Source organism: Effusibacillus consociatus (assembly GCF_042652925.1).
Classification (GTDB): Bacteria; Bacillota; Bacilli; order Tumebacillales; family Effusibacillaceae; genus Effusibacillus; species Effusibacillus consociatus.
In genome coordinates, this window is sequence record NZ_JBHSHC010000086.1 from 1 (window position 1) to 57,671 (window position 57,671).

58 protein-coding genes and 2 pseudogenes (1 of these 60 running past the window's edge) are annotated in these 57,671 nt (G+C 47.6%); 11 read left to right on the forward strand and 49 right to left on the reverse strand.

What is annotated here, in order from left to right; translation table 11 throughout:
- Positions 1-141 precede the first annotated feature (141 nt).
- The 5 genes from ACFO8Q_RS09960 to ACFO8Q_RS09980 form a co-directional block, all read right to left on the reverse strand.
- Entirely contained in the window at positions 142-867 is a 726-nt protein-coding gene (locus ACFO8Q_RS09960) for an ABC transporter ATP-binding protein (RefSeq protein WP_380025622.1), read from the reverse strand.
- Positions 864-1,622 (reverse strand): ABC transporter ATP-binding protein, encoded by a 759-nt coding sequence (locus ACFO8Q_RS09965; RefSeq protein WP_380025623.1) that lies wholly within the window; start codon positions 1,620-1,622, stop codon positions 864-866. The genes ACFO8Q_RS09960 and ACFO8Q_RS09965 overlap by 4 nt, the downstream gene beginning before the upstream one ends.
- Complete coding sequence (locus ACFO8Q_RS09970; protein ID WP_380025624.1) at positions 1,597-2,505, reverse strand: branched-chain amino acid ABC transporter permease; 909 nt, start codon at positions 2,503-2,505, stop codon at positions 1,597-1,599. The genes ACFO8Q_RS09965 and ACFO8Q_RS09970 overlap by 26 nt, the downstream gene beginning before the upstream one ends.
- A 3-nt stretch (positions 2,506-2,508) precedes the next feature.
- A complete protein-coding gene (locus tag ACFO8Q_RS09975; protein ID WP_380025625.1) occupies positions 2,509-3,393 on the reverse strand; it encodes a branched-chain amino acid ABC transporter permease in 885 nt (294 codons plus the stop codon).
- Positions 3,394-3,462: 69 nt separating this feature from the next.
- The gene (locus ACFO8Q_RS09980) at positions 3,463-4,701 is read right to left on the reverse strand and encodes an ABC transporter substrate-binding protein (RefSeq protein ID WP_380025626.1); all 1,239 of its coding nucleotides are present in this window, start codon (positions 4,699-4,701) and stop codon (positions 3,463-3,465) included.
- A 305-nt stretch (positions 4,702-5,006) separates the two neighbouring features.
- Between ACFO8Q_RS09980 and ACFO8Q_RS09985 the strand changes: the two genes are divergently transcribed.
- From ACFO8Q_RS09985 to ACFO8Q_RS09995, 3 genes and pseudogenes are all read left to right on the forward strand, one after another.
- Positions 5,007-5,555: a gamma carbonic anhydrase family protein gene (locus ACFO8Q_RS09985; protein ID WP_380025627.1), complete on the forward strand. Its 549-nt coding sequence runs from the start codon at positions 5,007-5,009 to the stop codon at positions 5,553-5,555.
- Between the two features lie 167 nt (positions 5,556-5,722).
- Positions 5,723-5,941: pseudogene (locus ACFO8Q_RS09990) on the forward strand (thiolase family protein); the annotation flags it as partial.
- A 53-nt stretch (positions 5,942-5,994) separates the two neighbouring features.
- Entirely contained in the window at positions 5,995-6,312 is a 318-nt protein-coding gene (locus ACFO8Q_RS09995) for an MFS transporter (RefSeq protein ID WP_380025628.1), read from the forward strand.
- A 176-nt stretch (positions 6,313-6,488) separates the two neighbouring features.
- Here the strand turns inward: ACFO8Q_RS09995 and ACFO8Q_RS10000 are convergent, their stop codons facing one another.
- The 4 genes from ACFO8Q_RS10000 to ACFO8Q_RS10015 all read right to left on the reverse strand — a co-directional run bounded on the left by ACFO8Q_RS10000 (position 6,489) and on the right by ACFO8Q_RS10015 (position 8,851).
- Entirely contained in the window at positions 6,489-6,635 is a 147-nt protein-coding gene (locus ACFO8Q_RS10000) for a hypothetical protein (RefSeq protein WP_380025629.1), read from the reverse strand.
- A 43-nt stretch (positions 6,636-6,678) separates the two neighbouring features.
- A complete protein-coding gene (locus ACFO8Q_RS10005; protein ID WP_380025630.1) occupies positions 6,679-7,359 on the reverse strand; it encodes a hypothetical protein in 681 nt (226 codons plus the stop codon).
- Positions 7,360-7,425: 66 nt separating this feature from the next.
- Positions 7,426-8,007 carry a TlpA family protein disulfide reductase gene (locus ACFO8Q_RS10010; RefSeq protein WP_380025631.1) on the reverse strand — a complete coding sequence of 194 codons (582 nt, stop codon included), beginning with the start codon at positions 8,005-8,007 and terminating at the stop codon, positions 7,426-7,428.
- A gap of 121 nt (positions 8,008-8,128) precedes the next feature.
- A complete protein-coding gene (locus ACFO8Q_RS10015) occupies positions 8,129-8,851 on the reverse strand; it encodes a cytochrome c biogenesis CcdA family protein (RefSeq protein ID WP_380025633.1) in 723 nt (240 codons plus the stop codon).
- Between the two features lie 293 nt (positions 8,852-9,144).
- On the opposite strand from ACFO8Q_RS10015, the gene ACFO8Q_RS10020 reads away from it, so the two are divergent.
- Positions 9,145-10,425, forward strand: a complete 1,281-nt coding sequence (locus tag ACFO8Q_RS10020; protein ID WP_380025634.1) for an MDR family MFS transporter — start codon at positions 9,145-9,147, stop codon at positions 10,423-10,425.
- Positions 10,426-10,566: 141 nt separating this feature from the next.
- Here ACFO8Q_RS10020 and ACFO8Q_RS10025 read toward each other — a convergent pair whose 3' ends face one another.
- From ACFO8Q_RS10025 to ACFO8Q_RS10070, 10 genes are all read right to left on the reverse strand, one after another.
- Positions 10,567-10,965 carry a methyl-accepting chemotaxis protein gene (locus ACFO8Q_RS10025; protein ID WP_380025635.1) on the reverse strand — a complete coding sequence of 133 codons (399 nt, stop codon included), beginning with the start codon at positions 10,963-10,965 and terminating at the stop codon, positions 10,567-10,569.
- Between the two features lie 146 nt (positions 10,966-11,111).
- Positions 11,112-11,984 (reverse strand): N-acetylmuramic acid 6-phosphate etherase, encoded by an 873-nt coding sequence (gene murQ, locus ACFO8Q_RS10030; protein WP_380025636.1) that lies wholly within the window; start codon positions 11,982-11,984, stop codon positions 11,112-11,114.
- Positions 11,984-12,820 carry a PRD domain-containing protein gene (locus ACFO8Q_RS10035; protein ID WP_380025637.1) on the reverse strand — a complete coding sequence of 279 codons (837 nt, stop codon included), beginning with the start codon at positions 12,818-12,820 and terminating at the stop codon, positions 11,984-11,986. The genes murQ and ACFO8Q_RS10035 overlap by 1 nt, the downstream gene beginning before the upstream one ends.
- A 41-nt stretch (positions 12,821-12,861) precedes the next feature.
- Positions 12,862-13,119 (reverse strand): HPr family phosphocarrier protein, encoded by a 258-nt coding sequence (locus ACFO8Q_RS10040; RefSeq protein WP_380025638.1) that lies wholly within the window; start codon positions 13,117-13,119, stop codon positions 12,862-12,864.
- A 21-nt stretch (positions 13,120-13,140) separates the two neighbouring features.
- Complete coding sequence (locus tag ACFO8Q_RS10045) at positions 13,141-13,590, reverse strand: PTS sugar transporter subunit IIA (RefSeq protein ID WP_380025639.1); 450 nt, start codon at positions 13,588-13,590, stop codon at positions 13,141-13,143.
- Between the two features lie 51 nt (positions 13,591-13,641).
- Positions 13,642-15,069 carry an N-acetylglucosamine-specific PTS transporter subunit IIBC gene (nagE, locus tag ACFO8Q_RS10050; RefSeq protein ID WP_380025681.1) on the reverse strand — a complete coding sequence of 476 codons (1,428 nt, stop codon included), beginning with the start codon at positions 15,067-15,069 and terminating at the stop codon, positions 13,642-13,644.
- A 116-nt stretch (positions 15,070-15,185) separates the two neighbouring features.
- Entirely contained in the window at positions 15,186-16,913 is a 1,728-nt protein-coding gene (gene ptsP, locus ACFO8Q_RS10055; RefSeq protein ID WP_380025682.1) for a phosphoenolpyruvate--protein phosphotransferase, read from the reverse strand.
- Positions 16,914-16,988: 75 nt separating this feature from the next.
- Positions 16,989-18,137: an N-acetylglucosamine-6-phosphate deacetylase gene (gene nagA / locus ACFO8Q_RS10060; protein WP_380025640.1), complete on the reverse strand. Its 1,149-nt coding sequence runs from the start codon at positions 18,135-18,137 to the stop codon at positions 16,989-16,991.
- The gene (gene nagB / locus ACFO8Q_RS10065) at positions 18,134-18,898 is read right to left on the reverse strand and encodes a glucosamine-6-phosphate deaminase (RefSeq protein ID WP_380025641.1); all 765 of its coding nucleotides are present in this window, start codon (positions 18,896-18,898) and stop codon (positions 18,134-18,136) included. Before nagB ends, nagA begins: the two co-directional genes overlap by 4 nt.
- Positions 18,899-18,934: 36 nt before the next feature.
- Positions 18,935-19,660 carry a GntR family transcriptional regulator gene (locus tag ACFO8Q_RS10070; RefSeq protein ID WP_380025642.1) on the reverse strand — a complete coding sequence of 242 codons (726 nt, stop codon included), beginning with the start codon at positions 19,658-19,660 and terminating at the stop codon, positions 18,935-18,937.
- Positions 19,661-19,861: 201 nt separating this feature from the next.
- Between ACFO8Q_RS10070 and ACFO8Q_RS10075 the strand changes: the two genes are divergently transcribed.
- On the forward strand, positions 19,862-20,512 hold the full coding sequence (locus tag ACFO8Q_RS10075) for an SGNH/GDSL hydrolase family protein (RefSeq protein ID WP_380025643.1): 651 nt from the start codon (positions 19,862-19,864) through the stop codon (positions 20,510-20,512).
- Positions 20,513-20,687: 175 nt separating this feature from the next.
- Here ACFO8Q_RS10075 and ACFO8Q_RS10080 read toward each other — a convergent pair whose 3' ends face one another.
- Positions 20,688-20,843 (reverse strand): group II intron maturase-specific domain-containing protein, encoded by a 156-nt coding sequence (locus ACFO8Q_RS10080; protein ID WP_380025644.1) that lies wholly within the window; start codon positions 20,841-20,843, stop codon positions 20,688-20,690.
- A gap of 518 nt (positions 20,844-21,361) precedes the next feature.
- On the opposite strand from ACFO8Q_RS10080, the gene ACFO8Q_RS10085 reads away from it, so the two are divergent.
- From ACFO8Q_RS10085 to ACFO8Q_RS10095, 3 genes are read left to right on the forward strand one after another with little or no spacing between them, the layout of a single operon-like run.
- Positions 21,362-21,946 carry a cysteine dioxygenase gene (locus tag ACFO8Q_RS10085; protein WP_380025645.1) on the forward strand — a complete coding sequence of 195 codons (585 nt, stop codon included), beginning with the start codon at positions 21,362-21,364 and terminating at the stop codon, positions 21,944-21,946.
- Positions 21,947-21,959: 13 nt separating this feature from the next.
- Positions 21,960-23,144 (forward strand): class I SAM-dependent methyltransferase, encoded by a 1,185-nt coding sequence (locus tag ACFO8Q_RS10090; protein WP_380025646.1) that lies wholly within the window; start codon positions 21,960-21,962, stop codon positions 23,142-23,144.
- Positions 23,145-23,162: 18 nt separating this feature from the next.
- On the forward strand, positions 23,163-24,083 hold the full coding sequence (locus ACFO8Q_RS10095) for a DMT family transporter (RefSeq protein ID WP_380025647.1): 921 nt from the start codon (positions 23,163-23,165) through the stop codon (positions 24,081-24,083).
- Between the two features lie 133 nt (positions 24,084-24,216).
- On the opposite strand, the gene ACFO8Q_RS10100 is transcribed toward ACFO8Q_RS10095, so the two are convergent.
- From ACFO8Q_RS10100 to ACFO8Q_RS10115, 4 genes are all read right to left on the reverse strand, one after another.
- Positions 24,217-25,485, reverse strand: coding sequence for a (Fe-S)-binding protein (locus ACFO8Q_RS10100; RefSeq protein ID WP_380025683.1), 1,269 nt, complete (start codon positions 25,483-25,485; stop codon positions 24,217-24,219).
- 94 nt (positions 25,486-25,579) lie between these two features.
- Positions 25,580-27,055, reverse strand: coding sequence for an FAD-linked oxidase C-terminal domain-containing protein (locus ACFO8Q_RS10105; protein WP_380025648.1), 1,476 nt, complete (start codon positions 27,053-27,055; stop codon positions 25,580-25,582).
- A 93-nt stretch (positions 27,056-27,148) separates the two neighbouring features.
- Positions 27,149-27,853, reverse strand: coding sequence for a FadR/GntR family transcriptional regulator (locus tag ACFO8Q_RS10110; RefSeq protein WP_380025649.1), 705 nt, complete (start codon positions 27,851-27,853; stop codon positions 27,149-27,151).
- A gap of 121 nt (positions 27,854-27,974) precedes the next feature.
- Complete coding sequence (locus tag ACFO8Q_RS10115) at positions 27,975-29,738, reverse strand: adenine deaminase C-terminal domain-containing protein (RefSeq protein ID WP_380025650.1); 1,764 nt, start codon at positions 29,736-29,738, stop codon at positions 27,975-27,977.
- Positions 29,739-29,912: 174 nt separating this feature from the next.
- On the opposite strand from ACFO8Q_RS10115, the gene ACFO8Q_RS10120 reads away from it, so the two are divergent.
- Positions 29,913-30,443: a gamma carbonic anhydrase family protein gene (locus ACFO8Q_RS10120; RefSeq protein ID WP_380025684.1), complete on the forward strand. Its 531-nt coding sequence runs from the start codon at positions 29,913-29,915 to the stop codon at positions 30,441-30,443.
- 146 nt (positions 30,444-30,589) lie between these two features.
- Here ACFO8Q_RS10120 and ACFO8Q_RS10125 read toward each other — a convergent pair whose 3' ends face one another.
- The 20 genes and pseudogenes from ACFO8Q_RS10125 to trxA form a co-directional block, all read right to left on the reverse strand.
- The gene (locus ACFO8Q_RS10125; RefSeq protein ID WP_380025651.1) at positions 30,590-31,288 is read right to left on the reverse strand and encodes a dienelactone hydrolase family protein; all 699 of its coding nucleotides are present in this window, start codon (positions 31,286-31,288) and stop codon (positions 30,590-30,592) included.
- Positions 31,289-32,683 carry a UbiD family decarboxylase gene (locus ACFO8Q_RS10130; RefSeq protein WP_380025652.1) on the reverse strand — a complete coding sequence of 465 codons (1,395 nt, stop codon included), beginning with the start codon at positions 32,681-32,683 and terminating at the stop codon, positions 31,289-31,291. It lies immediately after the preceding gene.
- Positions 32,684-32,718: 35 nt separating this feature from the next.
- Positions 32,719-33,573 carry a R2-like ligand-binding oxidase gene (locus tag ACFO8Q_RS10135; RefSeq protein WP_380025653.1) on the reverse strand — a complete coding sequence of 285 codons (855 nt, stop codon included), beginning with the start codon at positions 33,571-33,573 and terminating at the stop codon, positions 32,719-32,721.
- A 37-nt stretch (positions 33,574-33,610) separates the two neighbouring features.
- Positions 33,611-34,789, reverse strand: a complete 1,179-nt coding sequence (locus tag ACFO8Q_RS10140; RefSeq protein ID WP_380025654.1) for an iron-containing alcohol dehydrogenase family protein — start codon at positions 34,787-34,789, stop codon at positions 33,611-33,613.
- 28 nt (positions 34,790-34,817) lie between these two features.
- Positions 34,818-36,284, reverse strand: coding sequence for an aldehyde dehydrogenase family protein (locus ACFO8Q_RS10145; protein ID WP_380025655.1), 1,467 nt, complete (start codon positions 36,282-36,284; stop codon positions 34,818-34,820).
- 19 nt (positions 36,285-36,303) lie between these two features.
- Positions 36,304-36,870 (reverse strand): annotated as a pseudogene (locus tag ACFO8Q_RS10150) (UbiX family flavin prenyltransferase).
- A 32-nt stretch (positions 36,871-36,902) separates the two neighbouring features.
- The gene (locus ACFO8Q_RS10155; protein WP_380025656.1) at positions 36,903-38,240 is read right to left on the reverse strand and encodes an MFS transporter; all 1,338 of its coding nucleotides are present in this window, start codon (positions 38,238-38,240) and stop codon (positions 36,903-36,905) included.
- Positions 38,241-38,370: 130 nt separating this feature from the next.
- Entirely contained in the window at positions 38,371-39,180 is an 810-nt protein-coding gene (locus ACFO8Q_RS10160) for an enoyl-CoA hydratase/isomerase family protein (protein ID WP_380025657.1), read from the reverse strand.
- Entirely contained in the window at positions 39,181-40,740 is a 1,560-nt protein-coding gene (locus ACFO8Q_RS10165) for a class I adenylate-forming enzyme family protein (RefSeq protein WP_380025658.1), read from the reverse strand.
- Complete coding sequence (locus tag ACFO8Q_RS10170) at positions 40,718-41,242, reverse strand: (2Fe-2S)-binding protein (protein ID WP_380025660.1); 525 nt, start codon at positions 41,240-41,242, stop codon at positions 40,718-40,720. Before ACFO8Q_RS10170 ends, ACFO8Q_RS10165 begins: the two co-directional genes overlap by 23 nt.
- Positions 41,239-42,123 carry an FAD binding domain-containing protein gene (locus tag ACFO8Q_RS10175; protein WP_380025661.1) on the reverse strand — a complete coding sequence of 295 codons (885 nt, stop codon included), beginning with the start codon at positions 42,121-42,123 and terminating at the stop codon, positions 41,239-41,241. The genes ACFO8Q_RS10170 and ACFO8Q_RS10175 overlap by 4 nt, the downstream gene beginning before the upstream one ends.
- Before the next feature lie 66 nt (positions 42,124-42,189).
- Positions 42,190-42,645 carry an SRPBCC family protein gene (locus ACFO8Q_RS10180; protein ID WP_380025662.1) on the reverse strand — a complete coding sequence of 152 codons (456 nt, stop codon included), beginning with the start codon at positions 42,643-42,645 and terminating at the stop codon, positions 42,190-42,192.
- Entirely contained in the window at positions 42,642-45,077 is a 2,436-nt protein-coding gene (locus ACFO8Q_RS10185; RefSeq protein ID WP_380025663.1) for a xanthine dehydrogenase family protein molybdopterin-binding subunit, read from the reverse strand. The genes ACFO8Q_RS10180 and ACFO8Q_RS10185 overlap by 4 nt, the downstream gene beginning before the upstream one ends.
- On the reverse strand, positions 45,074-45,679 hold the full coding sequence (locus tag ACFO8Q_RS10190) for a nucleotidyltransferase family protein (RefSeq protein ID WP_380025664.1): 606 nt from the start codon (positions 45,677-45,679) through the stop codon (positions 45,074-45,076). Before ACFO8Q_RS10190 ends, ACFO8Q_RS10185 begins: the two co-directional genes overlap by 4 nt.
- Positions 45,676-46,782 (reverse strand): XdhC family protein, encoded by a 1,107-nt coding sequence (locus tag ACFO8Q_RS10195; protein WP_380025665.1) that lies wholly within the window; start codon positions 46,780-46,782, stop codon positions 45,676-45,678. The genes ACFO8Q_RS10190 and ACFO8Q_RS10195 overlap by 4 nt, the downstream gene beginning before the upstream one ends.
- A gap of 136 nt (positions 46,783-46,918) precedes the next feature.
- Positions 46,919-47,710: a response regulator transcription factor gene (locus tag ACFO8Q_RS10200; protein WP_380025666.1), complete on the reverse strand. Its 792-nt coding sequence runs from the start codon at positions 47,708-47,710 to the stop codon at positions 46,919-46,921.
- A gap of 50 nt (positions 47,711-47,760) precedes the next feature.
- On the reverse strand, positions 47,761-49,299 hold the full coding sequence (locus tag ACFO8Q_RS10205; protein WP_380025667.1) for a class I adenylate-forming enzyme family protein: 1,539 nt from the start codon (positions 49,297-49,299) through the stop codon (positions 47,761-47,763).
- Positions 49,300-49,513: 214 nt separating this feature from the next.
- Complete coding sequence (locus tag ACFO8Q_RS10210; protein ID WP_380025668.1) at positions 49,514-50,488, reverse strand: S-layer homology domain-containing protein; 975 nt, start codon at positions 50,486-50,488, stop codon at positions 49,514-49,516.
- A gap of 112 nt (positions 50,489-50,600) precedes the next feature.
- Positions 50,601-51,542 (reverse strand): 4-hydroxy-3-methylbut-2-enyl diphosphate reductase, encoded by a 942-nt coding sequence (locus ACFO8Q_RS10215; RefSeq protein ID WP_380025669.1) that lies wholly within the window; start codon positions 51,540-51,542, stop codon positions 50,601-50,603.
- A gap of 98 nt (positions 51,543-51,640) precedes the next feature.
- Positions 51,641-51,946, reverse strand: coding sequence for a thioredoxin (trxA, locus tag ACFO8Q_RS10220; protein ID WP_380025670.1), 306 nt, complete (start codon positions 51,944-51,946; stop codon positions 51,641-51,643).
- Between the two features lie 130 nt (positions 51,947-52,076).
- On the opposite strand from trxA, the gene ACFO8Q_RS10225 reads away from it, so the two are divergent.
- Complete coding sequence (locus tag ACFO8Q_RS10225; RefSeq protein ID WP_380025671.1) at positions 52,077-52,952, forward strand: LysR family transcriptional regulator; 876 nt, start codon at positions 52,077-52,079, stop codon at positions 52,950-52,952.
- On the opposite strand, the gene ACFO8Q_RS10230 is transcribed toward ACFO8Q_RS10225, so the two are convergent.
- The 3 genes from ACFO8Q_RS10230 to ytvI all read right to left on the reverse strand — a co-directional run bounded on the left by ACFO8Q_RS10230 (position 52,927) and on the right by ytvI (position 55,909).
- Complete coding sequence (locus tag ACFO8Q_RS10230; protein WP_380025672.1) at positions 52,927-53,913, reverse strand: SPL family radical SAM protein; 987 nt, start codon at positions 53,911-53,913, stop codon at positions 52,927-52,929. The two genes, ACFO8Q_RS10225 and ACFO8Q_RS10230, sit on opposite strands and share 26 nt — an antisense overlap.
- 192 nt (positions 53,914-54,105) lie before the next feature.
- Positions 54,106-54,591 (reverse strand): GNAT family N-acetyltransferase, encoded by a 486-nt coding sequence (locus tag ACFO8Q_RS10235; RefSeq protein WP_380025674.1) that lies wholly within the window; start codon positions 54,589-54,591, stop codon positions 54,106-54,108.
- Positions 54,592-54,607: 16 nt separating this feature from the next.
- Positions 54,608-55,909 carry a sporulation integral membrane protein YtvI gene (ytvI, locus tag ACFO8Q_RS10240; protein WP_380025675.1) on the reverse strand — a complete coding sequence of 434 codons (1,302 nt, stop codon included), beginning with the start codon at positions 55,907-55,909 and terminating at the stop codon, positions 54,608-54,610.
- A 220-nt stretch (positions 55,910-56,129) separates the two neighbouring features.
- Here ytvI and ACFO8Q_RS10245 point away from each other — a divergent pair, with 220 nt between their 5' ends.
- Positions 56,130-56,393, forward strand: a complete 264-nt coding sequence (locus ACFO8Q_RS10245) for a hypothetical protein (RefSeq protein WP_380025677.1) — start codon at positions 56,130-56,132, stop codon at positions 56,391-56,393.
- Between the two features lie 160 nt (positions 56,394-56,553).
- On the opposite strand, the gene ACFO8Q_RS10250 is transcribed toward ACFO8Q_RS10245, so the two are convergent.
- Both ACFO8Q_RS10250 and ACFO8Q_RS10255 read right to left on the reverse strand, forming a co-directional pair.
- On the reverse strand, positions 56,554-57,381 hold the full coding sequence (locus ACFO8Q_RS10250) for an inositol monophosphatase family protein (RefSeq protein WP_380025678.1): 828 nt from the start codon (positions 57,379-57,381) through the stop codon (positions 56,554-56,556).
- 70 nt (positions 57,382-57,451) lie between these two features.
- Positions 57,452-57,671 carry the 3' portion of a low molecular weight protein-tyrosine-phosphatase gene (locus ACFO8Q_RS10255; protein WP_380025679.1) on the reverse strand. 281 nt of this gene lie beyond the right edge of the window, so only the last 220 of its 501 coding nucleotides appear in the window; its start codon lies beyond the right edge, outside the window; the stop codon is at positions 57,452-57,454.

Consider the following 57,671-nt stretch of genomic DNA (forward strand, 5'->3'; position numbering starts at 1 on the left):
GTTTTTTAAATTATCGTCTTTATAACATAATACTAAATACTGATAAGTTTTCTGTCAAGTGTAAATAATACGATCACAAGTATAAAGAAAAAAAGATTGAACACATTCAGGATCTTCCTGGCGGTTCAATCTTCACATTTATTATGCAGTATGATGATTTTCGCCTAAATAAGCTTTTAAAATTACATCGTTTTTCAATAGTTCTCCTGAGTTTCCAGACAACGCAATATGACCCGTTTCAAGCACATAAGCTCGATCCGAGATACGTAAGGTTTGTCGGGCATTCTGTTCCACAATGAGTATGGTAATCCCCTTTGTTTTCAATTCTTGAATCAGCCGGAAAATATCCTTGATGACTAGAGGAGCGAGACCAAGCGATGGTTCATCAAGCATCAACAAGGAAGGACGAGCCATCAATCCCCTTGCAATCGCCAGCATTTGTTGTTGTCCTCCAGATAATGTGCCCGCAAGCTGTTTTCTCCGCTCTTTCAAAATCGGAAACAAACGGAATGCCTCTTCCAGATCTTCCTGTATTTCCTTCTTGGACCGAAAAACGGCACCCGTAAGCAAATTATCCTCAATCGTCATCCTTTTCAGGATAGCCCGTCCTTCAGGAACATGAATCAATCCGCTCTTCACTATTTCATTTGTTTTTAAATCGTTAATGCATTTTCCCTGAAAAATAACCTCTCCTGCAGTTGGTCTCATTAAGCCCGAGATAGTCCGTAACAGCGTACTTTTCCCCGCTCCATTAGACCCGATCAGGGCCACAATTTCACCTTGGTTCACTTCCAAATTCAAGCCATGAATCACTTCTATTTGCCCGTATGCCGCGGATAAATTCCTGATTTCAAGAAGCTTGCTCATACAGCTTCCTCCTCTTGGCCAAGATAGGCTTCCAGTACGGCCGTATTTTGTTGAACTTCACTCGGGGTCCCCTCAGCAATCTTCTGCCCGAAATTCAGGACCGTCACATAATCGGAGATTTCCATGACCACAGACATATCATGCTCGATGAGAAGCACAGCCACACCGTTCCGGTTGATTTTAAGAATCACCTCATTCAATTTCCTGCTTTCCTCAGGATTCATTCCTGCTGCAGGTTCATCAAGCAAAATCAGCTTTGCACCGGTAGCCAGAGCGCGAGCTATTTCGAGTCTTCTCTGGTCTCCGTATGACAATCGGCCTGCATTCCAATCTCTTTTTTCTTCAAGCTCCAATAGAGATAATAACTGCTCGGTTTCCTCATCCAGCTGTTTTTGTTTTTTGGCATTATAAAACGGAATAAGGCTGCGCAGTCCGGTATCCACCTGCGTGCTTTGACCCATCTTTATGTTTTCCGCTACGGTCATATGTTGGAAAAGCCTGATGTTTTGAAAAGTACGGCTGATCCCCAACCGAGCAATTTCATACGGCTTCAAATGATTGAGTTTTTGGTCCTGAAAAATAATTTCTCCTTGATCCGCCCTGTAAAGACCGGTAATTAAATTAAACAAAGTCGTTTTACCAGCCCCATTTGGACCAATGATACTGTGAATTTGTCCAGGTTTCACATGCATGCTAAAAGAATGAATCACCTGCAGACCACCGAACTGTTTAGACAGATGATTGATTGTCAACATTCACCGCATCCTCCATTCCCCGTGTCTTGTCCAACTTTATCGAACCTTTTGGCCATGCTGTTTTGATTAAAATCCGTTTCAATTTTTTCACTGTTTGTTCCGTAATTACACCTTGGGGACGAATGGCCATCATGATCACAATAATCAAACCATAAAGCCACATCCTCCATTCTTCCAGTCCTCTGAACAATTCAGGAATGAGAGTTAAAATCAAAGCTCCCACGACAGCACCCCACGGTGTTTGGGTTCCACCGAACAAGACAAAAAACAGAATGAGCAAGGAATTATGAAATCCAAATCCATGAGGATCTATAAAAAACATAAAGTGGGCATAAAGGCCGCCAGCAATACCAGCGATACTTGCACTGATGGTGAACGCACAAATCTTGAAAAATGTCACATTCAACCCCATCGACTGCGCCGCGACCTCATCTTGTTCAACAGCCTTAAAAGCCCAACCCAGTCGTGTTCCACCCATGTATAAGACGAATAACAATACAAGAATCGCAGTGACAAGAACATGGCCCAATGTGGTTCCGCTCATCCCGCTGTATCCAGCTGCCCCACCGATATATTCCGTATTCCGCATCACAACTTGAATAATTTCCCCAAATCCTAATGTACAAATCGCCAGATAAATTCCTTTAATCCGGAGTGCCGGGAAACCGATTAAAAAACCAAGCAATCCAGCCGCAACTGCCCCGAACAGCATGGCAGCAACCAGAGGGTAACCAAATTTAACCGTCAACACAGACGAGACATAAGCACCCACTCCCATGAATGCTGCATGCCCCAAAGAAAGCTGTCCCGTGGATATCGTAATATACAAACTTAACGCTAATATGATATTGATCCCTGCGAAAATAAAAACGGATTGATCCATTCATTACACCCTTTCCGTTTGTACTCTTGAGCCCATTAATCCGGAAGGACGGAACAACAAGATCACCACAAGGGCTCCCCAAACAACAGCATCTACATACTCTGCCATTCCAAACGGCAAAGCAATCACCAATACCTCCAATATCCCCATCAGCAATCCGCCGATCATGGCTCCGTATACATTCCCTAATCCCCCAATGATCATTACGGCCAACCCTTTGATGCCAACCGTTGCACCGATGAACGGACTCACTGCTTCAAAACGAATGGCATACAGGAGACCGGCTATTCCAGCAAGGCTGGAGGCCAGTAAAAATGTAAAGACGATGACAGCCCGAATGTTAACACCCAGCAATTTTGCAGCAACCTCATTTTCAGCCAAAGCCCTCATCGAACGTCCGATGGAAGTATGTTGCATAATAGAACTTAATAGAACCATGGATAAAATCGAGGTCGAGAGAAGAATGAGTTGAGGGCTGCTGATAAGCAGATTCCCTAACTCAATATTGGGTAAATTGAACTGAGCGTTAAACGGCTTGGCATCGGAACCAATTAAATTGATAACAGATTCGGAAATAACGATTCCAAATGCAATGGTGCTCACCAACGGGGCAAAGTGAAATTCCCTTTTCATCGGCCGGAAAGAAACCGCTTCAACGAGCAAACCTAAAGTACCCGCGAGGACAATGGAAAGAGGAAAACTTACATACAAAGGGATATGGAACTTCGTCATTAAAATAAGTGCGATAAAACCAGAAGCCATAAACACTTCTCCATGAGCAAGATTCAACGTGCTAAGCACTCCAAAAATGAGGGTAAATCCAATGGCAAGAAGAGAATATAAACTTCCCTGAAGCAAACCGTTAATCATCTGTTGAGTTAATTCCATACCGTTCACCTCATTTTTTGATGTAAATTTTATGCGCAGGTCTTTTTTGAAAACCTGCGCAGATATTCTTTATTTAGTTAGCAATTGGTATTTTCCATTTTTGATGGTGACAACATGTACCTCCTTAATTCCATCCCCTTTATCATCGATAGTCAATTTCCCTTGGGTACCTTCGTATTCTTTCAAGTTGTCCCAACCTTTTCGTACGGCTTCACGTAAATCTTCAAGCTTGCTATTCCCATTCAACCCAGCATCCTTTATGCTTTTTGCAATGATTTTGATATTGTCATAAGAATTTACGGCATAAGGGTCAGGCAATGTCGAATCCGGAGTAATTTTTGCTGCTTCAGGTTGAAACTTGGCAAGAAAATCTTTTGCTTGCTTACGGTCAATTTCGGGGTACCAATATGTCCCCACTACAATATCCTTTCCAGCTTCCCCTACCAGTGAAGGAAATGCGGCGGCATAGACGCCTACTGTACCAATGACCGGAACATTTACTCCCTGTCTTCTCATTTCTTTGACGAGTCCGGCTCCTTCTTGATAAAGCACACTCACAGCAACAGCTTCCGGATTCATCCCTTTCAATTTTGTAACGATTGCGCTAAAATCAGTTGTTCCCGTTTTGAAAGTAAGCGCTTGCTCCTTGTTCAATAAGGTATACCCGTGTTTTTGCAGGATCATCGGAAATACTTGAGAACCGGCAGCCTTTGATACAGCATCTTGTTCATCATAAATCACAGCAAATTTAGATACATTGTAATGCTTTGCAAATGCAGGTACAGCTACATCCAAAAGCTTGTCATCAGTCATCGAGTTTCTGAATGCCCAAGGGCGATTTTTCTCAGAAAGTCCCGGTTTTGCGGAGGCATACGAAATGATCGGCACCTTTAACTGATTGGCGATCGGAAAAGCAACTTCAGATTCCCCACTAAAATGGGGTCCCGAAATGGCAACCACACCATCTTTCTCCATCTTCCGCGTTAAGCTAACCGCCTGGTTGTTATCCCCCGCACTATCAGTTGTAATCAATTCGATTTTGCTGCCGTTGATTCCGCCTGCATCGTTTATTTCCTGCACAGCAATTTTAGTCGCAATCTCTTCTTTCTCACCATAATCTTTTCCCTTACCTGTTTTAGGCACTAGAAATCCGATTTTAATAGATGCAGGTGTTTTGTTGGAATCAGTCCCATTTGCTCGACCATTGGCAGCGCTTTCATTTCCGGAATTGGTTGAACATCCAGCTAACAATGAACTAACCAGCGCCGTGATCAAAAATAATCTGCTTGCTCCACGTACCTTTTTCAATGAAAGCCCTCCTAGTAGTAAGTAATCTGTTAAGTGAGTTTTTCGCTAAAGACGAACTTTATACCCCTCCTACAATGGTAATGATTCAAGTTATATCAATATTGTTAAAATTATTATATATCCACCAATTTAGAAATTCAAGTTTTTTATACGGTCGTCAAAAATACGCAATTATATTATTGTATCTATCGTCTTTTATGTATAATAATTGTATCGGGCGAGCTTATAAAACGTCCTATCTAAAGATGGAAGTGATCCCGGATGTCAAGCTCTACTATTTATCCGAATGAAGGGAGAGAAGGTTGATGATAATAGAATTCAAGGGGAAAACACCGCAAATTTCCAAAACAGCCTTTATAGCGCCTAACGCCACTATAATTGGGGATGTCATTGTGGAAGAAGGAGCCAGCATCTGGTTCGGGGCTGTACTGCGCGGTGATTTAGGTCCGATTGTCGTAGGGGCTCGCAGCAGTGTTCAGGATAATTGTGTAATTCATATGACAGACGGTGGCACCTATATCGGGGAGGATGTCACAATCGGTCATGGTGCGGTTCTACACAATTGCCGTATAGGCCGTGGGGCTTTGATCGGTATGAATGCCGTGGTATTGGACAATGCTGAAATCGGCGAAGAATCGATCGTCGCCGCAGGTAGTGTGGTATCTGCCAACACCAAGGTTTCCTCTCGGATATTGGTTGCAGGTATCCCCGCTCAGAAGAAAAAGGATATTGAGGGTGCCTCCCTTTGGTGGATTCAAGAGAGTTCGAAGGTATATCAGGAATTAAAGCAGAATTATCTCGACTATGACTATCGGATATTCGCAAAACAGAACTATAGTCTTCCCACAGATTAAATGTGCATCAATGTCTCCCTACAGAAGAAAGAGCATCACAAGCCATTCTATTGGCTCGATGCTCTTTTTCTTACCTACAACAGATTTTTATTACGTTTATTTTACTATCGTATTTATTATACAATATGATTGCAGCCCAATTCTGTTCTAAGATTATTGAAAGGGAGATGAGGAATGTGAGTAAAAGAGATGCAGTCATCGTTAGTGCAGTCCGCACGGCGATCGGCAATTTCAATGGTTCCCTGGCTGATGTGCCCGTACCCGATCTGGGTGCAACCGTATTGAAAGGTGCACTGGAAAAAGTCGGTTTACAACCGGATCAAGTGGATGAAGTGATCATGGGGAATGTCCTTCAAGCTGGTGTAGGCCAAAATCCCGCCCGCCAATGGCGGAGCTGTATCCCTTGGCCATCCAATAGGCGCAAGCGGAGCTCGAATTCTTGTCACGCTTATCCATGATAGGTACGCAGATTATAGCCTATGCTTTCGTTTCCCAGTATTATCCTATCCAAATGCGCTCGACTGGGATTGGTTGGGCCTCGGGAGTAGGACGTTTGGGTGCAATCATAGGTCCGATGATGGGTGGGTTCCTCCTTACCATGAATTTGCCATTGCAACAAAACTTCCTTGCATTTGCAATTCCGGGAATTATTGCCGCATTCGCCATTGGGTTTGTGCAGGACAGAAACAATTCCAAACAGGTGACCGAAATTAATTCGGGAAATAACGAGCCCATCATAGATATCATAGCAAAATAGCGCATCATCCACCGCTAACCACCGAGTGGTAAATTTAGGCCTCTCTGTTTTTTGAGTACAGAGAGGCTCTTTTGCATCTTCCGGACCATCACCTCTCATTGGTCTGAATGTAGAGAATATGCAAAGTCAGATTTAACGTTTCTCAATTTCCATACGAATCTTCATTTGGTCATCCGCTATTTTTCCAGATCTTTTTCAATCTGGTTCTTTTTTTGCATCAGAGTTTCCTGCATTTTCTGGAGATGGTATTCCAGATCTTCCAACTCTTCTTTTTTCAATCGGCTAATGTCCTGTTTGTTCAAAAAATCGCTAGTAAGCTGCATCTGTTAATCCCCTCCTCGTAATAGGATTCGAGAAGAGGAGAGCTTATTTGTCAACCAAAACCTTCCTGTTGCGGTCAGAGCGACCGATTGACAAGTAGAGTAAGCCTGAAATTGATATCGCGAGGTAACCCCATTGCTCTAGAGTCAAACCAAACCAGACATCTTCCGGAAAACGGAAAAATGATACTGCCATCATCGCCACCCCAACCCCAAGTAAAGCCCATCCGATCCGCAATTGCGGTTCAACCGCTTTCCGTCTCACCCAAAAAGCCGTTAAAAGCAATCCGATTCCCTTATACAAATGGATGGGGTGATAGGAAGCCTCACCTATTTTCATCCCCCAAGGCAGACTTGTAGAGCGTCCAATGTCGGTCACCAACCATTGATAGACAGAGATTCCGACAAGAATTCCCGGTGCTGTCCAATTTATGATCGATTTCCAGGATTCGAGTGAGTTGATACTCATACGGTGCAGCTTCCACAACAAATAAACGGCACCTGCCCCAACACCCAACCACTTCGTAAAGGGTACCGGGACGGATAGTAACACCTGTAAAGGATTACGAAATAATGAGATTGGATCGACTATCGCACCGCCAAATCTATACACAATCAACCCGAGGAAGAGGCCCCACCAGAAAACGTCAGCAACTTGTCCACCGTTGCTCCCTGCCCGGTCCAAATCTCGACGAATCATCCAGATCGCCGCAAAAAAGCTCACCAACAGGGCAAGCCACTCAGAGGGGATCATTAAATGCCCAACTGTAAGAATAGGAGTCAGCATAGGATATCAGCGCTTTTTCACGAGATTTTGGATAATGCGTTCCATCGTCACTTCCGGCATAGCCCCCTGTATGCGATCCACAACGATTCCGTCCGGACCAATCGTCACCGTCGTCGGAATTCCAAGCGCTTGATAAAGGCTGGCCACCTGCCCGTCCTGATCCAGCAGATTCGGATATTTCACATTGAATTCCTTTAGAAACTTGCGGGGTCCTTCCGGATCGGTCTCAGTGTCGGTTAAGTTCACGCCCAAAAAGACGATCTGATCCTTATAGGCTTCTGATTTTTTCACAAGATCAGGCATTTCCATTCTGCAAGGTCCGCACCATGACGCCCAGAAGTTGATCAATACCGGCTTACCTTTCAGGTCACTCAGTTTGACCGTTTTGCCTGTTATATCCTGCAGTGCAAAATCAGGTGCCGGATGTCCCGGTTGCGGAAGAGCAGGTTTTTGTCCTGTCGGCTGTTGTGTGGTTGGCGGATTCCCCTGCCCCGGATTCGTTTCTTTACCGCCAATATTGGTGAAAACAGCGGACAATGCCAGTCCGGCGACCACCACAATGCCCAATCCTATTTGCCAGTTTTTCATCACGAACCTCCAACATGCAGTTAATGTGTTTCCGGGTCGCCTTTACTTTGAGTATTTTTCCAGGGCCCCAAAAAAGTACTCGGATTTGGCTTCGAAGGCCCGTCGTCACTTTTTGGGGTATCTATATTCCCGTAAATCCGCCGAACAGTCGAATCAAATAAGCCGTAATCGCCGTCATTGCGTTGGTGTACAACAAGATTCCCATGATCACCATTACAATTCCGCCAATGCGGGCGATCACTCCGGAATATTTCAACAGCCAGCGAACAGAGCCTAGACTGTAAGCCAGAATCAAAAAGGGGATGGCAAATCCGAGGGAATAGGCAGCCATCAGCCATACCCCATTCGCAGGATCGGTTGCCGCAACGGCCAACACAGCTGTCAGAATGGGGCCGATACACGGAGTCCAGCCGGCGGAAAAGCTGATGCCGACAAGCATCGATCCCAAATACCCGGCGGGCTTATTGCGCAGATGCCATTTTCTTTCCTTCAGCAAAGACTCCCATTTGAGAATCCCGGCCAAGAAAAGCCCCATCACGATAATGACAATGCCGCCGATTTGGCGAATCAGATCCTGATACTGAATGAAGAATCGTCCGATGAATCCCGCTCCAAATCCCAACGCGACAAAAATAATGGAGAATCCGAGCACAAAGAACAGCGAATGGACAAGCGCGGTTCGCCGAATCTGGAATTTATCCCGTTCCCCACTCATCCGGTCGTACGAAATCCCCGTGATATACGAGATATAAGAAGGATACAAAGGTAAACAGCAGGGAGAAAGAAACGATAAAATCCCGGCGGCAAACGCTACAAGAAAATTCGGATTGGATGGATCAAACAATGATAACCCCTCTTTCGATAAAAGCTGCTGTCCCCATTATATACAAATTAAGATGAAGTTTTTGTGAAGAACCTTACACAGCTCGAAATTTTTGTATTGTATGGTACAACATTGTCAACTATAAACATCCAAAGAGCCTGTGAAGCATGTATCGATTTGGCGATGCATATAGTGGCGGAAAAAAACTTGGGACTCCCGCAAAATAGCCGTGACGCTTTGCCGATCATATTCTGAACTTGGAGTGAACCAATTCTTAGTATACACACCGAAAAAAGGGGATGCTATGTGGCGAGGTGAATCTCGTGAACGTGGCATCCCTTTCGTTCGGCCGCTCTTTATGGGTATTATTAAGTGGAATTCTGTTTACTCATCTGGGTTACTATCTGATTCTGCCTCTATTGGCAATCATTCTAAGTACAGAAAAAGGGCTCACAGTCGGACAGACAGGCCTTGTACTGGGGACCGGATCGATCTTCTTTCTCTCCGGAAGTCTCCTCGGCGGATGGCTGAACGATCGGCTTGGTCAGCGGCGAACTTTGGTACTGGGTCTGTTTCTTCGGGCGATTGGCCTCTTAAGTTACGGCTTTGTATCGACACTCCCCCTGCTTTTCACCGCCTCCATCGTTACAGGAATTGGCGGAGGAATCTATACTCCGCCGGCGAAAGCGGGGATTTCCACTTTTGCAGCCGAACACAACAAGACAACCGCTTTTTCCTTTCGCGGCATTGCCGCCAATATCGGTGTCACGGTCGGTCCTTTACTTGGTACTTTGCTTGCGACCGGTACCACTCTCGATCTGTTTCTTGTTGCTTCTCTTATTTATGTGGGTTTGGGGATTTCGCACCAATTGCTATTGCCCGCCGACTGTACACAACCGCCGTGTGAAAAACCAACCGGCGGGTATGCAGCCGAGATCCTCAAAGACCGCCCCTTTCTGATCTTCAGTCTTGTCACTGTGTTTGTATGGGCCTTATATGCACAGTTTACATTCTCCATTCCGTTGCGGGCCACGGAGATCCTGCCAAATCCGAAAAGCGTCGGTCTCCTCTGGTCAATCACCAGTATCATGATAATTTTCCTGCAAGCGCCCATCACGCGCTATACCTCTGTCCGTTGGCATCCCCTGTTGATTCTTGCATCAGGTACAGTCCTAATGGGAGCGGGACTGGGATCTGTGATGTGGGCAACCCAATTTTCCCACCTGGTCCTAAGCATTGCGGTCTTCACCCTCGGGGAAATGTTTGTTATGCCAACGGTGGATACCGTCGTATCCCAACTTGCAAAACCTCAACTTATAGGTACCTATTTCGGAATTGCCTCTTTGGTTTGGGGAATGGGGGAAGCATTGGGGAACATGGGGGGTGGACAACTGATGGGGTTTGCCCGGAGTTGGGACGCTCCCACTTTGCCATGGGCAGTGTTTGCAGTCACTGGGGCCGTACTCGGATTCATACTTGTGGGACTCAGGAAGTGGCCGCATCTCTCGGTTCCCTTGTCAGATGCCTACGCGGAGAGGACAGAAGAATCTCTCTCCCCAACAGTGCTGTGGCGCAGGAAGTTGAAAAAAAGGTAAACCGGAAAAAAGGACCGGAGAACTTCTCCTATTCCATCCTTAGGCAAATTATTCCTTGATTTTTTGCATGACCGCTTCCAACTCTTGCGCCAAATTTTTCAGGCTTTCGACGGCGTTCGATATTTCCTTTATCGAACTGAGCTAATCCCCTGAGACAAAGGCGATTTTTTGGGTGCTGTCTGCTGAAACTTTCGCAATTCGTGCCATTAAATCGAACGATTGAATGACGTGTCCCGCTCCTGCATGAAGCTGTTCGGAGGCAAGCGAGATCTCTTGCACTCGTTCCGCTACCTGTTGTGAAACAGTCAGAATCCGGTTAAATGACTCTTTTGCCTCTTCAACGACATCAGGCCTTGACTGGACATTGGTTTTGACTCTGTCCATTTTTCCGACAGATTGCAGAGTATCCGTTTGGACTTCTTTAATAAGTTCAGCAATTTGCTGGGCCGATTCACCGGATTGCTCGCGCCAGTTTGCCAACATCCCGTGTTCGAACATATGAAACATGCGGCCAAATGCATGAGCAATGATTGAAAGCAATACGGCGCCCCCAATGAGACCCAAAGCATTAACCTGTTTTTTACATGAAGCATGTCTGTCCACCCCATCATCGATTACTCACGTATAACACGTATAAAAAGTTACAATGGTTTTATTCGACGGTAACCGATACATGCCTTCATGTTTCACTTACTCTTTTTTTGGAACTCGTCGATTGCCTCTCGGATTCTTCCTTTGTGCCGTTCCAAGAGTTGCAGGGATTTATTCGAATCCAGACCGGTTATCTGCATCACTATGGCCACTCTGGCATCCCCACCGGCTTTTTCTGCCAATTTCTCCGCTTCGTCATAACTGACCCCGGTTGCCTCCATGATAATTCGCTTCACTCGTTCAACCAATTTCATGTTGGTTGCCTGTACGGACACCATTAAATTCCCATAGACCTTGCCTAGACGAATCATGGCAGCCGTACTCAGCATATTTAAGACCATTTTTTGAGCGGTTCCTGCCTTTAAACGGGTCGATCCTGCGACCACCTCCGGACCTACGGCTACATTGATTGCAACATCCACTTCGCTGCTGATTTGGGTATCAGCAGTACAAGAAAGTGAAATGGTCCTTGCCTCTCTGGAAAGCGCTTCTTCCAAGGCTCCCAGAACATAAGGTGTCCTGCCGCTCGCAGCTATACCTACTGCGACGTCGCCTTTCTTGACCCCGCATTTCCGTACATCTTCTCTTCCAAGTTCAGGGCGATCTTCTGCATTTTCAACAGCCTCAACGAAAGCTGCAGGCCCACCGGCAATCACTCCTTGAACCAACTGGGGATGCGTCCCGAAAGTAGGAGGACACTCAGATGCATCCAGCAGTCCCATTCGGCCACTGGTTCCGGCACCGAAATAGAACAGTCGCCCCCCTTTTTCCAATGAATCTGCAATTAAGTCCACAGCTTTGGCGATCTTCTCCAATTCCCGTTCCACGATGAAGGCTACTGTTTTGTCCTCTTCGTTCATAATCTTTACGATATCAATGGATGAGAGTTTATCTAAATCTTCCCGCATTAGTCACCCGTGTTCCGTTGGTCAAGTCTCTCTATGTGCATGGTCAGGAACCCGATTTCATCTTCCGGAATGGATCGATTCAGATAGTCTTCCAGAATGCCGGAAAGAACTCTTGCCTTGTTATAAGACTCCGGATATTCTTCACGAATTCGTTCCATCAAAGGGTTCCGAATCGTCTTTTCGCTCTTCACCCGATCAATCAATCCTTTGAGATGGGTAATGAATCGAAGGGTGGAGAAAGAGTCATCGAAACCTAACCCTACTTCTTTTGCTTGATCAATGATCTTCGACACGACACGAACCACACTTAATGAATCTGAGCTTTTTTCAAACCTTCTGGCCGCATGAAAATGCATCGCCAAGAAAGCGACTTCATCTTCCGGAAGTGAAACATTTAAGCGATTATTGAGATAATCGACAGACTCCGAAGCAACTTTGTATTCATCCGGATAAAGATGTTTAATTTCATAAGTGAACGGATTGGTAAATTCGATGCCGCGCTTGTGTCTTTCAATCGCAAAGTTGATATGATCGACCAAAGCTGCATGGATTGTGTCGGAAAAATCCCCTTCCAACTGTTCTTGTGCAAAAGCAATTACCTCTTCCGTCACTCCGATAATTTTAAAATCAACAGCTTGCAGCAGCTGTTCATAATGTTCGATCGCTTCCGATGTATGAAGCAGGAATTCCTGAGTGATGTCGGCCTCCAGCACCATCATTCCGGGTTTTTTTTGATAGCCGATTCCTTTTCCGAAAACAATGGAATTTTTCCCTGATGAAAGCTTTGCCAAAACCACGTTGTGCGAAAGTACATGTACAATCTTGCGCTCTATCATATGGCCCCCTCCAAGACTAGGGATTACATGATCATTTTACATCAGTCTTGAAGATTTTCGAGAAACTTCGCGAGATGGTCCAGCGTTTCCTGATCCTCGTTCTCAACCTCAATAGTGACCTGATCCCCGCCTTTAATCCCCAAGGTTAAAATATTCACAAGACTCTTTGGGTTGATTTTCTTATCATCTTTGGTCATCCACACATTGGACTCGGACTTTTTTGCCTCTTGTGCGAACAAGGTGGCCGGTCGGGCGTGGAGTCCTGTTTTATTTCGAATCGTAACAACTTTTGCCAGCATGCCTATCATCCCCTTTTTGATCTAAATTACAACTTCAAACAATCCGCGTCCTCGAGCCGTTTCAATCCTGGCTTTTTTCTCATCCAAATTCGTTATAATTACCGGACTCAGCAGTGATTTTTTCTGCGCAATGGCTTCACGGTCAAACGTAATCAAAAGGTCCCCGGCTTTTACTTTTTGACCCGGCTGCACATGATTTTCAAAACCTTCACCTTTCAACGAGACAGTATCCAATCCGATGTGAACCAGCACTTCGATATCTTCCTTCGTACGCACCACCACAGCGTGACGGGTTGGAAAAACCGTAACCACTGTCCCGTCTGCCGGCGATATACACCGGTTGTTTACAGGCAGCACAGCCACCCCGTCTCCCATCATCCGCTGTGCAAAAACGGGATCCGGGAGAGTGTCCAAAGATACGACTTCTCCCTCGAACGGATTTAGAACCTGAATTTTTTTCTTAAAGAACATCTTCTAACCACTCCATGTCATCAAAGAATAGGAGGGGACAAGTCTCCCCTCTTATGCTGTCACTAACTTTTTCATCTCTTCTTTAATAAGCTCCGACTCGGTACCAAAGACAATCTGAACGTTCCCTTTCCCAAGTCGCATAATACCTGCGGCTCCCAATTTTTTCAGTTCCGGTTCGTTCACGGCGCTTTCATCTTTCAACACCAACCGCAGACGGGTGATGCAAGCATCCAGATTGGTAATATTCGATGCTCCGCCGATTAAGGGCAGGATTTGTTCAGCTCTTTGACGCAGGCTCGATTCTTTCAATTTCTCAACCTGTTTTTCGTCATCTTGTTCGTCTTCGCGTCCCGGAGTTTTAAGATTCAACCTACGAATGACTGCCACAAATCCCACATAATACACGACAAAGTAGGCCAGTCCGATAGGAATCATCAAAAGAGGTTTGGTGGACAGATTCCAGTTCAACAAGTAGTCGATCAATCCGGCTGAAAAACCGAAACCCAGTTTAATGCCCATCGCATACGTGAGTGCCATGGAAAGACCGGTCAGGAGCGCATGAATCACAAACAGTACCGGTGCCACAAACATGAACGCAAATTCGATAGGTTCAGTAATTCCGGTAAGGAAACTGGTTAAAGCAGAACTGATCAACACAGAAGCTGCTACTTGCTTTTTCCCGGGTTTTGCCATTTTTATCATTGCCAAGCAGGCTGCCGGCAGCCCGAACATCATCACCGGGTAGAAACCGGTCATAAACATTCCTGCCGTCTTGTCCCCGGCAAAGAAACGGGAGAGATCGCCATGAACAATTTTTCCGGCTGCATCCGTAAAATCACCAATTTGGAACCAAGCGATACTGTTGATGATATGATGCAGACCTGTCGGAATCAGCAAGCGGTTCAAGAACCCGTATATAAACATACCTAGGCCACCGGCTGACACTGTCCACATGCCAAGCGCCTGGATTGCATTTTGGACAGGCAGCCAAATGAATCCCAGAATGACACCGCTTACAACCATGGTTAACGAGGTAACAATGGGAACAAAGCGTCTGCCTCCGAAAAATCCCAACGCCTTAGGCAGCTGGATGTCCTTGAATCGTTTGAACAGTACGGAAGCAATAACACCAGTCAGAATACCGCCTAGCACCCCCATATCGAGGTGTACCACAGGCTTTCCATCCGGCCCCATAACATCAAAAGTTTTCAAGACATTTGTGAGAACCAGATATCCGATGACGGCGGCCAGTCCAGCCACACCTGCACCTTCAGCCAATCCAATCGCGACACCTGCCGCAAACAGAATCGGTATATTGTCAAAGATCGCACCTCCACCGGCCAGGAATACCTTCGCTACCTGAATCATGAATGGATTCTCGAATTTCAGGGCACCAATCCGCAACAAAATCGCTGCAGCAGGCATGATGGCAATTGGAATCAACAACGAACGACCAATCTTTTGCAAAAACGCTAACACATTCATCTTTTTGTCCCCCTTTTTTTATAAAAAAAGCATTAACTCAAGAAGCGCCGGATTCTCGAGCTAATGCCCTTTCGGTAACACGCTCATTCGTTCGACAATATGATTTAAGTTTATCGATTTTTTAAGGCATACTCGATTTTTTGCAAAACTTCTTCCCAGGTTCTCGCTTTCAGAACCTCATCCAATAAAAGCAAGCTGTCTTGTTTTGTTAAATTCGAAAGCTGCTTTTTTGCAGGCAGCACTTGCCCTGCACTCATTGAAAATTCGTCCAACCCCATAGCGTAAAGAATCGGAATCGCCCGTTCATCCCCAGCCATTTCTCCGCACATTCCAACCCACTTCCCTTTTTCATGTGCAGCTTGAATAATCGTATGAATGATTCGGAGAACGGAAGGATGCAGCGGATCGGACAGGTACGACACCTTTTCGTTCATACGGTCTGCCGCCATTGTATATTGTGTCAAATCATTACTGCCAATACTGAAGAAATCCACATAATCCGCGAGATGATCGATCATAATGGCGGCGGAAGGAGTTTCGACCATTATTCCAACAGGCACGGGACCCGCGTTGACCTCTTCCCTTACCTCATCCGTCATGGCTCTCGTCTGAAGGACTTCCTCGACAGTAGAGATCATGGGAAGCATAATTTTTAATTTTCCAAAAAGACTCGCCCGGTACAACGCTCTCAATTGTGTTTTAAAAAGTTCGGGAATGTCCAGACAGATCCGGATCGCCCTGTACCCGAGAAACGGATTCATTTCTTCAATCGGAAAATACGGAAGGGACTTGTCTCCGCCAATGTCGAGTGTTCTTATGATAACCGGTTTTCCTTGCATTTTTTCCAGCACTTCTTTATAGGCCAAAAACTGCTCTTCTTCAGTGGGGAAATCGTCCCGGTCCATGAACAGGAATTCCGTGCGGAACAACCCGATCCCGTCAATTCCCGCCGCAAGCACTGGATCGACGTGTTTGGGATGGCCAATATTGCAAGCCAATTCCACTCTTGTACCGTCTTTCGTGATCGCCGGCTTCTCTCTGAAAGCCTCCAGTTCTTGCAATTCAAGCTGGTATTTTCTCTTTTTTTCCATAAATAGTGAGCGTTCGGTATCGTTCGGATTCACCCAGAATTCCCCGGTTGCGCCGTCCAGCATCACTTCGTCCCCATCCTGAATCTCCAATAGCTTGGATCCGCCCCCCACAGCAGCAGGAATTTGCAGAGACCGTGCAAGAACGGCGCTGTGGCTGCTCTGGCCGCCGATCATGGTCAAAAACCCTGTCACGACATCTGTGGAAATCGATACGGTCTGAGAAGGAGTCAAATCTTCAGCTATCAGAATAACAGGTTCATCAGGTATTTCGTGATGTACGGATCCGGTTCTCAACAGCTTTTTGAGTATAAGCTTCTTCACATCCTGTAAATCGGACGCCCTCTGCTTCATATACTCATCATCCATAGCATCAAGAACTGCAGAATAGTTGTCCATTACCGAATCAATAATCGCTTCTGCATTCACCTTTTCCTCCAAAAGCTTTTCCTTGACTTCATCCAAAATGGCGCAGTCTTCCAAAAGAAAAAGGTGAGCATTGAAAATTTGCAATTCAGAATCGGTTAATTTGGTTTCCATCTTTTGCTTTAAGAGGGACAACTCCTCCTTGGCACTTTCAATGGCTTTTTGAAACCGCTGCCATTCGAGATCAACATTCTCAATCCCGATGACACTGTAGTTCATCTCATCCCGAATCCATCGGGCTTTTCCGATGGAATAACCCTTGGATGCGGCTATCGCTTTCCCATGGTTTTGGATCCCCCCTGGAACACAAAAAGGCAGGCACAGCTTAAGAAGTTAGACTTCTCAAGCTGATGCCCACCTAAGGTTACATGCTTGAACTTACTTCTAATTTATACGTATTTAATAATTTATGTCAAGTAATTTCCCGCCAACAAACGTCTTCACAACATTCAGTTCTTCATCAAGCAGTATAAAATCCGCATCGCAGCCGACCGCTAGCCGGCCTTTCCGATGTCCGCATCCAATTGCGTTAGCCGGAATCTCCGACGCCATAGCGACGGCGTGAGCGAGGGGAACCCCACAGAGCGATACCATGTTCCGAACAGCCTGGTCCAAAGTGAGAGTACTGCCTGCCAGCGTACCGTCTCCCAACCGCGCCTCCCCATTTTTTAGATACACGCGCAGTCCCCCAAGATCGTATTCCCCGTCCTCCATCCCGACTGCCCTCATTCCGTCGCTGACAAGAACCATTCGCTCGGTTGTTTTGATCCGATGCAGAATGCTCATGACAACCGGGTGGACATGTACCCCGTCCGCAATCAGTTCAATTGTCAATTCATCGTGATACATCGCTGCTCCGACCACTCCCGGTTCCCGGTGATGGAGTCCGCGCATAGCATTGCAGCAATGGGTTACATGAGAAAGACCGTGACCTATCGCTTCTTTCACAGTTTCATAAGCAGCATTCGAGTGTCCTACGGAAACTTTTACGCCATTTGCACTCAAGTATTTGATTACTTGCTTCGCATCCGGTTGTTCCGGTGCTAAGGTGACTACTTTTAACCGGCCTCCCGCCGCTTCAAGCAGAAGCTTCGCATCTTCCAGGGCGGGGGGCACTACATGCTTCTCATTTTGAGCTCCTTTATGGGCTTTATTGATCCAGGGTCCTTCCAGATGAATCCCAAGAATTTCAGCTCCAAAGCCAGTTTCCTCCGCAGCTTCTTTGCAAATCCTCAGAACCTTTGCCAAGTCGTCAATCTCAGCCGTCAGCGTTGTGGCAAGAAAACTTGTAATCCCGTACTTTACAAGTGATTTAGAGATTTCTTCCAGAGATTTCTTGGTTCCATCCATTACATCATATCCGTTCGAGCCGTGAATATGAATGTCCACATAGCCTGGGGCAATGTATCCGTTATCGATCACGATGTCCGGGACTTCATCCTGCTTAGGTCCCACAAATGTAATTTTTTCGTCTTCACAGATCACAATCTGATCGGGTACAACTTGCCGATCAATGATCGCTTTTCCCTGTACGATGAATCGGCTCATTTTGCCATCTCCCATCTGCCGCTGGTCAAGTCAATCGGGAGATTCGAAACGGCAGCTTCGTCAAGTATGAATATACAGTTAGGATGAAGTTGGAGAACGGACGCCGGAAGTTGTTCCGTAACTTCTCCGTACATCGCCTTGTATACGGCATCGCTTTTATCCGATCCTGCTGCCAAAAGCAAAACTTGTCTGGCGTTCATGATACTTTTTAAGCCCATCGTAATCGCGTGGGTCGGAACATCCTCCAGCCGGGAGAAAAACCGGGCATTCGCCTTGCGGGTGCTTTCCTGCAGCCGGACCACATGGGTTAATGCCCCAAAATCTTCACCCGGTTCGTTAAAGCCGATATGGCCGTTCTGCCCAATTCCAAGGATCTGGATGTCGATCCCTCCCGCTTGATGAATCAAACGCTCATACTCCTTGCATTGTTTGACGGCATCCGGCGTAACCCCGTTGGGAATATGAGTGTGGTCAGGTTTCACGTCAATATGACGAAACAACTGCTCTTGCATGAAGGAGTGATAACTTTGGGGGTGATCCGCCGGTAATCCCAAGTATTCATCCAGATTAAACGTAGTGACTTCCGCAAACGACAATTGCCCGGACTTCACCAATTCGATCCATTTCCGATACATTCCAAGAGGAGTGCTGCCGGTTGCAAGACCAAGCACCAGACGGCGCCTTTTTTTGATTTCGGCAGCAGTGATTTCTGCCGCTCGTAAACTCATGGTCTCGTAATCTTTCTCGATTAAGATTTTCAATGTGGTTGCTCTCCTTCCCCATCGCGAATATTCCGCCTACCTGTGAAGCTCGACATGAAGTTTATAACGATCACCGCGATAAACTGATTTAACGAATTCAAACGGTTGATCATTTGAATCGAAGGTTACCCGCTCAATCAAAATCACCGGTGATCTGTTTGGAATGCCTAAACTTCTTGATTCGGCCGGAGTGGAAAGACCTACCTCAATTGTTTGCCAGGCAAATTTGATCGCGATTTGATACTTCTCCTCGAGCAAACCGTACAAGGAACCGGAGTGCATAATTTCTTTTTCCAGATCCGGAAAGCGGGATAACGGAAGATGTGTGACTTCGTACGCCATTGGCTTCTGATCCGCCAACCGCACTCGTTCAAAAACAACTACTCGCCGATCCGAGGTCAACCCAAGCGCCTCCGCTGCAGCTGCGGACGCTCCCTGCACATAGACACCCTCTACACGGGAATCCGGTTTCATTCCTCTGCTTTTCATGTCTTCACTAAAGCTTGTCAGTTTCAGCAAACCCTGGTTGATCTTCGGTTCCGCAACGAAAGTGCCCTTTCCTTGCTCCCTGATCAGCAATCCTTCCTTCACCAATTCCCCCAACGCCTGTCGGACAGTCATTCTGCTAATCCCGTAAAGATCACTTAATTCTCTCTCAGACGGAACCAACGAACCGACCGGCAGCTCACCATTTTCAATTGATTGGATTATCTTTTGTTTCAGTTGATAGTACAACGGTATGGGTATCTTCTTATTTAACATCGTACTCCACCTAACATATAGAGGTCTATACCACTTTAATTCTAGATTCTCTTGTGTTTTTTGTCAATTACGATGGATAACAACCGGAAACCCACGAAACACCGGGGCTTGTGTCGGTTACAGTGCATGGCGTTTTTGAATTAAATAATTGTGTGGAGAAGACTTGACACAGCATACGGCAGGCAGTGAGGTGAGTTGCCAATGATCTTTTATACAGCCCTGGGGGATTCCATTACGGTAGGAAAAAGCGCGTCCTCCCCAAACAGAACCTATGTCCGCTTAGTCACTTTCATGCTGCAACGCCAATCGAATCAGGTACATCATCTGATCTTCGCCCGTTCGGGTTGGACCAGCGGTTCCCTGGTGCAAGCGGTGCTATGGAACTCGCCTGCATCCCTCCAGCAATCGACCACGATTAGCATTTGGATCGGTGGCAATGACCTTGTCCGTGCAGGTTTGATCACCCCGCAAAGCCGGTTGCCTCTCGTTCTGACGGAAAGGCTTGCCAACTATCAGCGCCATCTTGAAATCCTACTTGCCTTTATCCGAAAACGGAGCCGAGCGAAAATCGTCTTGTGCACACAGTATACCCCTTTTCCGAACACTCCCCTCGCATGTGAAACCATCGCGAGATTAAATACGATCACTTCCAACGTCGCCAACCGGTATCAAACCATGTTAGCCCCGGCTGACACATGGTTTGCAGGACATGAGTCGGATCTTATAGCCGGCTACCGACACGGACGGATCGAAGATGCCAAAGTGAATTTCCCCTTCGGTCCCTACCCGATCCACCCGAACGACAAAGGACATGCGGTCATCGCGCATCATCTGATTCCCTATATCAAATAAGGAATCTCCACACTAGAGTAAAGGGCTGGTCTTCCAGCCCCTCCTCATCAAACCGTACGTGAGGTTTTCCCTCATACGGCTTTCCAATGTCCGTCATTCATGGGCGTTCAGTTTACAATAGCGTTTTCAGTTCACTTAGGTCGCTCATGACCCTTACTTCCTGCCATGAACCTCTTCACCTTTTTCTTTGTCGCTTCTTGGCGTACCACTTGCAGAGTCTCTGTGAGATGTACCAGTCCAGCTTTTCCATCTTTTGAGAACTATAGGGTGTGGAGCAATAATTCTTCCACCCTTGGATTTTAGGGATCAGCCACTCAACATGTTGTTTCATGGACACTCCCCTTGCAGATGGTGGTGCTAATCTCCCTTTCACCACATCCCGTATGTGTTGCCCCGCTTTACGAGTCAACCATTGCTGGGTGGTGAAGTATCTGTCCTTTAGAGGTCTCCGCTCTGGTTTTGCGGTGATGCATCCCCAAGAAGTCAAATCCTTGTGTACTATCCCATAATCCTACCAACTGAATGTATATCGGCCTCCTTGATTGCTATTTAACAGGATTCCTTATACATCTTTTTTATCTGCTTTCCCCCACTTCACTCGAATTCCGCAGCACGTGACTTGCAGCATCTCCAACACCTCAGAAAAAAGAGGGAATTGTCTCAATATAAACCAAATCGGTGACCTTTTCACCCCCTAATTATGTAAAGTTTTGTTTAAAAATAGAAAATTTCCTATAAACACGATATTCCCCACAAAAAGACTATTCACAATTTACAAATTTTATGGCATTATAGTAAATATATCCATGGTTTATACAACCAATTAACAAATGATCAGGGAGTGATTTGGTGGATTTTTTAAAAAGGATAGAAAAGTGTTTTGGTAATCTGATTGAACCGAGTCCGCAAGAACTAAGGGAGGCTCTCGACAAGCTGCGGATCACACCAGAAGATTTAATTCCTTTTCTAGAGAATCCTGGATTTTTTCCCTACGGACGAAAACTGTTATTGAAGACTGATCATGTAGAAATTCTCGTGATGAATTGGGCCTATAACTTCGAGTGTTCACCTCACGACCACGGAAATTCGTTTGGATGGGTGGCAGTGGTAAATGGGGAATCAACCCATACCATGTACACATTGAATCAACGAGATGTACCAGTTCCCTATCTAAGCAAAGTAGAGAACACGGGGAGACCATTTTTTGCTCCGAAAGGATTTATTCATCAAATGGTCAATTTCGGTGAAGAAGGTTTGGTAACATTCCATGTCTATTCACCGCCTATTACGGGAATGAAGGTTTACGATCTGGAGCGTTGCGTTGGATGCGTTGTGAGTGATGATTGTGGAGCTTGGTGGCCGACTGAACAACGTCAAATGCTGCAACTGCTTAAATTAGATCAGGCAAATCAAACTGTTGTGAATACACAATAGAGGGGAGAAACAAATGAACTTTCACCAATTCATTGATTTGATCGCGAATCACAATGTAACCGATGAGCAGATTGAAAACGAATTATGTGAGAATCATTTTTACTTAACGGATATTCAAGAGGATCTGGCAGATGATGTTGATGAAATAATCTTGATAGAAACTAAACGAAGAAAGTGTTCCGTGATCCATGCAAAATCCGGTACTCAAGGTTTTCCATGTGTTCAGACCGGAACAAAGAAGGTACTTTATATTTTACAAGGGAAAATTCAGTATTCAGAATATGTTTGTGATGCCTTTACTCTAACAAATACCAAAAAGGAAATTGCTAGTGTTGGAGAGGTCATCATCGTGAATCCCGGGGTTATCCATAAAGTGGCTGCTTATGATGCCAAAGCAATCGTTCTTACAGTATCATTGTCCAATGTTGACTACGATGATACTCGCATCTTTAATCACTCTTTTAAAATCTTCGAAGACAACAGTAAACTTCCCGATTACTACTACGGCTATGACGAAAGATACCAAAAGGTTTACGCCGAGGGAGCGGATTTATGGGAAACGGATCAACCGAATGAACCCCTGATCCAATTTGTTGAAAGATATCTGGTTGAAGGCAAAAGGGTTATAGATCTGGGTTGTGGAGAAGGAAGGGATAGTGTTTATCTGGTCAGCCAAGGTTACGATGTATACGGTGTGGATGTTTCCCGGGCGGCACTGGAGAAGGCAAGAATGAGGGCTCGTCAACTAAATCTAAACTGCAAGTTTATTGAACGTGATGTAGTCTATTTGAGAAATATAAAGAATGAATCTTTTGATGCTGCCATCAATATGGGCTGTTTACATATGATGCCTGATCCAGTCCATCGTAAACAACACTTGGAGCGGGTTTTCCAAATTCTTAAACCTGGCGGATATTTCCTTGTTGCCCATTGTCGAGGCGAATGGCTCAAAGGCTTTTTTTCCGTTCCCAATTATGAAGAGGCCGGTCCCGCTGTACCCGGTCGGATTATTAACCGAAGAATTCGTGTAAAAGGTGGAACAAAAATGATTCCCCTTCCTTTGGTACCCTTCAAGGAATCATCTGAAGAGGAATTAAAAAGAGAACTTGCGGCTTCAGGATTCAAAGTTGTTGATTCGCTAAGCGAGAACACTGACGCATTCGGAAACACGGCTGTTTTATTAGCCCAAAAACCTTAGGCAGGAGGACATAAGCAGATGCAGAAAAAATTGTTGTTTGTAGTCTTATGCCTTGTTTGGGGGTCAACATGGCTCGCCATCAAAATTGGGGTGAATGAGGTTCCGCCTCTGTGGTTAGCAGGTACTCGTTTCTTTATGGCAGGCCTTCTGCTTGTTATATGGTATCGATGGAAAGAGGGTCCATTCAAGATCGACAAGAAAGATTGGCTGCCGATTTTAAAACTTGGATTCTTAGTGATTGCCGTCACTTTTGGACTCATATTCTGGGGAGAACAATGGGTTTCCTCCGGATTGACGGCTGTTTTAGTCCAAGGGCTTATTCCAATATTTATGTACATCTTTAGTTCGATGTATGGATATGATCGATTTAACTTAACAAGAGGAATTGGGATACTATTGGGAATCGCAGGGATTCTGATTATTTTCCTTCCAGTTATAAAATCGCCGGATACCGTACTTGAGTTTTTTGGTATGTTAGCCATTACGGTTGGTACCTTAGCCTACTGTTGGGGCTCTGTAATGAGTAAAGATACGCTCAACAAATACTCCACGATTCTTGTATCCGGTTTTGAAAATTTATTTGGCGGACTGTTATTGATGGCGGTATCCCCCTTCTTTGAGTGGTCAGAGCTAATGTCCGGATCCCTGTTTTTTGCAGGATCTTCCTTGATGAGCTGGCTGTATTTGGTGCTAATCGGATCCATTGTAGGCTTTACCATTTACATTTATCTGTTAAAAGAATGGGGAGCGGTACGTGTTTCTGTTTACTCCTTTATTACTCCAGTTGTAGCCCTCCTTCTCGGAGCTATGTTTTACGACGAAACCATAACGGTTTCGAAGGTAATCGGAACCCTGGTAATATTACTTGGGGTTTGGGTAACAACACGAGCGGGACAATTCAATAAACTTGTAGTTTCAAAAGAAAATTCCTCAATGTAAGTCACGGAGACGATCACTCAACCGATCACATCCATCGCAAAAAAAGTCGCACACACAGAAATGCCCCCCCTTTAGATGGACAGAGAAAATGGAACCTCTAAAGGAGGTTTTTCTTTGTGCCGAGGCTTCCTTTTTATTCAACCGCTTCATACAGCAGATCCGCAATGTGGAGAGCCTTCATTCGATCATCGAGACCTGCCCGTTGAATCCCGGCCCGCATTTGAAGCAAACATCCGGGGTTCGAAGTGACAACCACATTCGCTTTTGTCGCTTCCACCTGCTTCATCTTTCCATCAAGTATCTGCATCGACATGTCAAAATTCGTAATGTTATAGATTCCCGCCGAGCCACAGCAGCGATCCGCTTCCGGCAATTCTACATACTCCACTCCCGGAATGTTTTTTAAAAGTTCCCGCGGTTGGAAGCGAACCTTTTGCCCGTGAGCCAGATGGCATGAATCCTGATAAGTCACCCGGTATGGCAGAGAGCGCATTTTCGGCGCAGGGAGTTCGGCCAACAACTCATTCACATCTCGTTGTGCAGCCACGAACTTCTTTGCACGCTCCTCCCATTCCGTATCCCCGTGAAACCAATGGTGGTATTCTTTCAGAGCAGCACCGCATCCGCCCGCATTATTCACCATGACATCCACACCGGAACGCTCAAACGCTTCAATGTTATGCTTGGCCAGTTCTTTCGCTGCCGACTTGTCACCGGCATGTGCGTGAAGGGCGCCGCAGCAAGTTTGCTGCTCCATATAGACCACATCACAGCCAAAAGCGGATAACAGCTTAGCCGTTGCCTCATTCGTATCAAAGAACATCACATCCATAACGCAGCCCGTAAATAAACCAACTGTCATGCGCTTCTCGCCTTTTGCAGGCAAAAAGTTCTTACGCGCTTTTCTGGCGGACGGAGGAGCAACATCCGGAACCGCTTTTTCCATCTCTGACATGCTTTTTGGAAAGAGTTTCATAACTCCGCTTTGCCGTGTCAGAGTGCGAAGACCCGATTTTTGATAGTAGTAAAGGAGATTTCCAAGCTTCTGCATTCGCTGCGGATGAGGAAACAACTGCTTCATCGTGAGATTTCGAACCAGTCGGGTCAACAGCGGCCGCTTTCGATGTGTTTCCACCACTTCGCGAGCCCCTTCGATCAGAGTACCGTACTGTACCCCGGCCGGACATGCAGTTTCACACGCACGACAGCCTAAACAAAGGTACATGTCAGAGTCAAATCGCTCGGACACCTCAAGCTGCCCGCCGGCCACCGCTTTCATCATCGCAATCCGCCCTCGCGGGGAAGCCGTTTCCTTTCCGGTTTCCCGGTATGTCGGACAGGCCGGCAGACAGAAACCGCAGCGCATGCAATTGAGAATTTCATCATAGTGCATCGTCTCCATCAACTGAAGGATGCCGTTTTGGGAACTGTCAGACGGTGTCGCACATGCGGGTGCGACTGCTCCTGAAGCGGCATCTCCCGCCATGGTTGGCAGATTAGCTTGCTGTGTGCTCATTGCATTCACATCCGTTTCCGTGTCCATGGTGATTCAAATGACCTCCACCGCTCACAACCACTCGGCGTCGGGTATCCCTGGCGAACAACTTGCCCGGATTCATTATGTTTTGCGGATCAATTGCATGCTTCAACGCCTTCATTACTTCAATGCCTGTATCGCCTACTTTAAGGGACAAATAATTCATCTTCGCCATCCCCACACCGTGTTCCCCAGTGATCGTTCCGCCAAGTTTAATGGCCGCGAGGAAGATCTCTTCAAACGCCTGCTCCACGCGGTGAATCTCTTCCTTGTCCCGTTCATCTGTCATACAAGTCGGGTGCAGATTCCCGTCGCCCGCATGCCCGAACGTGCAAATTTGAATGTCATATTTTTTGGCAATCGCGTTGATTTGCTCCACCATCTCAGCGAGCCGGGCCCGGGGTACCGTAGCGTCTTCCAGAATTGTAGTGGGTCTGACGCGAGCCAGTGCTGACAAAGCAAAACGGCGGGCTTGCATCAGTTTGGCACCTTCCTCCAAAGAATCCGCGACCCTCACCTCCACCGCTCCTTCTTTCCGGCAGATCTCGGCAATCTTCCGAATATCCCGCTCCACAACCGCTTCCGGTCCGTCCTGCTCAATCATCAGGATGGCTCCCATGTCGGTCGGCAGCCCGATCCGGGCAAAATCCTCGACCACGCGAATGGTTGCATTATCGAGAAACTCCATCGTGGCCGGAATCATCCGTTCCGCTATGATTCGGGACACAGCTTTCGCGGAGCCGGTCAAGTCTTGGAACATCGCCAGCATCGTCCGTTTTGTTTCCGGCAAAGGAATCAATTTGGCCGTCGCTTCCGTAATAATCGCAAGCGTCCCTTCTGAACCTACCAGTAACTTCGTCAAATCGTAGCCGGCCACATCTTTTGCCGATTTGCCGCCTGTCCGAAGAACCTCTCCGTTTGGAAGGACGGCTTGCAGTCCCATGATATAATCTTTGGTCACTCCATATTTAAGGCCACGGAGCCCACCGGCACACTCTGCAATGTTTCCGCCAAGTGTTGAGATATTCATGCTGCCGGGGTCCGGCGGATAGAACAAACCCAATTGTTCCACTTCACGATGGAGATTCGCCGTGATAACACCCGGTTGAAAGGTAGTCGTCAAATTGTCTTGATCGATTTCCAGAATTTGATTCAACCGGGTCAAGACCACTACCAGACCACCCTCGATCGGAACCGTGCCGGCCGACAGATTTGACCCTGACCCGCGTGAGACAATCTTGATGTTTTCCCTCGCACATACTTTTACGATGGCCGCAACTTCCTCCACTGTCCCCGGAATGATCACCCCATCCGGCAGACTTTGATAGAGAGGGGTTGCATCATAGGAATAAGCAAAGCAATCCTCTGGAGTATCCATTACCCAATTGTCCCCGACGATTGCCCGCAGTTCTTGGGCTATGTTTGGCCTCAGCATGCCAGTTCCTCCTATCTCCCATTCACTGTTTGTATCAGTATAGCACAAGAGGTATGATGACCTGAACTATAACGCAAAAAAAATCAAGAATTTTTAAAATTCCTGATCTGTCTTCTTGTATCTGCTTTCCAACCCTTGCATCACATTGGCAATATGATCATACATGGTTTGACGGGCTTTATCCGGCTGTTGTGCTTCGATCTCACGGTAAATCAGGATGTGCTGGTAGAGGAGGTCTCTTGACGGACCGGCCACTGCCCGCATCCGGTTCATCATGCTTTGCATGGTAGGCGCAATGGTCTGGATTAAAGACACCAGCATCGAATTGCCTGATGCTTTTGCCACCGCCATATGGAAGCGAAAATCGGCCTCTACACTTTCCGGCTCCGACTCCTGAAAAGCTCCCATCATGTCGAGTGCGGCTCGCAGTTCCTGCAAATCCTCTTCGGTCCTGTTTCGAGCAGCCATTTCAGCTGCACCCACCTCAAGAATTTTCCTCACCTCAAGCAGTTCTACGAGATCATCTCCTTTTAACAGGCAGATGTTCATCGGTTCCTGAAAATTCTCGAGTCCGATGCTTCGCACAAAAGTCCCTTCCCCGTGACGAATGTCAATCAGGCCTTTCGCCTGCAGGGCTGAAAAAGCTTCCCGCACCGTGGCTCGTCCAACGTTCAGCATTTCTGACATCTCCACTAACGTGGGCAGCTTGTCTCCCGGTTTATAGACTCCCTGCTCAATTTGGGATTGTATGTGGTTGGCCACTTGCTCGTATACTTTTTGTGTTTTCAGTTTCTGCATGTCCCCACCCCTTATATAGTAAAAAGGGTCTTTCGTGCCTTACCTCAACTATAACACAGCAAGGAACATAGGGAAACAAAGTAACACGCTTTGATTAGCCAGGCTTGCCAATTGGTTTTCTTTACTTGAGGTAACGGCAAGGGATCAGAATCGTTCCATCATTGACGTTCAATACGCCTTGGGAAGTTAGCCTTACCTTTGGCAAGTGCGTTGCGGACAGGAATAACAAGGAATAAATCGGATCAGCAAATAAATACCCCGACTCACGCATAAGAGCTAAAAATCGCGTTGTTTCCTCAATTAGGGTGTTCATGTCAAGCGGACTCATCGTTCCCAGCAAGGGCAAAGGTAGATCGAAGCGGAGTTCCCCATTTTCAAACAAACATATTCCTCCGCCATTGGCGAGAATATGGTTTGCCGCTTGGGCCATCTGAACCGGATCGCGCCCCAGAATTACCAAATCACCGGAAAGCGAATAGGTGCTGGCTAAGGCATCAAATTCACCAAATCCTTTGATGATGCCTGTTGTTATCCATTCTCCTTCGCGGTGGAGGAGAGACACATACATATACCCCGGTAAACCCTTCACTTGCACCCTTTCGTCGATTACAGGGAGAGACTCGGTCCGACTAAAGGTTATCACCGCATTGATCAACTCGATCACAGGTACCTTATCCTGAAGCTGTGGGACTTCAAACCACTCCGGCTGCACTGCCGGATCCATCATTGAGGATGTCCCAACCCCGAAGCGATTCCATTCCATTCGGGGCAAATGTGACATCAATTTCCCATTCTCCGCTGCGATATGTCCATTCGCCATCACTTTCACAGGAGTGGGATTCCGGAGATCTTCCAGGAACACTATATCCGCAACCCGACCGGGGCTAATCCCCCCCAATTCATGATCCAGTCCATAGTAGACCGCAGGATTTAATGTGGCCATTCGGTAAGCCAACACCGGATCAAGACCTGCTTCAATGGCTATCCGTATACATTCATCGGTAAAACCCGAAGCAAGGAAAAAAGGAGGCGAGCCATCGGTCGTTAGCATCATACGGTCCCACAGTCGACACTCCGCGGTAAGCAATCCTTTGATCAATTCGGACAAATCGGGTCGGATTGAAGAGTGTCGAAGCGTTGCGTAATAACCCAATCGAATTCTTCTCAACACTTCTTCGGCGTTAATGCTTTCATGGCAACCGGTAGCCCCTGCTGCAGCCACCGCATTCAAAGTCTCTACCGATGCACCCGGGTTATGAGTTTCAATCCGTTTCCCTGCCTGCCGGGCTTCCCACATTCGGGAGATCATAGAATCGTCGCCATCAATTAACTCTTTCCAATACGTAAGCTCTCCCGCTTGTAAAACGGCTGAATTCTGAAGTGTTCTCTTCACACGATCAGCAGTAAATTGACTCGTCATCCCAGACTGATTTACCTGCGGATCGAGACGGGCCCACCAATAGTTTTTGAATGGCATCTCCTGTAAAGCTTCGAACAATCTTTCCATCTCCTGCTGTTGGAGATGGAGAAAGAAGGGCAGATTATCATGAAGCAGAGTCGTTGTCCCATGGGGTAAGGCAAATTCGCCCAGTGTCTGCGGATTATAGATTTGAAACGAATGTGCATGAGGCTCTATATATCCAGGAACGAGAGTAAAACCCCTCGCATCCAGAATTTGAGTGTCTGAGTCTGTCAACGGTTCTTTCTCGCCCACGTAAGCGATACGGTCTTCAGAGAGAACCACGTTCAGTTCCCGCACTTCACCGGTATAGATCTGAAGAACTTTCGCCCCTCGGATCCAGGTCGTTGCCGGATATTTGAACCGGGATACAGAAATCAACCGGCTTAGTTTTTCTTGAGTGAAACTCTGTAAAGTCTTAATCATTGTTCTCTCCCTTCTTTCTCAAATGGCGCTTGTTTTTATTGTAGACTGATGGAATACGGTTCTTTTCTATTTCTTATCGCTATGGCTTTCAAATTTTTATCAAGATGTCTCACGTGTGTTTCTTTCAAAGAAAAATTCAGTAGGATGATAGTAGAGAAAATAAACTTGGAAAAGGTGATTCAGATGATTTACAGTTTGTCTGGAAAAAAACCCGAAATCGAACAAAATGTATTTATCGCCGCCAACGCCAGCATTATCGGTGACGTAAAAATCAAGGAACTGTCCAGCGTGTGGTTTAGCGCTACAATTCGTGGCGACATTAACGCGATTACTATAGGGCGTGGGACGAGCGTTCAAGACGGTGCCGTGATTCATGTTGACGCCAAATATCCCACGGTAATTGGCGATGATGTTACGATAGGTCATCAAGCGGTAGTCCATGGCTGCACAATTGGTAACCGTGTGATTATTGGCATGTCCGCCACAGTAATGGACGGTGCTGAAATCGGAGAGAATAGCATAGTCGGCGGCGGCACGCTTGTACCGGAAGGGAAGAAATTCCCACCCGGTGTACTCATTCTCGGTGTCCCGGGCAAGGTGGTCCGCGAACTGAAGCCGGAAGAAATAGAACGCATTTCCTACTCCGCTAGGATCTACCAGGAACGAACCCTGGAATATTTACGATCCCTTGAAGGAACCGAGTAAACAGTCCTGTCAAACAAGACTTCAACAGTTTGGGCCATCCGTGGGGATGGCCCATTACATTTCTTTTTTGGCAGTTGCTGCGACTGAATTACTTTTTCTGCTGAACGAAAGAGATCATCTCCCCACCTTTTTTGATAATGGTTGCGTTACAGATTTTTCCGTAAAAACTGCCCCAACAGATCCCAAGCATCTTCTGCGGATTCCTCATGGTAATTGCGATGCCCTTTCAAGAAGAAGCCGTGTTCTGCGTCCGGATAAAATTTGCACTCATGGACTTTGTTGCGCTTGGCTAAGGCTTCACAGAAATCCTTCGATTCCTCCCACGGGAAAATGGTGTCCCGCTGTCCATGAATCAGCAGAATTGGCGCATGGAGATCGTCCACCAATTCAATTGGAGAAACCGGTTTTTTCTCGTCTTTCAACGGGTAATAAGACTGGCCGTAAAAAGAAACCAAAGCCTTGAAATCATCTGAATGCGCTCCCGTAACCATCGTAATGCTTCCGCCGCGGCATACTCCAATCAGACCCAAGCGATCGCCGTTCACCATCTCCTGCCGCTTAAGAAAAGATGCTGCGGTCTTGATGTCATTCACGATATCGTTGTCGGCCGGATCTTTCTCCCGTGACTGCCATCCATGTGCCAGGACCACGTATCCCTGCCCTGCCAAACGAGCGGGGAACCGCACGTCCATTTCCTGCAAACCGAAAATTCCGTGCAAGGTAATAATCCCCGGATACATCCCTTTCTCCTTTGGGTAACAGAGAACCGAAGAAATGGTTACCCCGTGACTTTCATAGGTAACGTTTTCAATGTGAACGTTAAATTCTTGTTCCAACGGCTCCATCTACTGTTTCTCTCCTTCAAGGTGAATGGATTGTATGGAAGTTCCGGAACTTATATATTCTTCCAAGTTTATCTCATCATAACCGGGAATCTGAATCCGCAAGTATTGCATCGGCTCACTGTTTAAAGGAACCGTGCAGTCCAAGCCCATTTTGGAACCAACTCCGTTGTCGGTCGATGGGTCCAGCTTGGATCCCTGCGCCCCATGGACAACCACCAAATCTCTCTCCGCCTGAAAGCGGGTGGCAATTGCCCATTCGACCTCTTCCATGTTAAAAATATCGACCTCTTCGTCCACGACAACGACATGTTTAATATCAAAGCTGTTGGCGAGAGCGGCAAATATCGCGTTCTTCGCTTCCCCCTCGTTTCGTTTTTTAATCGAAACGATTGCATGGTAGCGACACGTCCCGCCAGGGCTCATATGGACCGCTTTGACTGTCGGAACTGTCTGGCGAACGCTTTGGAAAAGGCTCGCCTCCCGGGGTATGCCTCCAAGTAAAAGATGCTCATAGGCCGCCGGAACAATGGTATAAAAAATCGGATTGTTCCGATGCGTAACGGCCGTAATCTGAACTACTTCCTTATCGCTGCGGGGACCATAGTATTTCGGGAACTCTCCGAAAGGTCCTTCCGGTTCACGGACATGAGGCAGGATCTTACCCTCCAAAACAATCTCCGCGTAAGCAGGAACATCAATGTCGACAGTCTCGCAACGAACCACTTCCAACGGCTCCCCTCGAAGCGCTCCTGCGATTTCGAGTTCATCCACACCGAACGGAGTGCTTGCTTGGGAAGCAAGCAGAGTCGCCGGATCGACTCCGATCACAATGGCACACTCCAGAGGCCTGCCCGCTTCTTCAGCCTGTTTGTACAAATGAAATGTGTGGCGCGGAAGGATCAAAGCGCCCAATTTATCTTTTCCTGAAACTTGAAGGCGGTGAATTGAAACGTTTTGCTTTCGTGTTACCGGATCCCGAACAATGAACAGTCCGGCAGTAATGTAATTCCCCGAATCCATCTCATGGTGCACCGGAATCGGAAACATCTTCATCAAATCAATATTTTCCTGACTGATATTCTCCTTGACAGGAGCGTCCCCGTTCTCAACCAATCGACAGGGCAGTGGCTTCGTCACTGCCTTTGTGAACTTTGGAATAAGCCCGTATTGGTCTGTTTCCAACGCCGCCGCAAAATCTTCGCGAGTAGAACAAATACCCGAAACAACCGGAACCGTATAATCTTCCACCTGTGTAAAATAGGTCGCTTTTTTGCCGTCCAATTTTTTTGCAATTGCAGCCAGTTCAAATTTCAAACTGACTTTTTTGTCAATTGCAGCTAAACGGCCGGTTGATTGAAGATATTCAAGCCAAGTTCGAAACGTCTGTGCTCTCATGTTAAAATATTGCCTCCCTCAAACTATTGCCTCCCTCAAACTGTGACTGGTGTACCGAATATATCCTTGAGTCGACGTTCGAACATTTTGATCAACCGTTCACGTCCCCGAACCTCAGGCGGAGTGGGATATTCCCTCCCATCCACAATGATCGGCTGATCATAACGAATCAAGATGAGGGGCAGATATTCTTCGTACAACCCACGAATCCGCTTTGCATGCTCCGGATTACGAGCTAACAGCTTCAGCATGCGAAGGCCGAAACCGACATGACGTCCTTCATCTTCCTTGATACGGGTAAATCCTTCGGCTAATCCCGGCAACAACCCTTTACTGCCGAATACCGCTTCATACACATCATATCCGGTCATTGCTTGAACGCCTTCAATGATACCTTGGTAATGGGTCAAACCTTCTACCAATGCGGCCTCGCGTTCCTCCGGACCTTGTTCCAGAGCTGCCAGCATCTTTTTAACCCGTTCATCCAGCTTCTGCTGAACAATGTTTTTCACGCCGGGAATACGCTCACGACCGAAAACTTCTTTGAAATAACGCATGAAAAACTCGGTGTGCTTAAACTCTTCGAGCAACTGGGTACTGAGAAAAGCCTGCTGTTCCGTCGAGGAACCCAGCATAACCCATGGACAGAACTTTAATGCCACGTTTTCTTCCGCATCAAGGAATCCAGTACAGAAATGAATGAGATACCCTTGCAGATCCTCGTCAAGAGACTCAAAATCTTTCTTGTCTTGGCTTAGGTCGATCGCTGCCGGATCCCAGGTTCCAAATCGGATCGCTTTGCGATACAAGTCCCACGCCACTTCATCGGTTGTCTTATCGAGGCTCGGGATTAACTCATCTGTCACGTTTTGATTCAATTTTTCAGTCATCTCTAATAACCTCCTGAAAATTTTGGATTGTGGGCGATTAAAACATTCGCTTTAAAAGTTCCAGCACTTCCGATTCAGTTGGTGTACGCGGGTTAAACTTCATCATTCCGCTTTTAAACGAGTCTTTGGCGATATCCGAGAGCTTCTCTTCAGGTACGCCGACTTCCCGAAGCCGTGTCGGAAGCCCGATATCCTTAACCATCCGGGCGACAGCCGGCCCGGCTTCTTCGGCCAGTTCCTCTGTCCGACTCGCCTTTATCCCCATCAATTCGGCAATCTTAGCAGCTTTTTCAGGGCATGTGGGTGTATTGAATTCCACCACATGGGGCAGCAGTAAACCGATGGCAATTCCGTGAGGGACATGACAATGTCCGGAAAGTGCACTTCCAATTGCATGAGCCAGGCCTAAAAATCCATTGTTAAACGCCATGCCGGCAAGCAAACTGCCATGGGACATCCCGACTCGGGCTTCTACGTCAGATCCGTGATGAACCGCACGACGCAAGTTTGCATTTACCGCAGCTATAGCTTCCATGGCAAGCGCATCCGATGCAGGTCGGGATCGTAAAGAAAAGAATGTCTCGATCCCGTGCGCCAACGCATCGATACCGGAAGCGGCTGTCATTTTTTCAGGCAGACTGACTGTTAATTCCGGGTCGACCAGGGCAATGGTCGGTGCCATATGTTGACTTGTCACAGTTACTTTGACGTTGTTGTGCCAATCAGAATATACTCCAAAGATCGTCACTTCGCTCCCGGTACCGGAAGTGGTTGGAATTGCAATGAAGGGGATTGCCGGGGCCGCAGGGATACGGTTCACACCGGCATAATCACCTATACTTCTACCGTTGGATGCCACCACACGAATTCCCTTTGCGGTATCGACCGGACTCCCTCCTCCCACCGCGACAATAGAGTCATAAGGTTTTGATTGGAAAATTTGGGCACCCCGGTCGATCGTCTCCAGACTCGGGTCAGGTTCCACATCTGAATAAACGTCAAACTCAATCCCGGCTGATTGTAATGACTCGGTCAAGCGATTAAGCAACCCTGCAGATTCTACGCCTTTATCGGTAACCAAAAACACTCTTTTTCGACCCGACTGCGAAAGTCGCTCGCCAAGACGGGAGGCCTTGCCATACCCGAACTCAATCAGAGTGGGAAGATGAAATGAAAATTCGAAATCGACCTTCTGAACCGCTTTACTCACACCCATCCTTTCCCAGCCTCCTTTCTGTTACCTATTAATCTATCTCAAAGTGAATGTGCTTCGTTTCGCAGTATTCCATTAAACCGTCAATTCCTCGAGTACGCCCCAAGCCGCTCTGCTTATAGCCTCCGAATTCCGCTTCGGGAAAATTTTTGTTGTACGTATTAATCCAGACGGTTCCTGCTTGGATACCCTTGGACATCCGCATTGCACGGTTCAAATCTGTTGTCCAAACACCGGCAGACAATCCGAAGTCCGTATCATTGGCCATCGCAAGAGCTTCCTCGTCATTTGAAAAAGTTTGAACCGCCAGAACGGGACCAAAAATTTCCTCCCGTACAACACGGCAGTTTGCGGACAGATCGTCGATAATCGTCGGTGCAAAGAAATACCCCTTATCGTAGTCTCCACCCGTCAACCGGTAACCGCCCGTGATGATTTTCCCCTCTCGACGACCGATTTCACAGTATTCCTCTACCAAATCCAACTGGCTTTGGGAAACCAAGGGGCCCATGTCCGTCGACTCAAGAAGCCCATTAGCAACCTTGAGATTTTCAGCGTAGCTTTTTAGACGGGAGATTACCTCGTCCTTGATTGATTCGTGAACCAACAGCCTGGAACCAGCCATGCAAATTTGACCTGCGGAAATGAAAATAGAACGGCCAATCAGTGGAATCGCTTTATCTAGATTCGCATCCGCAAACACCACATTTGGCGATTTTCCGCCAAGTTCCAAAGCGAGTTTCTTGATGTTGCTGGTGGCCAACTCCATGATCGTCTTGCCGGTGGAAGTATCCCCCGTAAAACTGATCATGTCTATTTTTTTACTGGTTCCCATGGCAGCGCCAATGGAACGTCCCGGTCCAGTAACGATACTGACGATCCCTTTTGTAAAATGGGGAACTTCCGCAATCAACTTGAATATTTCCACCGATATCCCCGGAGTAAGACTCGCCGGTTTGACAATGACACCGTTTCCTGCAGCCAGAGCGGGAGCCAACTCCCGAACCATCAGGAGCGCAGGCCAGTTCCACGGCGAAATAATCCCTACCACGCCAATCGGCTCTTTCGCAATCACTCCATAACTGTTTGGTTCCAACTGAATCGACCGCCCGAACACGGTTCGGGCAGCGCCCGCAAAATATTTTAATGTGTCGACACATCCGGCCAATTCAATGCGGGATTCGCGAATCGTTTTCCCTTGCTCCATAGTCAGAACACGGGCCAGATGTTCCAAATTCCCCTCGATTTTTTGGGCTAACCCAAGCAAAGCTTCGTAACGGCGCTTTGGGTTATACCCCCAATCACTGTGGTGAAACGCCTTATAAACGGAATCAATCGCTTCTTCCACATCTCGAACGGTTGAACTTTGCGCATAACTGATGAATTCTCCCGTTGCCGGGTTTCGCGATTCCAGCAATTCTTTTGACGAGGACTTGGTCCATTCACCGCCAACGTAATTGTAGTAAACCGCCTGTTTCTGTTCGGTTAAAGAAACCATTTTTCTCCTCCTTTGTCGGTTACTTGTCAGCCATCCCTTTCCACCGCTGAAACAGATTCGCCTCCAGATCAAATTGATCCAACGCCTTTTGCACACTTTGGTTCACGATGTCATCAAGCGTTTTGGGAAGATGATAGAAGGATGGAACGGGAGGGAGAATTACCCCTCCCATTTGCGTCACGTTCATCATGTGTTGGATATGTCCGAGATGCAAAGGGGTCTCGCGAACCAGCAGAACGAGTTTCCGACGCTCCTTTAACTAGACATCTGCAGCTCTTGTCAGTAATTCATTGTTGAAACTGTTCGCGATTCCGGCTAATGTTTTAACCGAGCAGGGAGCTACGATCATCCCGCTTACTTTGAATGAACCGCTTGAGATGGCAGCCCCCAAATCACGATTGTCATAAACTTTTGCGGCCATCGAACAGACATCTTCAAAACGATAATCCGTCTCATAAGAAATGGTTTTGATAGCGGTTTCACTGATCACCAGATGAACTTCGATTCCAAGTTTGTGAAGAGCCTCTATAGTCCGCACACCGTAAATCGCCCCGCTTGCACCGGAAATTCCAACCACGATCCGCATTGTTGCTTGCCCCCGTAACTGTTGCTGTCTTGTTATTTGAATTCCCCTTTTGTTTCCGGAACGATGAGGCTTCCAAGCAGGTACAGGATAAATACACCTGCCGCAAAATAAGCCAGAGTAAGAGGAATGTTTTGTGTCGAACCACTTGCCAGAGAGACAAAAGTCGGCATCATGCCCCCAACTGCAAATCCCATATTCCAGGACAGCCCGGTTCCAGTCGAACGTATCGCCGTTGGGAAGCGCTCGTTCAGAAAAATCAGTACGGGTGCATATGCAGCGTTACCCAAAAAGGCAAGCGCCAAAGCGTAGAATGCAATTGCAGGAACCGTTTGCGCGCTTCCTAACCCCAAGTAAAGAAATGGAAGAGTAATAAGACTGATCACACCTACGGTCATAAACGTTTTCTTTCGTCCGATAACATCACTGAGAGCACCAAACAGAACTGCCGACAGAATCGCTATAACACTCGCACCCATGAGAATCATGGATGAGGTAGCAGAGGGCAGCTTGTTAATCACTTTTAAGAAAGTTGGCAGATACCCGGATGTAAGGTAATAGGCGGTGCCTCCGCCAATCACAATCATGAGATTGACAAGCAGCACGGGGAAATATTGACGGGAGAAGACGACACGGACAGGTGCCTTCTGAGGCTTCGCCTCCCCTTGTTGAGCTTGTTTGAGTTGTACCCATACAGGAGATTCTTCGAGAGTCTTGAAAATAAAGAGACCGAGAATCGAACTGAGAATCCCTGCAAAGAACATGAAACGCCATCCCCACACACTAAACTCCGGTCCGGGAAATGCGACGGATACAGCATAGTAAACAATTGAAGCGAGTAATGCTCCCAGGCCTGCTCCGCCACCGCCGATCAGACCCGACATCAATCCGCGATACTTCGGAGGAACTGACTCGGTACCGATAGTATGGGTTGATGCAACGACACCACCGACAAAAACGCCCTGAATCAAGCGCAGGATTATGAACAGGACCGCTGCTCCGACACCAATTTGATGCACTGTCGGAAGAGCTCCAAAAAGTGCGGTAGAGATACCTACACCGGTTACCGCAACTATCATGGCTTTCTTTCTGCCGTTTCTGTCGGCGTAAGAACCAAAGAGAGCGGATCCGACCGGTCTCATTAGCAGTGTTACGGCAAAAGAAGCATAAACGGCAGCCAATGAAAGTGTTGGAATATTTGTTGGGAAGAACAGTTTTCCTACTTCAGGTGCCACATAAAGGAGGACAAAAAGGTCAAAAAGGTCCAACGACCACCCTAAAAGTGATGCGACCGAAGCAGTGACCATTTGCCGGCGGTTTACTGTAAGACTTGTTGTACCCGTATTAGTGCCTGTACTAGTAGTGATTGACATATTTCATCCCTCCGCTAGGAAATAGAAACAATAGTGACGAGTTTAAAAGTGGCTTTCAATTCTGATAACTTTCAGTTAAAAGAAGGGGATCGAATCATTCCAATCCCCGGCTTTTTTCAAATGCGACACTTTACTTTCCTGTAAAATTCGGTTTCCTTTTTTCGTAGAATGCATCGACCCCTTCACGGAAATCGTCCGTGCTTCTGAGCATTCCGTAAGCAAATCCCTCGAGCTCCAGTCCGGCGCTAAGCGGCCCTTCCTGAGAAGCGTTGAGCACTTGCTTCAATACCCGCAAGGCAAGTGGAGAGAACTGCAGGAGTTCATCCACCAGGTTTTGCACCGCTTCCTCCAGTTCTTCTTGCGGTACCACCGCAGTAAGGAGCCCCCATTGATAAGCCTCTTCCGCAGGAATTCGACGACCTCGCATGATCATGTCTTTAGCGCGCCCCAAACCTGCTATCCTTGCAATCCTTTGTGTTCCGCCGCTTCCCGGAATCATTCCCAATCTGATTTCCGGCAGAGCCAGTAAAGTCGTTTCTGATGCAACGCGGAAATCACAAGCCATCGCAATCTCAAGTCCAACACCGAACGTATATCCTTGAAGCTGTGCGATAACCGGTTTCGGGGATCGTTCCGGAGCCGCCACATTCTTGTGCAGCAAGGAAAGTTCCTCAGGGTGCCGCTCCATAAACTGAGCAATATTCCCTCCGGAAGTAAATGCTTGAGTACCCTCCCCTTTTAGGATGATGACCCGCACCTCGTCATCCTTGTTTAACATTTCAAAGATCTGATTCAGATGAAAACGTGCGATGTAGCTCAAATTATTCATCTTTTCCGGACGATCCAGAATGATTGTGGCTGTTTTTCGTGCCGGGTTTTTTTCCACTCGAAGATGATCCCACTCGTTTACAGCTACTTGTCCTTTTTTTTGTTGTTCCATTTACGATACACTCTCCCTTTTCAGATATAGTTCTTCATATTCCCCGTTCCGGAGCTTGCGGCGCAGAATTTTCCCAACGGGGCTCTTGGGAATGGCCTTGACCAAAACGTACTTTCGCGGGCGTTTGAAGTTGGATAACTGATCGCTGTTCTTGCAATACGCATCCATCTCTTCCACCGTAAGCGCAGAGTCTTTGGGAACCACGAAAGCGGTTACAATTTCCCCCCAGCGCACATCCGGCAACCCGACAACAGCCACTTCGGCAACCTTCGGATGTTTTGCGATCACATCTTCGACTTCCAGCGGATGGATGTTTTCACCGCCAGATATGATCATGTCGTCAACACGTCCGAGGACAAAAAGATCTCCATCTTCATCGAACATCCCCATGTCACCTGTGAAGTACCATCCGTCCCGAATTGCCTTCTTCGTTGCATCAGGACGATTCCAGTACCCCTGGAAAGCTTCGCTGGTGCGAAGGTCGGCAATAATTTCACCGGGTATTCCCGGCGGTACTACATCATCAGGAGTTGAATTTCCATCCGGATCGGGAACCACGACACGAAGCCGTTGATGAAAGCCCGGTTTCCCGGCACACCCGGGCTTTCTGTTCAGGTAATCGCAAATCGAGAACGTGTACACTTCCGAAGAACCATAATGGTTAACAAAGATCGCCGGCTTGAATTTTTCGAAAATCATTTCTGTCAAAGCGTTGGTCATGGCTGCTCCGGCATACCCCAATTTGGTCAGTGAAGAAAGATTATATTTTTCAAACTCCGGATGATATAATAGATCGTGGAAAATGGTAGGCACCAGATAGACACAGGAGATCTTTTCCTTTTCCAACAGCTCAAGGACTGCTTGAGCGTTGTAATCCGGTGTCATTACCAACTTGCCGTTCAGGAAAGCCATCGATAGGAGGGAACGCATGCCCATCGTGTGGTAGAGGGGCATGACGCCTATGGTGCTTTCCTGAACTTCATATCGATTCTGGATAATATGGGCGACCGCTGCCCCATACTCGTTCTTGTGGGTTCGCGGAACTCCTTTGGGTCGACCGGTAGTGCCCGATGTGTAGAGCATCAGGCAGACATCATCGTCTTGAATCTCCGGTCTCGCGGGTTCGCCTGATCCTTTGTCCTGCAATCCTTCATAACTGATGTCAGCGCCTAGGGCCCCCTGCACCCCTATCTTGACAGGACTCAGCTCTTTGATGGCTCCCAAGACCGCTTGTTCGCTCACCGGCTCATAAATGACCGCTTTGGCGTCCGCATCTTGAATACAGTACTTAATTTCCTCAGATGACATCCGAAAATTTATAGGAGTGTAAACCGCTCCTATTTTTTGAATTGCCCAGTACAGAATCACGGTTTCCAGCCGATTTTTCAAAACAATCAGGATGCGGTCACCCTGCCCAATCCCCAAAGCCTGCAAACCGGAGGCCGCCCGGTTAATTTCGATGTTCATTCGTTCATACGTGAACCGGGTTCCACCCTGAACAAGCGCTTCATATCGAGGATGGCGTTCAACCGCAAATTCAAACAGTGTTCCCAGATCCATTGAGTTTCTCACCCTCTTTTTGTCTGTTGACCGCTTTTTCAATCGCTTCAACAATACCTTTGTACCCGGTACATCTGCATAAATGCCCGGACAGCATTTCTTTGATCTCTTCTGTTGTCGGATCCGGACAGGAGTTGGCAAATTCAACAGCAGACATCAGGATACCCGGAGTGCAGAAGCCGCACTGCAAAGCATGACACTCGGAGAAAGCTTCCTGCAGGGGGTGGGGTTGGCCGTCTTTCGCCAATCCCTCAACTGTCATGATCTCCGTGCCCTCTGCCTGGACGGCGAACATTAAACAACTCCTGACTGCAGACCCGTTCACCAACACGGTACATGCCCCACAAACCCCATGTTCGCACCCGACGTGTGTTCCGGTTAACCCGCAATCTTCACGGAGAAAATCGCTTAAAAGCTTCCGGGGTTCCACCGGTTCTTCATACACTTTGCCGTTGATTCGCATTCGCACTTCAACGAATTCTTTTTTTGACACTTTGATCATAACGTCCCCCCCTTTCCAAGTGCCCTTTGGTAAGCCGTTTGAATCGCTTTCTTGGCAAAGACCTGAGCCAGATGCAGTCTGTACTTCCTGGACCCGTGCAGATCACCTTCCGGATCCACGTTTGCCGCCGCAATCCGACCGGCTTCTTCCAACAGCGATCCCGTCAACTTTTCTCCGACCAGAATATCAACAGCATCTTCGGCCAGAACCGGAATGGCATCAACCCCTCCAAGCGTCAGGCGTGCGAATGTAATTCGACCCTCACTGTCCGTGTCGAGAACGCAGCCGGCCGCCACAAGGGCAAAGTCACCATGCCTCCTGCTGTATTCCTGAAAGGAGTACCCCTTAGGAACCGACTCAACAGGAATCCTCACTTCTGTGAGAAGTTCACCTGGCATAATATCAGTTGTCAGATACGTAATGAAGAAATCACTGAGCTCCACCTCCCTGCTTTCCTCGGCGCTTTGGATAACCGCTGTGGCGTTTATGGCCAGTAAGGACAAAGGCAGTTCCGCCGTGGGATCTGCATGTACCACACTGCCGCCTACTGTTCCCCGATTGCGGGTCTGCATATGGCCTATAAACGGGACCGCCTCGGAGAGAAGAGGACACTTCTCACGAATCAGATCCGATTTTTCGACATCTCGCTGCCGGGTCAGGGCGCCAATCTTAATCCACCCACCCTCGTGACGAATATAGTTCAAATCCTGCAGTCCGTTAATATCGATCAGACACTCTGGAGCAGACAACCGCATATTTAAGATCGGGACGAGGCTCTGCCCCCCGGCAATCAGTTTTCCTTCATCTCCGGACTCGGTAAGCAGTTGAAACGCTTCCGCGACTGAGGACGGACGGTAGTAATCAAAAGATGACGGTTTCACGCTCTATCCCTCCTTTCATAGCGGCCCCTTGGCCCGACTTGTGCCCTGTGAGACCCGTGACGGTGATCACGCTGTTTTCTGTTCATTTTCTATTTCCTTCTTAATCTTTTTGAAGAAATCGTTGATCAACAACTTTGCGACTCCGCCAAGCATCCTTTGTCCGATTGCCGCAACTTTGCCACCAACTTCCGCGGTGTAGTTGTAGGTCAGAGTCGTTTTCCCATCCTCACCTGCGGTCAAATCAATCACGCCTTCCGCATCTACGAAACCGGGCCCCCCTTCTCCGTGCATGATGAGTTTGTAGCTTTTGAGAGCCTGCACATCCGCCAATTCAATCGTGGCGTCATATTTCCCCTTTACCGCGGCGATACCGACGGAAAGATCGGCGCGGTACTTTCCTTCCTCTATTAAAACCAGCTGCTTGCACCCCATGATGCATTCCGCAAGCACCTGGGGATCCATCAGTTTTGTCCAGACGTGATCAATAGAAGCGTTCAACTCAACAGATCCGTTGCCGTTCATACCAGTTCCTCCAATTGCTTCTGATTTTTCTGAGCCTCTTGCATCAAAGACCATATTCTGTATGGTGATAGAGGCAGGCTGTCAATAGTAATTCCCAAAGGAGCGAGAGCATCCGCAACCGCATTCGCGATCACAACCGGAGCGCTCATCGTATTTCCTTCTCCCAGGCCTTTCGCCCCCAGAGGTGTCAACGGAGACGGAGTTTCAAAGTGCTTTATAGTTACTGGGGGAACTTCGGTGGCAGTCGGACACAGGTAATCCATAAAGCTTCCCGTCAGGAACTGTCCGTTACTGTCGTAAGCCAGTTCTTCGTACAATGCCCCGCCAAGCCCGTGAACCAATCCCCCCATAATTTGTCCGTCCACAATTAGAGGATTTAACAGTTTCCCCGCATCATGAACCGTAATGTAATCCAAGATCTTCACTTCGCCCGTTTCGGAATCCACTTCGACAATCACTGCATCTGCCACAAACCCGTAGGTAGCCGACCCATTCACAAGATCATTCTCGTCAGGAGGAAGGGCGGTGGGAATCGTATAGAAAGCGGTCTCATGGATTCCCGGTTCCATACCGTCCGGGAGTCCCTGAGGATTCCAGTGGGCGGAGCCGATTAATCTTTTCAGAGAGATTTGCTTTTCCGGTTGATCTCGGACTATAATCTTGCCGTTCTCAATATTCAGAGACTCAACAGGTTGTTTAAGCTGATCGGCTGCGATGTTAAGCAATTTTTGCCGCACTTTGAAAGCTGCCTGATACACCGCGCTCGAACCGATCGGGCCGAACCGGCTGGAATAGCTTCCTGACGCCACCGACCACGGGCTCGTCAGCGTATCCATCTCGGCAACCACCTTAACCGTCCTAGGATCTACTCCCAGGAGTTCCCCCACAATCTGTGCCGCAACGGTTTCATGTCCCTGTCCTGTAGGAACCGTGCTGATCCGCACGCTGATTCCGCCCATCGGGTCAATCGATACGGTCGCTCCTTCCGCACATCCCGATTTCGGAAGTGACTTTGCCCGCTGCTCCGGGGTCAGGGCCACCGTGATATACCCCATATTCGACCCGGAAGGTTCCACAATGCAGGCCAATCCGATCCCCAGATACTTTCCTTCCTGCCGAGCCCTCTCCTGACGCTTGCGGAATGCCTGATAATCAACCATCTCCAGCGCCTTTTCAAACGCAGTCAAGTAATCCCCGCTGTCGTAGATGCCTCCCGACGCGGTTTTATAAGGAAACTCCTCGCGCCGAATCAGATTTTGCCGAATTACTTCCACCGGATCCATCCCCAGTTTCGCTGCGATCATGTGCATAATCCTCTCCAGCGGAAAGTAAAGCTGCTGACCGCCATAGCCGCGTATGAGTCCCGTTGGACTCTTATTGGTCATAACGGCCACAGTTTCCATGGCAAGGTTTTGGATGCGATACGGGCCAGTGCTGTTTGAATGGGTCCGATACAGGCAAGCGGGTTCGGGAGCCCGGATATAACCGCCCACGTTGTCCACCATTTTCATCCTTAAGCCTGTAACCGTTCCATCTTTGCGAACGGCCGCTTCAATCCAGGTAACCCTGTCAGTCCCGCTGGAACTTGCCATCAAATGCTCCTGACGATCTTCAATCCATTTCACCGGCAGTCCGACCTTTCTGGAGACAACCCCCATAAGCACCATGTAAGGGAATACACCTGACTTAATCCCGTAACTGCCCCCGACGTCCTTTGGAATGATGATTCGGAGATGATTGCTTGGGATTTGCAAGGCGGCCGCCATCACCGATTGCAAGGTAAAAGGACCGTGAAAATTAGACCAAATCGTTAAATTGTCAGCACTCGACTGGTAGTGGGCGATCACTCCGTAGGTTTCAACCGGAGTGGCGCTGTATTTCGGAAATAGGAACTTATGCTTTACTACAAAGTCTGCTTCTGCAAACGCCTTGTCAACGTCTCCGTAATTAAACGTCCGGTGATTGGCGATGTTGGAGCCCACCTCCTCATGCAGGACCGGGGCATCAGGCTTCATAGCCTTTTCAATATCCACCACGGCGGGAAGCGGTTCATACTCCACTTCAATCGCATCCAGTGCATCTTCCGCCAGATATCTGTTCTTTGCTACCACAACTGCAACGGGTTCCCCTACGTACCGCACTTTATCGACCGCAAGAGAGTAGTACTTAACAGGTGCGGTGACTCCTACCGGAAACGGTTGGGTCATCCCGGCAACGTCTTGACCCGTCACTACCCCTTTGACCCCTGGCATTTGTTCCGCCTTGTCCGTTCGGATCGCTTTGATTCTGGCATGGGGATAGGGACTCCGCAAAATAGCGGCATGATGAATATTGGGAAGCGGATTCAAATCTTCAATATAACTTCCTTGTCCCGACGTAAGCCGTGCGTCTTCCACCCGGGACATCGGCTGGCCGATGCGATTCTGCTTCAATTCCGGCAACCTCCTTTCCCTATCACTCGTTGATAATCTTCAAAAGTATCGATATCTTCCGGTTCTGGCCTTGATATACAGACCACTTCCCGTTTCTCAGCATATTTCCGCAAGATTTCACGCCCTCCTTGATCTCCGGCAATTCCTTGGAATTCACCGAACAAGGTTTTCGAAAACAAAACCGGATGGCCTGGCTTTCCTTCGTAAACTGCCTGAACTATCGGAGCCCCTGTATGCTCATAGCGGCAAATCACTTGATCAATAACCGATGGGTCAATCTCCGGCTGATCGGCCAATAGAACAATCGCTCCATCCGCCCCAATTTGGCTGAGATGCTCGATTCCCAGACGGAGAGATGAACTCATGCCAAGGTTTGAGAAATTGTTTGAGAGTATAGTTACAGACAGATCTCGAATCTCACTAATCAAATAGGAAAACTCGGCATTAACAACAACCACGACCCCGTCAGCTCTCGTCAGCATAGTTTTTTTTACCACGGAACGGAGCATCGTTTCTTCCCCGACTGGCAGCAAGAGCTTACATGATCCCATTCTTCTTGAATATCCGGCAGCCATTACAAGAATCCAAACGGATCTTTTCATGCGCCAACCGGGACAGACTCAATTCCCTTGTTCCTTTCGTGTAAGGGTTCCTTTCGAAACTTGAGAGATTGGCCATTTCGACCGTTTTTTCGGCAAACCATTTCAGCAAGAATGCTTAAGGCGATTTCTTCCGGCGATTCTGCTCCGATATCCAAACCGACGGGGGAATGAAGCTTCTTCAAACATTTTTCTTTCAATTCCACCCCGCTCAGCAGGATTTCATCAAGCATCCTCTCAATTCGATTGCGGGAACCCAGAACTCCGAGATACGGGATTGGTCGGGGAAGCATGTTTTGAACCAACGTACGATCCAATTCAAAATTATGAGTCATCACTACCACGTACGTCTCTTCCCCCACAGGCAACTCTGAACAATCACCCCGCCCAGTGATCACAAGCTCATCCACTTCCGGAAAGTTTTTTCGATTGGCGTAATCCTTACGATGATCCGCGACAGTTACATGCCAATCAAGCGCCTTAGCCTGTCTAACCAAAGGGACAGCATCCGGACCGGCTCCAAATATGACGAGCCTCGGGCGAGGTTTCACCGGTTCGATGAACAATTTTACCGATACTCCGTCAATTACCGTGTCCTTTAATCTGTAGGATGAACGGTGAAATCCATGAAGGTCCCTATCCGCTTCATTCAGAATTATTTGGGTTCCAACCGGCAGTTTAATCCTGTCTTCAGATTCGACGACGATTCCTATTGTATAAGCCTCCATGGAGGAAACCCTATTCTGGAAATCCTGCACCAGTTGTTCCGCTTGTTCAGAGTGATGAATCGGATCAAAAGACTGGAGCCATATTGTTAGAGCACCGTTGCATCCCAGTCCCAATCCCCAGAAAATATCTCCTTCCGGACGGAAATCGTATCGAACAGTGCGGGAAACCCCGGTTTCCATTACGGCGCGGGCATGCTCGAAAAGATCTCCTTCCACACACCCGCCGCTCAAAGTTCCGATGATCCTCCCGCTTTCCGAGATCAGACACCTTGCACCTTCGCGCCTGTATGCCGATCCCTCCACCTCCAAGATAGTCGCCAGCACGGCGCGTTCTTTCCTATCTCGGCAAAGCTTCAGTCCCTCAACAATGTCCAACATGTGTTTCACCTCGCTGTCATTCCGAAGCGGCTTACCTTAATGATATGAATTCTTTGAATTGCATGGTTTAAAGATTATCCCATACTTATTTCAACTTTTTTGCTTAATTCGAAACATCTGTTTCCTACCGATGATTCTATCCGGTACCGTTGTTGTGCAGGAGATTCGAAAAGATACTTCTGTATTCGCTTGGTGTCTTACCCTCTACCCGTTTGAACGTGGTGGCAAAATAGCTGGCATTTGCAAATCCCGTATTGTTGGCAATGACTTCAATCGGAAGGGAAGTCATTTTAAGCAGTTTCTTTGATTGTTCCACTCTGTATTTTGTCAGGTATTCTATAAATGTGACCCCCATTTCCGCTTTAAACAAACGGCTGAAATGTGAGGCACTGAGATAGACCCGGTCAGCCACTTCATTGAGCGAAATCTGTTCGTGGAAATTCGTATGAATATAACTGATCACACTTTGTATCGGGTTTCCGAGATCGAGTTCGAACGGTTTTGAGGAGGATACAGCGTTCCTCACATAGTTTGTTTCTTTGGTTGTTTCTTTCACCAAATCCGGGATCAAAAGTCTGTCTAAGGCTGAGATAAGTTCAAATTTTGAAAGCGGTTTCAACAAATACCCGGAAAAACCTGTATTGATTACCGTTTGTACCATCTCAAACATTTTCAAGTGGGTTACTACAATGATTGACACGTCCGGATTGCATTCGAGCACCTTTTTTCCAAACTGAATCCCGTCCATATCCGGCAAGGATAAATCGAGAATCACTATGCTTGGCCGATTCTGCTTCAGAAGAAGCAAGCCTCGCTGTGCGGTGTCAGATTCGGATATCGAGAGATAGTGGTACTGGCTTTCCTCGACAATTAAACGGACTTGTTCACGACTTTCCACTTCATCATCAACAATCAGCAGCCCACCCATGACAATCCTCCTTTGCGCCTAACCATCATCGCTACCAAAATGATAAAATTTTAAAAGTCAATTTTCGTAAAATTTTCATTACGCAGTTCCCGGCGCAGTATTTTCCCTGACGGACTTTTCGGAATTTCCTTGATGAACACATACTTCCTGGGACGTTTAAAATTGGAGAGTTTCTGATGCTGCTTACAGAATTGATCCAGTTCCCGAACGGTGATTGTTGAATCTTTCGGAACGATGTACGCCGCAACAATCTGTCCCCAGCGCTCGTCCTCCTCCCCCAGAACCACTGCTTCCATCACCTTCGGATGACTCACCAGCACGTCTTCGATTTCCATAGGAGAAATGTTTTCTCCAGCGGAAATTACCATCTCGTCTATCCGTCCAACAATGTACAAATCTCCGTCTTCATCCAGAAATCCAAGATCTCCGGTGAAATACCAATTATGACGTATTGCTTTTCTTGTCGCGTCCGGACGGTTCCAATACCCTTTGAAAGCTTCAATAGACCCTGCATGCACAATAACTTCACCCACTTGCCCCGCAGGGACACGATCCTCTGGCGAAGAACCTCCGTTAGGATCCGCTTCCACTACCCTGATTTGTTGATGAATTCCCGGCTTCCCCGCACATCCCGGTTTTTTGTCCAGTGTCGAACAAGTGGTGAACGTGTAGATTTCCGTGCTGCCATAGTGGTTGACAAAGTGCTGGGGGTTCAACATTTGAAAGCATTTCCTCGTTAACGCTTCGGTCATCGGAGCACCCGCATACCCGATCTTCCTAAGCGCGGTTAAGTCGAATTCGGAAAAAGAAGGGTCGTTAAGCAGCTCGTGATACATAGTCGGAATCATGTACAGACAACTGATTTTTTCCCTTGCCAACAACGTCAGAGCAGTCCTTGCATCAAAATCGGTTGACAAGACATATTTTCCGTTTAAAATACACATCGCAAGGAGAGAGCGAACCCCCATAGTGTGGTATAAAGGCATCACCCCCAACGTGCTTTCAAGGGGTTCATAGTGATTTTGGACTATGTGAGCTATGGTAGATGCGTATTCGTTTTTGTGCGATCTGGGTACTCCCTTGGGATACCCGGTAGTTCCTGAGGTGTATAGCATCACCGCAATATCTTCGTCATTGCAGGCAGTACTTTCAAAACAAGTTGTCCCCCTGCCGACCAATTCCCGGTACGTGAGATCTCCCTGATCGTTTTCCAATCCAATGAAAACAGGCCTTTGATGAAATTTGGCTGTCATCACGGAACGGCGGCTAATGCCTTCGTAAACAACAATTTTTGGTTCCGCATCGTCAATGCAGTACTGGGTATTCTCCGGAGACAGACGAAGGTTAATCGGTGTAAAAATAGCTCCCAATTTTTGAATGGCCCAAAACAAACAAACGGTCTCAACCCGATTTTTGAGCAGCACCATCACCCGGTCTCTTTTTTCGACGCCGAGCTTTTGCAAGGAAGAAGCCAATCGATTGACTTCCTCATTTAATTGGGAGAATGTGTAACGCGTACTGTCTTGCACAAGAGCAGTTTTATCCGGATACCTGCTCGCGGCAAATTCAAAAACCATTCCCAGATTCACTGTCATCATCTCCCTTGGTCTCTTCCAAATCTTTTTTTAAAATCATACAATGTGTCAAAACCGAGAGGCTTTGTTTTTTTGTCATCCCGGCTTTTGCAAAACGATCATCGCTTTTTCCTTTATTAAATAATTTTATACTATGATTAAAAATCTTACGTCTGTAATTTCTCCCATAAAAAAAGAACCTCACTACCCAGGAGGCTCTTCATACAATTTAATTGACTGCATTCTTCAGTTCAATTGGCTTATTGGTCTCGGGAATTTCCACGAGATCAAACGGTGTCGTGATCACTTGCGCATAGATCATGCCGGGCTGAGGATTCCGTACTTCGACCGTAACCGCAATCCGGTCGGGTTCCTCGACCACTTTACTGATGGAAATCTCATATCCTGGATTTGGCTTCTGACCTCGTGACACCAGGATGTAAGTTTTCCCCTCCATCGATATGGAATGGGGTCCCGGAATCTCTTTTTTACTGGCTACCCATGACTGCACTGCCGGACTTGCGTTCTCGGGATCAACCTTTTTAAACGCCATCCCTTGTCCCCCCATGCTGCTTTGTATGCGATCCGCCAGGTTTGAAATCAGTACCGCCGCCTCACCGCGAGTCAGCGTATCATTGGGGCGGAACTGCTTGCGGTCCCCGACCATGATTCCCAAATGATAAACATGAGAAATAGCCGACTGCACAGACTCGGGTAAACCCGCTATATCTGAAAAAGGTGCCTTCATCCCCCCACCAATTCCCGTATTCATGGGAGGAACCGCACGGGACACCCAAACTGCCGCTTCCGCTCGCGTAACCGCTCTCATCGGTTCAAACTTCGAATCCTTTTCAATAATGGATCTTGCCGCGGCGGCTTCCACAAATGGATGAGACCACCGGGAAGCGGGAACATCAGAAAATGTAACCCGGTTTATTTCCTCCACTGGAGTCCCTAATGATTTTATGATCAGAGTAAGAATCTGTTCCCGGGTGACAATTTGATCCGGAGCATACTTGCCGTCACCCACTCCTTTGACAATACCGGCGTGATACAACTTCAGTATTGCAGGTTTGGCCCAATGCCCTTCAATATCAGTAAAAATAACCCCTTCATCGTACCGCGGCACTGTAGCAAGACCCGCTCCGGCCAAACTAACGGATAAGCTGCCAGCCACCAGGAATGCAATCCACCTTTTTTTCATAACAAATCCCTCCTTTAGAATTGTCTCCCATATAGGTATTCGGGTATCCAATTCCAATTCTTTCCGTTCCTTGTTGGAGGAACAAACTGGTTCACAGGAGGGAGGGAGATTCCTATTTGGCTCGATAGGCAGGCAGCAGCTTGCTCATGTTGACGGTCCTTTTTTTCTCCCACGTAGCGGGATTGTTCGGGTCAAACTGCTCCAGCCAATCGATCGCTTCTTTTGTAATTGGCGTGGGCGTTGAAGCGCCAGACGTAACCCCCACCACTTTCTTGCCAATTAACCATTGCGGGTCGATCTCCGTTACGTCTGCCACCCGGTAGGCGGGGACACCCGCTAACTCTTCAGCCACTTGAGCCAAACGGTTCGAGTTGTTGCTGCGAGGATCTCCCACGACAATTACAACATCAGCATTCTTCGCTTGTTCCGCCACTGCCTCTTGACGGATCTGGGTAGCCAGACAGATTTCGTTATGAATCTCGGCCTGCGGGTAGATCTCAAGAACCCTGTTCATCAAATCTTTTACATCCCATTGACTCATGGTGGTCTGGTTGGTGACGAGGATTTTATCGCTGTTCAGATGAATGTTTTGCAGATCGTCCGCCTTCTCCACCAAATGCACTCGATCAGGCGCCACTCCGATGGCTCCTTCCGGTTCGGGATGCCCCTTTTTCCCAATGTAGAGGACTTCATACCCTTCTGCCGTTTTCTCGCGAATCAGATCATGCGTTTTGGTTACATCCGGGCATGTGGCGTCGACCACCGTCAGTCCTTTCTCCGCCGCCCGGCGGCGAACTTCCGGCGATACGCCGTGAGCGGTAAATACCACGGTCCCCTGATCCACCTTGTCAAGCAAGGCCAAACGATCTTCGCCGTCCAAGGTGATAATCCCTTCCCGTTCGAATGCTTCCACAACATGCTGATTGTGCACGATCATGCCAAGAATATAGATCGGGCGAGGTACATTCAGGTCTTTGAGCGCTTGCTGAGCCAATACCATCGCGTCTACAACCCCGTAACAATAACCTCGCGGAGTAATCTTTAACACTTCCATAAAAAAGGACCTCCCGTAGAAACACTTGGCATTCACCGAGCCATTGACTCGGTGAATGCCTATGCTGCGATTTCAGGTAGGTCTAGTATACCACAGTCTTAAGATAAAGCAGCTTTCAGCTGAGCTTCGTTTTGAAAGCCGACCAATGTTTTTTCCACTTGGCCGTTATTGAACACGAGCAGTGTTGGAATGCTCATGACTCCAAATCGTTGAGCCAAATCAGGTTCCTCATCCACATTTACTTTTGTGAACGTAATGTCGCCCATTTCTCCCGCCAATTTTTCAAGAACGGGAGTTTGCATCCGGCAGGGCCCGCACCAGGTCGCCCAGAAATCGACCAGAACCTTCCCGTTTTGAATGGTTTCGTCAAATGTGGCAGAAGTAAGATTGCGTAGGTTTGCCATTATGATCAACTCCTTTTTCCCTTCTTCTTGCAAGTATACTCTCTTTCGCGGGCATCATTCTGTAATCGTGCTGACAAATATGCTATCATCTTATCGAATTGGCTTTTTTCAGTTTTAACGGGGTGATCTTATGGATATGCAAGCGTTACTGGTGTTCGAAAGGGTTGCCCGGGAACGGAGTATCTCCGTGGCGGCAGCAAGCCTTGGGCTTTCCCAACCGACGGTTTCCGCTCGTATACAATCTCTTGAGACCGAATTGGAACAATCCCTTTTCGATCGAACCTCGCGAGGGGTGGAGTTGACGAAAGCGGGAGAGGTGTTTCTGCCGTATGTCCAACGGGCTTTAGAAGTTCTGCAAGAAGGCAAAGAGGCTGTCCGCTTGGAAGGAAATCCGGTTCGGCGTTTAACAGTAGGAGCCACTGCTGCAATTGGAGCGTATCTGCTCCCTCCGGTGATCCATTCCTTCACTCTGGAGCATGACGTGGACATCGTGATGTATACGGGGCATTCTCACCAGGTCCTGCAGATGCTCTTGGACGATGTGGTACAAGTCGGCTTCGTGATCTCGGCTCCTGTTCGAGCTGGCATTAAGCAGATTCAAGTTTATCAGGGACCCATTCTCGCTTTCGCGTCTCCTGCACATCCACTAACCCGTTCCGAGTCCTGCCGTTTGGCTGATTTAAAGAATATGCAGCTGGCTATGGTCAATTGGGGACCGGGCTATGAAGACTTTCTGTCGACCTTGACACAGGAAATTGGGCACCCGCCACGCGGACTGGTGAAAGTATCACCCGTTGAAGCGGCTAAAACACTTGCGGCCAGCGGTGGTGTTATTACCTTCCTGCCGGAACTGGTTGCAAAACCCGAACTCGAACGGGGAGAGTTGGTGCCGGTTCCGATTGCAGACATGCCCCAGATTGATTGGTCTTTATATCTTCTTTACAGAGATCGCAAACTTTTGGACCAGACGGTGGAAGAGTTTATTTCCTTTGTTCCGAAGGTTTAATGGGACGAAAAGCGATCGATTCGAAGGACAACTGTTCCTTTTTCTCTTCTGCCGGCACTTTGGCGCTTTGCCTATAAGCGACTCCAGGATAAACATCATCTCCATCGGCAAAAAATTCTTTTGTATAGCCCCAATGTTGAAGGATCGGGCCCATTTTTTCCTGGAAGCGCTTTGCATACCTCTCCTCCACATAGGTTCCTTTGTAAAGATTGCGGTAGGAAGCAACGGTTTCCGGAAAATGGGCTTCCAGCTGCCCGAAAAACCATTGCTTGACTTGGGGTTTCAGCCGCAAGATCGAAGGAACGACAAATGAAGCGTCAGATTCCCGGGCAGACTGAACCAACCGCTTCAACATCGGAACATCATCTGTTAAAAACGGAAGAACCGGCGCCAATAAGATCCCCGTTCGGATTCCCGCTTCCCGCAATTTCTTTACTGTGTCAAACCTTGCCTGAGGGTGTGGCGATTCAGGCTCGATCGAACGCCATATTTTAACGTCCAATGTGTTGATTGAAATCTGGACAGAGCAATCCGCATAACGGTTCAACTCCCGCAGCAGCTCGATGTCCCGCTGAATTAAGGGGGATCTTGTTGTGATGGAAGTTGGAACACGATAGAAGGCGAGAACCTCCAAAATTTGTTTCGTGAGTTCCTGCTGTTTCTCCAGTGGTTGATAGGGATCGGTCGCTGTGCCGACCTGAACCCGGCCTCCCCTCCACTTTCCCTTTGCCAGTTCCCGACGCAGTACAGCCGGAGCATCCTCTTTCACGAACAAATGGGTACGGAACGAATCATCTGCACTCATGCCAATAAATTCATGAGTATTTCGGGCGTAACAAAATGCACATCCGTGCGAACAACCACGATAAGGATTAATCGACCAGGTGAAGGGCATCGCGGGAGTTGTAACGCGATTCAGCACTGTTTTGCTTTTGATCTTGAACAGGCGGCGATTGCTCATAAGATCCTCCATTGTACGAACTTGCGTTCGGAACATATATTCGTATAGTAACACATCCTTCAACTCACTTTCCAGTACACTTTTATCCAACTTGGCAGGTAATTTCCGTAAAAACCGTGATCTATGCCTGCAAATCTTTCCTGTTTCGCATACATGGATCAAAAACAAAAGAACGCTACCATGAGCGTCCTTTCACCCGCATCTTATGAAACTTTCACGCATAATTGCATACCATCTTCGCTGTGTCCCCGAGACATCACGCAAATCATCCACCAGCTCGCAAGGCACGTCTTCTTCTCCAATTTTCTTCACATACCGAAGCTTTTCCGCCGCCCTAAGCGAGCGCACATTCTCTTCCTCAATACAAAAATACACCCGATCCACATCCGTCCGTTCTTCAAAAACCAGGCGGAGCATTGCCTCTTTGGCAGCTTGATTCACTCCCGTTCCCCACACTTGTGGCACAAGCCAGGTACCAAGAACTCCGTACGCTTTTTCCGAGTCCAATTTCCGAACCTGGATCAGTCCGACAATCTGATCCCCCAGACATACAAGCCGGGAGATCGACCATCCCAGAACTTCTTCCGCCAAGTACCCATCGAAGCCAGTCCGACTGATCCGGAGCAGCCGGTGAAGTACATCCGCATGCTCGGGCCCCAATTCTCGCAATTCAATCATAGTGACTTTTCCTCGATTACCGGCGAACCGGCGGTCCTTTCCTGTCTCCGGCTCCAATGATCAAATCAAACATGCGGACTTTGAGCAGCGATTGGAAAGCGATCAGAATGAAAGGGGCGAGCAGCAATCCGATGAATCCCGCCGCGGTATAACCCGCATACATCACCACGATGGTTGCAAGCGGATCAAGCCCAATCGTATTGGCCAGGATGCGCGGCTCCATCACCTGACGAACAATCACGATCAAACCATACACGATCAACAAGCCTACACCAAGACGGGTATCACCTGTAAACAGGGAATAGAGTGCCCACGGCACAAACAGGGTACCGGTTCCCAACAAAGGAAGAATGTCAAGAAAAGCGGCCAACAGCGCCAACGAGAAAGCGTACGGAACATGCAGAATCAGCAGCCCGGCCAGAACCTGCACGGCAGTAATTGTAATCAGGATCGCCTGCCCCCGGATGTATCCCCCGATCGCCGCAGTAACGTCCGCATAGACCACTTGCCCTTTTTCACGAATATCAACCGGCATCCATGTACCTATTTTCCGCTTGAAAACCAGGAAGTCTTTGCTGACGAAGTAACTGATGAACAGTGACAAAATCAGGATCACAACCAGATTCGGAACTGAACTGATGCCATGCAGTGCAGACTGTACAAATGATACCCCCATCTTCCCGACAGTCTGTCCGAGGTTCACCAGGTTTTCATTGACCTTCGCTTGAAATTTTTCATCCACATTCGCGTAATATAACTGAATTAACCTTGAAATGTCGCCGTAAAAACGATTCACAACCGCCTGTGACCATTCCGGGATATTACGTGCCAAATCTGCCAGTTCGATCACTAACTTCGCACTTAAAACGACAAGTAAAGCAACCCCCCCGCCAAACACCAGCAGAAGCGAGAAAATCGATGCAATCCAACGGGGCATCCTGGCCTGTTGGCTTAGAAAACGGACCAACGGCTCAATCAGAAGAGCGATAATGATGCCGACTATCAAAGGAACCACAAATGGAACCAGCCATCTTAGTATGACATAGACCAGAAAAACAACAACCAAAAATAGAGCAAGATTAATCAATTGATTGCGATATTTGAGAATAAAATCAAGCATAATGCCCTCCGTCCGTTCGACACCAAAATTAATGGAGATAAATATGTTGAAATAATTATGTTCAAAAACTGAGAGACTTAAACGGGATAATAGATACTTATGTCCAACATTGAATGAAAAGTCATACTCAACACGTTTATTGTACATCTTGTTCCATAATTTGTCTTGGACATTGCTCCAAGTCCAATCGCCCAACATCTAAACGTTAGTCCTCCATCCGGTGCTGTTCCACAGGATAAACGGTTTCCCCATTTTTCATGCAAAAAGAAAGACAGGAGCTTTCTTATTCGTGCTATCCGTCCAAACAAAAATGGACATTCCCCCTCCATGAATGTCCATACAGATTCCGAAGCTCCTTCATACGATAAATTACACTATGTGTGGAAACGTTAGTCAAGTAAAAGGGAGGTATTCATGTATGTCACCTCAAGAAGACGAAAACATATGGGAGCTTTTAAAATTATTCAAGCGGAGAGAGATGCAGGCTCTAAAAGCACAATTGGAACTTGTGAAATCAGCAGCAATAAAGCTGAGGAATGTAGAAGAAGCAATAGAGGGAGCCATAGAGGCTACGAAAGAGGTTGAAGATTTTCTTAGAACAGAGAAACAGAGATTACGGGAGAGAAAAGAGTTTTTGAAGAGAATAGATAAAGAAATAGAAAGGATTGAACAGGAAATTTAAGACAGGACCAGGGGAAACCTTGCGGTTAACGAATGCATCAGAAAAAGGAGGAGTAGCCTTGGTTTGACGCGCTACATAATAATCCTGCCACAAGGTTTCTCTCCTTTTAGTGTTAATCAGGAATAGCATGTTTTCCCTGGCCGGGTGTCATCCCCTAAATTTACAGTCCCGTTGCGTCCGACTGTTTCAACGCACGAATCAGTTCGGTATGGATCAAGCCGTTGGAAGCCGCAATATGGCGGACATCCAAAGAATAATCGACGCCTGCGGTGTTCGTTACTGTTCCGCCCGCTTCCTGGACCAACAAACTTCCCGCAGCCATATCCCAGGCGTTCAAGTCGATCTCCCAGAACCCGCTCAAGCGGCCGCAAGCCACATAAGCAAGATGAAGAGCTGCGGACCCGATCGCCCGAATATTGCGGCATATAGGGCTGAGTGCCACCATCCCGCGAAGATTCACCTCGCGCGCCCACTCTTTATCCCCGGGAAACCCCGTTGCAAGCAAGCTTACCCCAAGATTGTCTTCCTTCGATACGGAAATGGGGGTTCCGTTTAAGAAAGCTCCCTGATTTCTGCTTGCCGTAAACATCTCATCCCGCAGCGGATCATAAATCACTCCAACGATGACCTCACCCCGATGAGCAAGTGCGATGGAAACGGTACACCCCGGTAAACCGTGCACGAAATTTGTTGTGCCGTCAATTGGGTCAACGATCCACAAGTACTCGGCTGACAGCGCTTTGTTTAGAGCTTCGGCAGATGCAGCCGAACCCGGGGCCACGCCTTCCTCCCCCAGAATCTTATGTTCAGGAAAAGCGGCCAACAGCTCCGTGCGAATCACTGCTTCCGATTGCTTGTCTACTTCCGTGACAAGGTCGACATTGGAAGTTTTTTCGCCAACCTCTCTTGCTCGGCCGATGCGTTCCCGGATCAGATGCCCCGCTTCGCGGGCAGCTGCCTCCGCCACACCGGAAAATCTGTCATGCATGATAATGGCCTCCTGATTGCCTGCAGTTTCCTCTACTGTATCGAAAATGCCATCTTTTATCAACGTGGACTTACATTTGCTTGAGATTGTGCTGCTCAATCAGATAGGAAAGAAATTCTTTGCAGGAACGTTCAATGATAAGATAGGTTTCTTCAAACGCCTCGTCCCCTTTACTCCAGGGATCGGGAACATCCAGTGCTTGTTGGGCCTGTCGCTTGGGATCGAAATCCCGCATCAGAAAAATCTTCGCTTTCCCGTTTCCCAGCCGCCGGAGATTGCGGCGGTTCAAC

Bases quoted from the DNA above. Each gene is read 5' to 3' on its own strand.
- ACFO8Q_RS09960 (WP_380025622.1), bottom strand. From the start codon at position 867: ATGAGCAAGCTTCTTGAAATCAGGAATTTATCCGCGGCATACGGGCAA.
- ACFO8Q_RS09965 (WP_380025623.1), bottom strand. From the start codon at position 1,622: ATGTTGACAATCAATCATCTGTCTAAACAGTTCGGTGGTCTGCAGGTG.
- ACFO8Q_RS09970 (WP_380025624.1), bottom strand. From the start codon at position 2,505: ATGGATCAATCCGTTTTTATTTTCGCAGGGATCAATATCATATTAGCG.
- ACFO8Q_RS09975 (WP_380025625.1), bottom strand. From the start codon at position 3,393: ATGGAATTAACTCAACAGATGATTAACGGTTTGCTTCAGGGAAGTTTA.
- ACFO8Q_RS09985 (WP_380025627.1), top strand. From the start codon at position 5,007: ATGATAATAGAATTCAAGGGGAAAACACCGCAAATTTCCAAAACAGCC.
- ACFO8Q_RS10000 (WP_380025629.1), bottom strand. From the start codon at position 6,635: ATGCAGCTTACTAGCGATTTTTTGAACAAACAGGACATTAGCCGATTG.
- ACFO8Q_RS10010 (WP_380025631.1), bottom strand. From the start codon at position 8,007: ATGAAAAACTGGCAAATAGGATTGGGCATTGTGGTGGTCGCCGGACTG.
- murQ (WP_380025636.1), bottom strand. From the start codon at position 11,984: ATGCGGGAAGATTTAGATAAACTCTCATCCATTGATATCGTAAAGATT.
- ACFO8Q_RS10035 (WP_380025637.1), bottom strand. From the start codon at position 12,820: ATGATAGAGCGCAAGATTGTACATGTACTTTCGCACAACGTGGTTTTG.
- ACFO8Q_RS10040 (WP_380025638.1), bottom strand. From the start codon at position 13,119: ATGCTGGCAAAAGTTGTTACGATTCGAAATAAAACAGGACTCCACGCC.
- ACFO8Q_RS10045 (WP_380025639.1), bottom strand. From the start codon at position 13,590: ATGTTCTTTAAGAAAAAAATTCAGGTTCTAAATCCGTTCGAGGGAGAA.
- nagA (WP_380025640.1), bottom strand. From the start codon at position 18,137: ATGAGCCGATTCATCGTACAGGGAAAAGCGATCATTGATCGGCAAGTT.
- ACFO8Q_RS10070 (WP_380025642.1), bottom strand. From the start codon at position 19,660: ATGTTAAATAAGAAGATACCCATACCGTTGTACTATCAACTGAAACAA.
- ACFO8Q_RS10075 (WP_380025643.1), top strand. From the start codon at position 19,862: ATGATCTTTTATACAGCCCTGGGGGATTCCATTACGGTAGGAAAAAGC.
- ACFO8Q_RS10080 (WP_380025644.1), bottom strand. From the start codon at position 20,843: ATGAAACAACATGTTGAGTGGCTGATCCCTAAAATCCAAGGGTGGAAG.
- ACFO8Q_RS10090 (WP_380025646.1), top strand. From the start codon at position 21,960: ATGAACTTTCACCAATTCATTGATTTGATCGCGAATCACAATGTAACC.
- ACFO8Q_RS10095 (WP_380025647.1), top strand. From the start codon at position 23,163: ATGCAGAAAAAATTGTTGTTTGTAGTCTTATGCCTTGTTTGGGGGTCA.
- ACFO8Q_RS10100 (WP_380025683.1), bottom strand. From the start codon at position 25,485: ATGGAGACGATGCACTATGATGAAATTCTCAATTGCATGCGCTGCGGT.
- ACFO8Q_RS10105 (WP_380025648.1), bottom strand. From the start codon at position 27,055: ATGCTGAGGCCAAACATAGCCCAAGAACTGCGGGCAATCGTCGGGGAC.
- ACFO8Q_RS10110 (WP_380025649.1), bottom strand. From the start codon at position 27,853: ATGCAGAAACTGAAAACACAAAAAGTATACGAGCAAGTGGCCAACCAC.
- ACFO8Q_RS10115 (WP_380025650.1), bottom strand. From the start codon at position 29,738: ATGATTAAGACTTTACAGAGTTTCACTCAAGAAAAACTAAGCCGGTTG.
- ACFO8Q_RS10125 (WP_380025651.1), bottom strand. From the start codon at position 31,288: ATGGAGCCGTTGGAACAAGAATTTAACGTTCACATTGAAAACGTTACC.
- ACFO8Q_RS10130 (WP_380025652.1), bottom strand. From the start codon at position 32,683: ATGAGAGCACAGACGTTTCGAACTTGGCTTGAATATCTTCAATCAACC.
- ACFO8Q_RS10135 (WP_380025653.1), bottom strand. From the start codon at position 33,573: ATGACTGAAAAATTGAATCAAAACGTGACAGATGAGTTAATCCCGAGC.
- ACFO8Q_RS10140 (WP_380025654.1), bottom strand. From the start codon at position 34,789: ATGGGTGTGAGTAAAGCGGTTCAGAAGGTCGATTTCGAATTTTCATTT.
- ACFO8Q_RS10145 (WP_380025655.1), bottom strand. From the start codon at position 36,284: ATGGTTTCTTTAACCGAACAGAAACAGGCGGTTTACTACAATTACGTT.
- ACFO8Q_RS10155 (WP_380025656.1), bottom strand. From the start codon at position 38,240: ATGTCAATCACTACTAGTACAGGCACTAATACGGGTACAACAAGTCTT.
- ACFO8Q_RS10160 (WP_380025657.1), bottom strand. From the start codon at position 39,180: ATGGAACAACAAAAAAAAGGACAAGTAGCTGTAAACGAGTGGGATCAT.
- ACFO8Q_RS10165 (WP_380025658.1), bottom strand. From the start codon at position 40,740: ATGGATCTGGGAACACTGTTTGAATTTGCGGTTGAACGCCATCCTCGA.
- ACFO8Q_RS10170 (WP_380025660.1), bottom strand. From the start codon at position 41,242: ATGATCAAAGTGTCAAAAAAAGAATTCGTTGAAGTGCGAATGCGAATC.
- ACFO8Q_RS10180 (WP_380025662.1), bottom strand. From the start codon at position 42,645: ATGAACGGCAACGGATCTGTTGAGTTGAACGCTTCTATTGATCACGTC.
- ACFO8Q_RS10190 (WP_380025664.1), bottom strand. From the start codon at position 45,679: ATGAAAAGATCCGTTTGGATTCTTGTAATGGCTGCCGGATATTCAAGA.
- ACFO8Q_RS10195 (WP_380025665.1), bottom strand. From the start codon at position 46,782: ATGTTGGACATTGTTGAGGGACTGAAGCTTTGCCGAGATAGGAAAGAA.
- ACFO8Q_RS10200 (WP_380025666.1), bottom strand. From the start codon at position 47,710: ATGGGTGGGCTGCTGATTGTTGATGATGAAGTGGAAAGTCGTGAACAA.
- ACFO8Q_RS10210 (WP_380025668.1), bottom strand. From the start codon at position 50,488: ATGAAAAAAAGGTGGATTGCATTCCTGGTGGCTGGCAGCTTATCCGTT.
- ACFO8Q_RS10215 (WP_380025669.1), bottom strand. From the start codon at position 51,542: ATGGAAGTGTTAAAGATTACTCCGCGAGGTTATTGTTACGGGGTTGTA.
- trxA (WP_380025670.1), bottom strand. From the start codon at position 51,946: ATGGCAAACCTACGCAATCTTACTTCTGCCACATTTGACGAAACCATT.
- ACFO8Q_RS10225 (WP_380025671.1), top strand. From the start codon at position 52,077: ATGGATATGCAAGCGTTACTGGTGTTCGAAAGGGTTGCCCGGGAACGG.
- ACFO8Q_RS10230 (WP_380025672.1), bottom strand. From the start codon at position 53,913: ATGAGCAATCGCCGCCTGTTCAAGATCAAAAGCAAAACAGTGCTGAAT.
- ACFO8Q_RS10235 (WP_380025674.1), bottom strand. From the start codon at position 54,591: ATGATTGAATTGCGAGAATTGGGGCCCGAGCATGCGGATGTACTTCAC.
- ytvI (WP_380025675.1), bottom strand. From the start codon at position 55,909: ATGTTGGGCGATTGGACTTGGAGCAATGTCCAAGACAAATTATGGAAC.
- ACFO8Q_RS10245 (WP_380025677.1), top strand. From the start codon at position 56,130: ATGTCACCTCAAGAAGACGAAAACATATGGGAGCTTTTAAAATTATTC.
- ACFO8Q_RS10250 (WP_380025678.1), bottom strand. From the start codon at position 57,381: ATGCATGACAGATTTTCCGGTGTGGCGGAGGCAGCTGCCCGCGAAGCG.